The organism is Blautia sp. MCC283 (assembly GCF_018785565.1).
Lineage (GTDB): Bacteria > Bacillota > Clostridia > Lachnospirales > Lachnospiraceae > Blautia_A.
In genome coordinates this window covers 115,343-173,013 of sequence record NZ_WQQB01000045.1, presented here as the reverse complement: position 1 = coordinate 173,013, position 57,671 = coordinate 115,343, and the positions used below count along the sequence as shown (strand labels likewise).

54 protein-coding genes and 1 riboswitch (2 of these 55 running past the window's edge) are annotated in these 57,671 nt (G+C 46.2%); of the genes, 43 read left to right on the top strand and 11 right to left on the bottom strand.

The genetic code is table 11. From position 1 onward, the window contains the following. The 4 genes from GPK81_RS13435 to GPK81_RS13420 all read left to right on the top strand — a co-directional run. Positions 1 to 250, top strand: the end of a protein-coding gene (locus GPK81_RS13435) for an Ldh family oxidoreductase (protein ID WP_330627641.1). The gene continues 926 nt to the left of window position 1, outside the view; only the last 250 of its 1,176 coding nucleotides appear in the window; its start codon lies off the left edge, out of view; the stop codon is at positions 248 to 250. Positions 251 to 306: 56 nt separating this feature from the next. Further along, entirely contained in the window at positions 307 to 1,482 is a 1,176-nt protein-coding gene (locus GPK81_RS13430; protein ID WP_015526165.1) for an NAD(P)-dependent malic enzyme, read from the top strand. A 195-nt stretch (positions 1,483 to 1,677) separates the two neighbouring features. Beyond that, positions 1,678 to 2,736, top strand: a complete 1,059-nt coding sequence (gene hisC / locus GPK81_RS13425; RefSeq protein ID WP_215707200.1) for a histidinol-phosphate transaminase — start codon at positions 1,678 to 1,680, stop codon at positions 2,734 to 2,736. A gap of 16 nt (positions 2,737 to 2,752) precedes the next feature. Then, positions 2,753 to 3,253, top strand: coding sequence for a COG2426 family protein (locus tag GPK81_RS13420; protein WP_215707199.1), 501 nt, complete (start codon positions 2,753 to 2,755; stop codon positions 3,251 to 3,253). 76 nt (positions 3,254 to 3,329) lie between these two features. Here GPK81_RS13420 and GPK81_RS13415 read toward each other — a convergent pair whose 3' ends face one another. Genes GPK81_RS13415 through GPK81_RS13385 form a run of 7 tightly spaced genes read right to left on the bottom strand, consistent with a single transcriptional unit; the run spans position 3,330 to position 8,214 of the window. Next, positions 3,330 to 4,391 (bottom strand): type IV pilus twitching motility protein PilT, encoded by a 1,062-nt coding sequence (locus GPK81_RS13415; RefSeq protein ID WP_215707198.1) that lies wholly within the window; start codon positions 4,389 to 4,391, stop codon positions 3,330 to 3,332. A gap of 4 nt (positions 4,392 to 4,395) precedes the next feature. Further along, positions 4,396 to 4,881 carry a hypothetical protein gene (locus tag GPK81_RS13410; protein WP_021976358.1) on the bottom strand — a complete coding sequence of 162 codons (486 nt, stop codon included), beginning with the start codon at positions 4,879 to 4,881 and terminating at the stop codon, positions 4,396 to 4,398. Then, the gene (locus GPK81_RS13405) at positions 4,878 to 5,330 is read right to left on the bottom strand and encodes a hypothetical protein (protein WP_021976359.1); all 453 of its coding nucleotides are present in this window, start codon (positions 5,328 to 5,330) and stop codon (positions 4,878 to 4,880) included. The genes GPK81_RS13410 and GPK81_RS13405 overlap by 4 nt, the downstream gene beginning before the upstream one ends. Beyond that, the gene (locus tag GPK81_RS13400; protein WP_215707197.1) at positions 5,327 to 5,851 is read right to left on the bottom strand and encodes a DUF4860 domain-containing protein; all 525 of its coding nucleotides are present in this window, start codon (positions 5,849 to 5,851) and stop codon (positions 5,327 to 5,329) included. The genes GPK81_RS13405 and GPK81_RS13400 overlap by 4 nt, the downstream gene beginning before the upstream one ends. After that, positions 5,848 to 6,204, bottom strand: coding sequence for a hypothetical protein (locus GPK81_RS13395; RefSeq protein ID WP_118061877.1), 357 nt, complete (start codon positions 6,202 to 6,204; stop codon positions 5,848 to 5,850). Before GPK81_RS13395 ends, GPK81_RS13400 begins: the two co-directional genes overlap by 4 nt. A 12-nt stretch (positions 6,205 to 6,216) precedes the next feature. Beyond that, positions 6,217 to 7,260 carry a type II secretion system F family protein gene (locus GPK81_RS13390; protein WP_021976362.1) on the bottom strand — a complete coding sequence of 348 codons (1,044 nt, stop codon included), beginning with the start codon at positions 7,258 to 7,260 and terminating at the stop codon, positions 6,217 to 6,219. A 30-nt stretch (positions 7,261 to 7,290) separates the two neighbouring features. Continuing rightward, entirely contained in the window at positions 7,291 to 8,214 is a 924-nt protein-coding gene (locus tag GPK81_RS13385) for a transglutaminase-like domain-containing protein (protein ID WP_174088057.1), read from the bottom strand. A 140-nt stretch (positions 8,215 to 8,354) separates the two neighbouring features. Next, positions 8,355 to 8,444: riboswitch (cyclic di-GMP riboswitch) on the top strand. Between the two features lie 167 nt (positions 8,445 to 8,611). Between GPK81_RS13385 and GPK81_RS18050 the strand changes: the two genes are divergently transcribed. The 21 genes from GPK81_RS18050 (at position 8,612) to GPK81_RS13280 (ending at position 32,120) form a co-directional block, all read left to right on the top strand. Beyond that, positions 8,612 to 9,598, top strand: a complete 987-nt coding sequence (locus tag GPK81_RS18050) for an anthrax toxin lethal factor-related metalloendopeptidase (RefSeq protein ID WP_244096068.1) — start codon at positions 8,612 to 8,614, stop codon at positions 9,596 to 9,598. 277 nt (positions 9,599 to 9,875) lie between these two features. Further along, complete coding sequence (gene rho, locus GPK81_RS13375; RefSeq protein ID WP_215707196.1) at positions 9,876 to 11,474, top strand: transcription termination factor Rho; 1,599 nt, start codon at positions 9,876 to 9,878, stop codon at positions 11,472 to 11,474. Between the two features lie 106 nt (positions 11,475 to 11,580). Beyond that, positions 11,581 to 11,784 carry a 50S ribosomal protein L31 gene (rpmE, locus tag GPK81_RS13370; RefSeq protein ID WP_015526151.1) on the top strand — a complete coding sequence of 68 codons (204 nt, stop codon included), beginning with the start codon at positions 11,581 to 11,583 and terminating at the stop codon, positions 11,782 to 11,784. A gap of 94 nt (positions 11,785 to 11,878) precedes the next feature. Then, complete coding sequence (locus GPK81_RS13365) at positions 11,879 to 12,877, top strand: DUF1385 domain-containing protein (RefSeq protein WP_021976366.1); 999 nt, start codon at positions 11,879 to 11,881, stop codon at positions 12,875 to 12,877. Then, positions 12,864 to 13,739, top strand: coding sequence for a peptide chain release factor N(5)-glutamine methyltransferase (gene prmC, locus GPK81_RS13360; RefSeq protein WP_021976367.1), 876 nt, complete (start codon positions 12,864 to 12,866; stop codon positions 13,737 to 13,739). The genes GPK81_RS13365 and prmC overlap by 14 nt, the downstream gene beginning before the upstream one ends. 39 nt (positions 13,740 to 13,778) lie before the next feature. Further along, a complete protein-coding gene (prfA, locus tag GPK81_RS13355) occupies positions 13,779 to 14,855 on the top strand; it encodes a peptide chain release factor 1 (protein ID WP_021976368.1) in 1,077 nt (358 codons plus the stop codon). Between the two features lie 57 nt (positions 14,856 to 14,912). After that, entirely contained in the window at positions 14,913 to 15,830 is a 918-nt protein-coding gene (locus GPK81_RS13350; RefSeq protein ID WP_118061878.1) for a nucleotidyltransferase family protein, read from the top strand. A gap of 14 nt (positions 15,831 to 15,844) precedes the next feature. Then, positions 15,845 to 17,191 (top strand): phosphoglucosamine mutase, encoded by a 1,347-nt coding sequence (gene glmM / locus GPK81_RS13345; RefSeq protein ID WP_118061879.1) that lies wholly within the window; start codon positions 15,845 to 15,847, stop codon positions 17,189 to 17,191. An 8-nt stretch (positions 17,192 to 17,199) separates the two neighbouring features. Next, positions 17,200 to 18,258: a tetratricopeptide repeat protein gene (locus GPK81_RS13340; protein ID WP_021976371.1), complete on the top strand. Its 1,059-nt coding sequence runs from the start codon at positions 17,200 to 17,202 to the stop codon at positions 18,256 to 18,258. 1 nt (position 18,259) lies between these two features. Then, positions 18,260 to 19,495 carry a GTPase HflX gene (gene hflX, locus GPK81_RS13335; protein WP_021976372.1) on the top strand — a complete coding sequence of 412 codons (1,236 nt, stop codon included), beginning with the start codon at positions 18,260 to 18,262 and terminating at the stop codon, positions 19,493 to 19,495. A gap of 216 nt (positions 19,496 to 19,711) precedes the next feature. Next, positions 19,712 to 22,084 (top strand): ribonucleoside triphosphate reductase, encoded by a 2,373-nt coding sequence (locus tag GPK81_RS13330; RefSeq protein WP_118061881.1) that lies wholly within the window; start codon positions 19,712 to 19,714, stop codon positions 22,082 to 22,084. Positions 22,085 to 23,005: 921 nt separating this feature from the next. Next, the gene (locus tag GPK81_RS13325) at positions 23,006 to 23,446 is read left to right on the top strand and encodes an ACT domain-containing protein (protein WP_021976916.1); all 441 of its coding nucleotides are present in this window, start codon (positions 23,006 to 23,008) and stop codon (positions 23,444 to 23,446) included. A gap of 21 nt (positions 23,447 to 23,467) precedes the next feature. Continuing rightward, entirely contained in the window at positions 23,468 to 24,139 is a 672-nt protein-coding gene (locus GPK81_RS13320) for a response regulator transcription factor (RefSeq protein ID WP_118061884.1), read from the top strand. A gap of 7 nt (positions 24,140 to 24,146) precedes the next feature. Continuing rightward, entirely contained in the window at positions 24,147 to 25,163 is a 1,017-nt protein-coding gene (locus GPK81_RS13315) for a sensor histidine kinase (protein ID WP_215707195.1), read from the top strand. Between the two features lie 294 nt (positions 25,164 to 25,457). Then, positions 25,458 to 26,225 carry an ABC transporter ATP-binding protein gene (locus GPK81_RS13310; RefSeq protein ID WP_021976913.1) on the top strand — a complete coding sequence of 256 codons (768 nt, stop codon included), beginning with the start codon at positions 25,458 to 25,460 and terminating at the stop codon, positions 26,223 to 26,225. Then, on the top strand, positions 26,218 to 28,239 hold the full coding sequence (locus GPK81_RS13305; protein ID WP_215707194.1) for an ABC transporter permease: 2,022 nt from the start codon (positions 26,218 to 26,220) through the stop codon (positions 28,237 to 28,239). Before GPK81_RS13310 ends, GPK81_RS13305 begins: the two co-directional genes overlap by 8 nt. A 209-nt stretch (positions 28,240 to 28,448) precedes the next feature. Continuing rightward, positions 28,449 to 29,168 (top strand): AzlC family ABC transporter permease, encoded by a 720-nt coding sequence (locus tag GPK81_RS13300; protein WP_021976911.1) that lies wholly within the window; start codon positions 28,449 to 28,451, stop codon positions 29,166 to 29,168. Next, positions 29,158 to 29,472, top strand: a complete 315-nt coding sequence (locus tag GPK81_RS13295) for an AzlD domain-containing protein (RefSeq protein WP_021976910.1) — start codon at positions 29,158 to 29,160, stop codon at positions 29,470 to 29,472. Before GPK81_RS13300 ends, GPK81_RS13295 begins: the two co-directional genes overlap by 11 nt. A 429-nt stretch (positions 29,473 to 29,901) precedes the next feature. After that, complete coding sequence (locus GPK81_RS13290) at positions 29,902 to 30,456, top strand: RNA-guided endonuclease TnpB family protein (protein WP_252196656.1); 555 nt, start codon at positions 29,902 to 29,904, stop codon at positions 30,454 to 30,456. Then, positions 30,440 to 30,973 carry a hypothetical protein gene (locus GPK81_RS13285; RefSeq protein ID WP_215707193.1) on the top strand — a complete coding sequence of 178 codons (534 nt, stop codon included), beginning with the start codon at positions 30,440 to 30,442 and terminating at the stop codon, positions 30,971 to 30,973. Before GPK81_RS13290 ends, GPK81_RS13285 begins: the two co-directional genes overlap by 17 nt. Positions 30,974 to 31,022: 49 nt before the next feature. After that, positions 31,023 to 32,120, top strand: a complete 1,098-nt coding sequence (locus GPK81_RS13280) for a hypothetical protein (RefSeq protein ID WP_215707192.1) — start codon at positions 31,023 to 31,025, stop codon at positions 32,118 to 32,120. A 52-nt stretch (positions 32,121 to 32,172) separates the two neighbouring features. Here the strand turns inward: GPK81_RS13280 and dapF are convergent, their stop codons facing one another. Further along, positions 32,173 to 33,027, bottom strand: coding sequence for a diaminopimelate epimerase (gene dapF / locus GPK81_RS13275; protein ID WP_021977913.1), 855 nt, complete (start codon positions 33,025 to 33,027; stop codon positions 32,173 to 32,175). 353 nt (positions 33,028 to 33,380) lie between these two features. Between dapF and GPK81_RS13270 the strand changes: the two genes are divergently transcribed. From GPK81_RS13270 to nagA, 4 genes are all read left to right on the top strand, one after another. Beyond that, positions 33,381 to 34,157, top strand: a complete 777-nt coding sequence (locus GPK81_RS13270; protein ID WP_021977912.1) for a transporter substrate-binding domain-containing protein — start codon at positions 33,381 to 33,383, stop codon at positions 34,155 to 34,157. A gap of 166 nt (positions 34,158 to 34,323) precedes the next feature. Next, positions 34,324 to 35,013: an amino acid ABC transporter permease gene (locus tag GPK81_RS13265; protein ID WP_021977911.1), complete on the top strand. Its 690-nt coding sequence runs from the start codon at positions 34,324 to 34,326 to the stop codon at positions 35,011 to 35,013. Then, on the top strand, positions 35,000 to 35,743 hold the full coding sequence (locus GPK81_RS13260; RefSeq protein ID WP_021977910.1) for an amino acid ABC transporter ATP-binding protein: 744 nt from the start codon (positions 35,000 to 35,002) through the stop codon (positions 35,741 to 35,743). Before GPK81_RS13265 ends, GPK81_RS13260 begins: the two co-directional genes overlap by 14 nt. A 200-nt stretch (positions 35,744 to 35,943) precedes the next feature. After that, entirely contained in the window at positions 35,944 to 37,047 is a 1,104-nt protein-coding gene (nagA, locus tag GPK81_RS13255) for an N-acetylglucosamine-6-phosphate deacetylase (protein WP_118070593.1), read from the top strand. Positions 37,048 to 37,223: 176 nt separating this feature from the next. On the opposite strand, the gene GPK81_RS13250 is transcribed toward nagA, so the two are convergent. Further along, positions 37,224 to 37,649, bottom strand: a complete 426-nt coding sequence (locus tag GPK81_RS13250) for a CBS domain-containing protein (protein WP_021977908.1) — start codon at positions 37,647 to 37,649, stop codon at positions 37,224 to 37,226. A gap of 48 nt (positions 37,650 to 37,697) precedes the next feature. Beyond that, positions 37,698 to 38,708, bottom strand: a complete 1,011-nt coding sequence (gene asnA, locus GPK81_RS13245; protein WP_021977907.1) for an aspartate--ammonia ligase — start codon at positions 38,706 to 38,708, stop codon at positions 37,698 to 37,700. Between the two features lie 262 nt (positions 38,709 to 38,970). Between asnA and GPK81_RS13240 the strand changes: the two genes are divergently transcribed. Continuing rightward, on the top strand, positions 38,971 to 39,528 hold the full coding sequence (locus tag GPK81_RS13240; RefSeq protein ID WP_174088366.1) for a hypothetical protein: 558 nt from the start codon (positions 38,971 to 38,973) through the stop codon (positions 39,526 to 39,528). Between the two features lie 175 nt (positions 39,529 to 39,703). Continuing rightward, positions 39,704 to 41,839, top strand: coding sequence for an anaerobic ribonucleoside-triphosphate reductase (gene nrdD / locus GPK81_RS13235; RefSeq protein ID WP_215707191.1), 2,136 nt, complete (start codon positions 39,704 to 39,706; stop codon positions 41,837 to 41,839). 278 nt (positions 41,840 to 42,117) lie between these two features. Here the strand turns inward: nrdD and arcC are convergent, their stop codons facing one another. Continuing rightward, the gene (gene arcC / locus GPK81_RS13230) at positions 42,118 to 43,050 is read right to left on the bottom strand and encodes a carbamate kinase (RefSeq protein WP_021977904.1); all 933 of its coding nucleotides are present in this window, start codon (positions 43,048 to 43,050) and stop codon (positions 42,118 to 42,120) included. A 573-nt stretch (positions 43,051 to 43,623) separates the two neighbouring features. On the opposite strand from arcC, the gene GPK81_RS13225 reads away from it, so the two are divergent. The 12 genes from GPK81_RS13225 to rpe form a co-directional block, all read left to right on the top strand. After that, positions 43,624 to 45,003 (top strand): COG1470 family protein, encoded by a 1,380-nt coding sequence (locus GPK81_RS13225; protein WP_215707190.1) that lies wholly within the window; start codon positions 43,624 to 43,626, stop codon positions 45,001 to 45,003. A gap of 189 nt (positions 45,004 to 45,192) precedes the next feature. Then, positions 45,193 to 46,659 carry a UDP-N-acetylmuramoyl-L-alanyl-D-glutamate--2,6-diaminopimelate ligase gene (locus GPK81_RS13220; protein ID WP_021977902.1) on the top strand — a complete coding sequence of 489 codons (1,467 nt, stop codon included), beginning with the start codon at positions 45,193 to 45,195 and terminating at the stop codon, positions 46,657 to 46,659. 4 nt (positions 46,660 to 46,663) lie between these two features. Then, on the top strand, positions 46,664 to 48,883 hold the full coding sequence (priA, locus tag GPK81_RS13215) for a replication restart helicase PriA (protein WP_215707189.1): 2,220 nt from the start codon (positions 46,664 to 46,666) through the stop codon (positions 48,881 to 48,883). A gap of 52 nt (positions 48,884 to 48,935) precedes the next feature. Further along, complete coding sequence (gene def / locus GPK81_RS13210) at positions 48,936 to 49,409, top strand: peptide deformylase (RefSeq protein WP_021977900.1); 474 nt, start codon at positions 48,936 to 48,938, stop codon at positions 49,407 to 49,409. A 12-nt stretch (positions 49,410 to 49,421) separates the two neighbouring features. Then, positions 49,422 to 50,366 carry a methionyl-tRNA formyltransferase gene (gene fmt / locus GPK81_RS13205; RefSeq protein WP_021977899.1) on the top strand — a complete coding sequence of 315 codons (945 nt, stop codon included), beginning with the start codon at positions 49,422 to 49,424 and terminating at the stop codon, positions 50,364 to 50,366. Positions 50,367 to 50,372: 6 nt separating this feature from the next. After that, on the top strand, positions 50,373 to 51,080 hold the full coding sequence (locus GPK81_RS13200; protein ID WP_118063775.1) for a zinc metallopeptidase: 708 nt from the start codon (positions 50,373 to 50,375) through the stop codon (positions 51,078 to 51,080). Further along, entirely contained in the window at positions 51,076 to 52,428 is a 1,353-nt protein-coding gene (gene rsmB, locus GPK81_RS13195) for a 16S rRNA (cytosine(967)-C(5))-methyltransferase RsmB (protein WP_118063805.1), read from the top strand. Before GPK81_RS13200 ends, rsmB begins: the two co-directional genes overlap by 5 nt. A 5-nt stretch (positions 52,429 to 52,433) precedes the next feature. Next, complete coding sequence (gene rlmN, locus GPK81_RS13190) at positions 52,434 to 53,474, top strand: 23S rRNA (adenine(2503)-C(2))-methyltransferase RlmN (RefSeq protein ID WP_021977896.1); 1,041 nt, start codon at positions 52,434 to 52,436, stop codon at positions 53,472 to 53,474. A gap of 1 nt (position 53,475) precedes the next feature. After that, on the top strand, positions 53,476 to 54,222 hold the full coding sequence (locus tag GPK81_RS13185; RefSeq protein WP_021977895.1) for a Stp1/IreP family PP2C-type Ser/Thr phosphatase: 747 nt from the start codon (positions 53,476 to 53,478) through the stop codon (positions 54,220 to 54,222). Continuing rightward, positions 54,216 to 56,465, top strand: a complete 2,250-nt coding sequence (gene pknB, locus GPK81_RS13180) for a Stk1 family PASTA domain-containing Ser/Thr kinase (RefSeq protein WP_178744663.1) — start codon at positions 54,216 to 54,218, stop codon at positions 56,463 to 56,465. Before GPK81_RS13185 ends, pknB begins: the two co-directional genes overlap by 7 nt. 2 nt (positions 56,466 to 56,467) lie before the next feature. Beyond that, positions 56,468 to 57,346, top strand: coding sequence for a ribosome small subunit-dependent GTPase A (gene rsgA, locus GPK81_RS13175; RefSeq protein ID WP_118063771.1), 879 nt, complete (start codon positions 56,468 to 56,470; stop codon positions 57,344 to 57,346). Between the two features lie 3 nt (positions 57,347 to 57,349). Next, positions 57,350 to 57,671 carry the beginning of a ribulose-phosphate 3-epimerase gene (rpe, locus tag GPK81_RS13170; RefSeq protein ID WP_021977892.1) on the top strand. 353 nt of this gene lie beyond the right edge of the window, so only the first 322 of its 675 coding nucleotides appear in the window; its start codon is at positions 57,350 to 57,352; its stop codon lies beyond the right edge, outside the window.

Genomic DNA, 57,671 nt, shown 5'->3' with positions numbered 1-57,671 from the left:
CAAGCATTTTTCAGAATATCTTGAGGCACTTCGGGAGAGTCCGAAGGCAGATGGTCAGGACAGGATCTATACACACGGCGAGAAAGAGGTAGCTGCTGAAAAAGACAGAAAAGAGAATGGCATTCCGGTCAACGACAATACCATGGTAGAGCTTGCTGATCTCTGCAGTTATCTGAAGCTTGATTTTGGCGCTTATTTTGAAGGCTATGAGCTTCCGAAGGACAGTAAATTCTTCAATGGTAATTATTAATTCAGGTAATCCTTTTGAAATGAAATATATCATAATTATCCAAGGAGGAAAAGAAAATGGATTATGCAAAAGAGTCATTAAGACTGCACGGAGATTGGAAAGGTAAGATCGAGGTTGTTACAAGAGTGCCGGTTGAGAATAAAGACGACCTTTCTCTTGCATATACACCAGGTGTAGCTCAGCCTTGCCTTGAGATCCAGAAAGATATCAATAAATCCTACGAGCTTACAAGAAGATGGAATATGTGTCTTGTTGTAACAGACGGTTCCGCAGTTCTTGGTCTTGGTGACATCGGACCGGAAGCAGGTATGCCTGTAATGGAAGGTAAATGTGTACTGTTCAAGGCATTCGGCGATGTAGACGCATTCCCGCTTTGCATTAAGAGCCATGATGTAGACGAGATCGTAAATACTATTTACATGATCTCCGGATCCTTCGGTGGTGTTAACCTTGAGGATATCTCCGCTCCGAGATGCTTTGAGATCGAGAAAAAACTGAAAGAGAAATGTGATATTCCGATCTTCCACGATGATCAGCACGGAACTGCAGTTATCACACTTGCAGGTCTGACAAACGCTCTGAAGGTTGTCGGAAAGAAGAAAGAGGATGTTCGTATCGTTATGAACGGTGCAGGTGCAGCTGCTATCTCTATCTGCAGACTTCTTCTGAAAGCAGGCTTCAAGGATGTTACACTCTGCGATAGAAAGGGTGCCATCTATGAGGGACGTACAGAAGGAATGAACCCGGTTAAAGAAGAGATGAGCAAGCTCACAAACCTTCAGAAGAAACAGGGATCTCTTGCAGAGATGCTGGTTGGCGCGGATGTATTTATCGGTGTTTCCGCTCCTGGAGCAGTTACAACAGAGATGGTTAAGACCATGAACAAAGATGCCATCATCTTCGCATGCGCAAACCCGACACCGGAGATCTTCCCGGATGACGCAAAAGCAGGCGGAGCTAAGGTTATCTCCACAGGAAGAAGTGACTTCCCGAACCAGATCAACAACGTTCTTGCATTCCCTGGAATCTTCCGTGGTGCATTTGACGTAAGAGCAAGCGATATCAACGATGAGATGAAGATCGCAGCTTCCAAGGCTCTTGCAGATCTGATCACAGACGAGGAGCTTTCTCCGGAGTATATCATTCCGAAGGCATTCGACAAGAGAGTCGGACCGGCTGTAGCCAAAGCAGTAGCAGAGGCAGCAAAAGCAACAGGCGTAGCACGTATCTGATTACAGATACAGCACGGATATCCGTCCGATACAGACCAGAACAGCCCTTCATAAGTTAAGAAAATAAATCAGACACCCGTACCCTGTAACCCGGTACGGGTGTCTTTTTGCATCTGACAGGTGGTATTACCCTTTGACAAATGTCCTTCCAGTGAGTACAATAGCAAAAGAATATGATAGGAGGTCAAGCACAGCATGAAACCATGGGAAGCTAATATACGAAAAGTAGTGCCGTATACTCCTGGCGAGCAGCCAAACGAGAGCGGTATGATCAAACTGAATACAAACGAGAATCCATATTCACCGGCCCCGGGTGTGGAGAAGGCACTGAAAGCCCTTGATACCGACACTCTGAGACTTTATCCGGACCCGACAGCCGGAGACCTGGTACACAGCATTGCTGCGTTTTACGGGCTGAAGGACGAGCAGGTATTTACAGGCGTTGGATCTGATGATGTACTGGCAATGTGTTTCCTGACATTTTTTAATTCAGAGAAACCCATCCTGTTCCCGGATATCACCTATTCTTTCTATGATGTATGGGCCGATCTTTTCCGGATCCCTTATGAGCGTCCGGCACTGGATGAAGAGTTCCATATCCGGAAAGAAGATTATTTCCGCGAAAACGGCGGAATCGTATTCCCGAACCCCAATGCACCTACCGGTGTGGAAATGCCTCTTTCCGAGATCGAGGAGATCGTAGCAAAAAATCCGGAGAGCATTGTGATCGTAGATGAGGCTTATGTGGATTTCGGAGCCACTTCCGCACTGCCGCTGATCGAGAAATATGACAATCTTCTTGTTGTGCAGACCTTTTCCAAATCCAGATCTCTGGCGGGCATGCGTATCGGTTATGCCTTCGGAAATCCGGAACTGATCAAATATCTCAATGATGTGAAATATTCCTTCAACTCCTACACCATGGACCGTACCACCATTGCGGCCGGTGTGGCATCTATGAAAGATCAGGCATATTTTGAAGAGTGTTGTAATAAGATCATTACAACAAGAGAGTGGACAAAGACAGAGCTTAAGAAACTGGGATTTTCTTTCCAGGATTCCAAGGCGAACTTCATCTTTGCCACACATGAGAGCTGTCCGGCAAAAAAGCTCTTCGGAGCACTCAGGGAGAAACATATCTATGTGAGATATTTCCCGAAGGACAGAATCGACGATCATCTCCGCATCACCATCGGTACCGATAAGGAGATGAAAAAACTGGTGGAATTCCTGAAGGAATATCTGCAGAAATAAATATTAAGGAGGTACTATGGAAGTACTGGTACAGTGGTTTTCAAACCATCTCTCACAGTTTATCTCTCCGGAGGGAGCTGTGTTCATCATTTCCATGATCCCGATCCTGGAGCTTCGAGGCGGTCTTCTGGCAGCCTCTCTGCTGAAGATCTCAGCGGCAAAAGCACTGCCGATCTGTATCGTGGGAAACATTATCCCGATTCCGTTTATCCTGCTTTTTATCCGGCAGATCTTTAAATGGATGAAAAAAACAAAACTGTTCAGAGGTCTGATCATAAAAATGGAAAACAGAGCCATGGGAAAAAGTGATCAGATCAAACGCTATGAATTTCTGGGACTTCTGCTGTTTGTGGGAATCCCCCTTCCTGGCACCGGTGCTTGGACCGGTGCACTGATCGCATCTCTTCTTGAGGTGGATATCAAAAAATCCTCCATTGCGATCCTGTGCGGACTTTTTATGGCAAGTGCGATTATGTATATTGTTTCCTATGGAATTGTAGGAAGTGTAGTGCACTGATTAAGAAAAATAAAAATTCCTCATCACTGTCACGAAGTCTGGTAGGTGATGAGGAATTTTGTATTTTCAGGCATTGTTACATAAGCCGGCGTTTCAGCATATCCGGATTCATTGCATAGCTCACGGCTGTATCCTTAGTGATACGGCCTTTTTTGTATAATTCCAGAAGACTCTGGTCCATGGAACGCATCTGATCCTGGCTGGAAGTGGAGATTACGCCTTCGATCTGGTGGACTTTGTTGTCACGGATCATATTTCGGATGGCAGGTGTCAGGCGCATGATCTCAAAAACAGGAATGTTGCGGCCTTCCACATCCGGGATCAGCTGCTGGGAAATAACCGCCTGAAGGACCATGGAAAGCTGGATAGCGATCTGACGCTGCTGGGAAGGTTCAAAGACATCCATGATACGCTCGATGGTGTTGGCAGCGCCCAGAGTATGCAGACTGGAAAGAACCAGATGGCCGGTTTCTGCGGCAGTCATGGCGGTCTGTATGGTTTCATAATCACGCATCTCACCCAGAAGGATTACATCGGGGCTCTGGCGGAGGGTGGCACGAAGAGAAGTCAAGTAACTCTCGGTGTCGGTGCAGATCTCTCGCTGGCTGACAATGCAGCGGTCATGGCGGTGAAGATATTCCAGAGGATCTTCCAGGGTAATAATGTGGCCTTCCCGGGTGTGGTTAATCCGGTCAATGAGGCAGGCCATAGTGGTAGATTTACCGCTTCCGGCAGAACCGGTGACAAGGACCATGCCGCGTGTATAATCAGAAACACTCATCACATCTTCCGGAATGGAAAGCTCTGCAGGATCCGGCAGCCGGAAGGCGATCACACGGATCACGGCAGCCAGGGAACCACGCTGTTTATAAGCGTTGACACGGAAACGGGAGACGCCGGGAATGGAAAACGAAAAGTCATCGTCACCGGTTTCCAGAAGCCGGGATATATCACGGTTTTCCGCAAGTGTATAGATGGTGCGCAGAAGTGCTTCCGTTTCGGCTGGCATCAATCGGTCACCACTGCTGAAAAGGTGGCCATCAATTTTTTCGGCCAGAGGACGGCCTGCGATGATAAAAATATCGGAGACCCGTTTATTGGCAGCTTCTGCAAGAAATTCAGGAATTGGAGTATCCATTTGTTCACTCTCCTTTAAATAGATTTTGATGATTGTCAGGATTCCAGGTGCCATTAGATTCTGTGCTCCACTGAAGGATCTTCAATACGGAGGTTTCGGTCTTTCCTGGATAAAAAATCTCAAGTATCACCGAAAGCTGCTGACTGTCGGCAAATTTCGTGGAAAAAGACAGGGTGTGATCAGAGGAATTCCAGACAAGATCCTGTTGCGTATCTGCAAAAGTCTTCACCTGGGAAAAATATTCCGCTTTATCTTCTGCGGATGCCAAATATCCGGCCAGTGTACTGCGGATATCGGCTACACGCTCGGTAGCCTCACTGCAGGCTGAATAATATTTCTCTGTCTGTTCCATGGAATGTCTGGCTGTTGTTAAACTGGTCCGTGAACTGGAAAGAGTAAGCAAAGCCAGTACACAGAGGCAAAGTACGGAAAAGATCAGAAACAGCGAAGGAATTCCTACTGTTACGAAAAAAGTATGTTTTTGTTTCAATGGATTTCCTCCTTTCCGTTGCCACAGTCAGGAAAATTTAAGGTGATCTGATAAAGCAAAGTATTTTCCGGGATATTGCGGAAGGAAAGCTCTCCGGATTTTTCAGAGGAGGTTGTGGACAAAACGAAAACCATTTCGTAATCTGCCTCATCTCTGGAACAGTTCTGCCAGGAATGGTCGTAATACCAGATCAGGCTGTTGTCGGTCTGTGTGCCATCCGGAAGAAGAGCAAGAAGCTGTTTGGGAGATCCATTGCTGCCTTCCAGTGCTTCTCCCACAGAAGTGGTGAGTGCCTGAATCTGATTCCACTGTTCTGCCTGTATACGGTTTTTACGGGCTGCCGCAAAAATCTGAATGCAGGCAGCCGAGCAGAGAGAAAGAAATAAAAGCGCCAGGATCATTTCCATAAGAAAAAGACTGGTACTGGAATTATGCTGTGATTTCTTCATGATGCCTCCTTTTTGCCTGCATCTGTACCGGTAACGGAAGATTCGGCTGTGCTGTGCAGCAGAAAGTGTGCAGAGATTCCGGTTGCACTTTTCAGGGAAATGCGGTAAAAACCATTATCCAGGTTTTTTGCCTGAAAATCCGAAAGCTGAGAAATGGAAGTACCGGCCGATGCGCTTGCCTGAGAATCCGCAACGGTGAAAAGTTCTGTAAGATTTCCATCTTTCAGATAAATATAGGTAATATAATCTTTTCCCTTCAGTGTGTCCCGAAAACAAAGTGCAGGGATATCATCCAGGGAACCTGAGAAAATCCCGTCGGCCTGGTCATGCTGCCGGAATTTGGTCGTCAGATAGGTGATGGCAGTCCCAAGCCCGGAATCGGAATCCGTCTGTTTTACAGTCTGCTGGTAAACTCTTGCGGAGGACAACAGCATCAGCATAAGAAACAGCGCAAAAACACCGAACAGAAGGAGTGAAAAAAGAGAGGATATGGAATGGCCGGTATTTTTTTTCAGTTTCATGAAGAAGCGCCTCCTTTCGAACTGCCAGGACGCGCAATAACGCTGATAGAAGGCAGGAGATTGGAACCGTTGGGGATATATTCTACGATAAATCGGTTTTTGTCATAGGTGATATGGTAATCATTAAGGAGCTGTGCAAGATCTTCAGGATATTCACCGGTCATGGCGTAGCTGCGGACAGCACTGTTCTTTAATGCCTGCTCCAGAGCATCCTGTTCTTTCACGAGAGCCTGGCCGGATGTATGACTGACGCCCGCTACAAACAGAATACAGGCAAATATCAGAAGAAATACAGGAAAAAGAAGCAGAAGCCCCCGGAAAATTTTTTTTCGTCGACTTTCAAAAAGTTCCATGTTGTCACCACCTTATATCGCAAAATCTGAAAGGATTCCCAGAAGCGGCATCATTACGGAAAGCAGGACAAGTCCTACAAGCAGGGAAAGCAGGATCACAATAGTTGGTTCCACAACAGATACTGCCTGAGAGATCAGATCTATGGATTTTTCTGTGTACTGCTGAGACAGCCTGCGAAAAGTTTCGTCACTGGTTCCGGAGTAGAAGGAAATACTGATCAGACGTCCCTCCATGCCACTGAACAGTTCGGACTCTGTCAGAGCCTTTGAAAAAGCTTCCCCGTTGTTCAGAAGTTCGGAAGTTTTTCGGAGCTTCTCAAGAATTTCCGGTTGTGTGAGCATTGCTTCTGTAAGCTCAAGACTGGTTTCCGGAGAAAGACCACTTCGAAGCCCCAGAGACAGTCCCTGCGCCAGACGGCTGTAATCCATGGCAACAGGAATCTCACAAAAAACAGGAAGATGTGTGACCAGTTTTCGAAGTTTGGCATGACCTTTTTCTGTGAGACTGAAAAAAAGAATGCAGCCAATGAGAAGTACTGCAAGAATCAGAAAAACAGCAGAATAGCGACTGATCATATTGCCGGCATTTAAAAGTCCCTGTGAGATTCCGTTCATTTCCAGACCCATCTGATGAAAGACCTGCTGGAACACGGGGAGAACTTTTACAAGAAGAACCAGGATTACTACTGCCATCATTCCAAGCATGATCAGCGGATAGGTGACTGCACTTCGTATCTGCTGGGAAATTTCCTGCTCCTGATCATAATGCCGGGAGAGGCTTGTCATGATCTCATCCAGACAACCGGTTTCTTCGCCTGTTTTTATATAGGCGGTCATAGCTTTTGGAAAACAGCCGGAATCCTCAAGAGCCTGGGAAAGAGAACCGTTTTTTTCCATGGAATTGATAAGTGGCTTCAGAATCTCACGATCTGTGTCGGTTTTGCTTTCTTCACAGAGGATATGGAGTCCTTCTGTTGTTGATATGCCGGAATGCAGCAGTATTCCCATCTGCCCGCAGAAATTGGATAATTCCCGGGCTGTCAGTTTAGATTTCATAATAAAGTCTCCTTTTTTGCGGGTGGTTGGTCAGTGTGTATACTGTACCGTGTAGTTGCTTTCGTCTCCGATATATTCCTGAATCGCTTCATTGCCGTTGCTGTTGGCATCAAAGGTTGGGTCCATAAGTTTCCATGTATCTCCGTTAAAGGAGATTGCTTTTGTTACCCAGCCTTTGTTCTGGATGTAGACATCGATCCAGGCATGCTTGATGTCGCCGGAATAGCCAATCTCAAGTTTGCAGGGAATATCCTGACTTCGAAGCATTGCCGCAGTCAGTGCTGCATAATCAAAGCAGATGCCGGTGCCTGACTGAAGGGTTTCGTCTACATCAGGAAGATATCCGGCCTCTACAGAATCTGCCTTATCGTAATCGTAGGTGATATGTTCTGTGACATATGTATAAAAAGCTTTCAGGATTTCCACATCGTTCATACCATCTTTGACCAGTGACTGTGCCAGAGTACAGGCTTCACTTTTGACGGAAAAATCCACATACTGGTTGGGATACAGAAATGGAAGAAACTCATTTTGAAGTTTTACAGTAAGAGTTTCTGCATAAAGTGCGGCATACTGGCTTCCGTCTACCTGCTGGTAACAGGTAATGGAATAATCTCCGGAGCCTTCCGAAAAGGGAATAACAGCCTGTTCCTCCGGCTCCAGAAAATAGGAGTAAAGGACACCGGACGGGGAAGTAAGCTGTATATTCATACGGGAATCTCCTGAGTCGGAGCTGGCAGTCATATAACCCTGGTCCTGATTGGAAATATCCAGGATCAGAGGGGAACTTCCCAGTGTCTGTTTACCGGGTGCCTCCGGAGTGAGAACACGGGCTGGTGAGTAAGACGGAGGCTTGTCACCGGAACTTCCGGAATTCCCGCAGCCAGTCAGAAAAAACACAGTTCCGAAAAGCAGCAGTACAAAAAAGAGACGGGCAGATAAAGTTTTTGACATATTTGCCGTTCTCCTGTCATATAATGTTTTTTTCTTTTTTTACAGATAACAGTATAGCAGATTATGAAAAAAAAAGACAGAACAAGCAGAGAGAACAGGGAGTAAAATGTTGACATTTCGAAAGAAAAAACATATACTATACATATAAAAGGCAAACCTGTTGAAAAGCAGGGACGCAAAGCCAAGGGTCTAAGGTCACAATTGAAAGACTATGACAGCCGGTTGCCGCATTAAATTCCGATTTAGTGACGTAATCAGACAGCATCCAGGTGAAAAGGATTTATGTGTTGACGCGGCCGTTTATTTAAAATAAGCGGTTTTTTTGATGCAGTAAATTCTGCGGCCACCGAATATGGATGACGGTCGGAACGTCCGTTTTCAGAAAGGTGTGAAAAGTATGAAAAAAATGAACCTTAAAAATTTCTTTATGAAAAAGAAGATCGCAGCTGGATGTATTGCAGCTGCTGCACTGATCACAGCAGGAAGCTTTGCAATGGTATGGCAGGACTCACAGGTGCCGGAACTGCCGAATTACACAGATCCGGTAGTCGAGCAGACGATTGAAGATGATGATACACCGCTTGCTTCACAGCCGAAGGTTACAACCAAGACAACCAAGAGCAGCAAGACAACCAAGAAGAACATCAAGTTAAAAGCAGCAGCTACGAAGACTTATACCAAGAAACTTCCGACAACCAAGAAAACTACAAACAAGACAACCAAGAAAAATCAGACTACAACCATAAAGACAACAACAACCGTACAGACAGATACAAGCCGGAAATACACCAAAAAATCTAAAAATGTAGTACAGACACAGAAGGTTACCACTACAGTGCAGACAACTACAACAGTTGTTGCAGCGGCATCTACAACTGTGAATGCTACTACTGCAGGAAGTACAACTGCTAAAAAAGAGAAATACACAGTCAGCAATGTAGCATCTATTGCACCTCAGATGGACAGCAGAGTATTAAATGCATTTACAAAGATGGGATTTACCGTCATTGTTGATCCAAGCGTTTCCTACGCCGGATATTTTGATGGAAGATCAAGAACGATCACTCTTAAAGTGGAGGATGATACGATCTACCATGAGCTTGGCCATTATCTTGCATTTATCGCTGGTAATGTAGATAAGAATGCAGCTTTCGCATCTGTTTATAACAGTGAGAAATCTAAATTCACAGGTGTCAGAAAGGCTTATGCAACACAGAATGCGTCTGAGTACTTCGCAGAATCCGTTCTGGAGTATACAGAGAATCCTTCTGTACTGAAGGCACAGCGTCCTCAGACATACGAAGCAATCACCAATGCACTGTCAAAGGTTACAGACGCACAGGTAAACAAGATCATGAATGTTTATAAGGTAATCTGGAAATAATAAGTTATACAGCCGAATCCCCGGGAGTTTATCCCGGGGATTTTTTGAATAACTGCGCATCGCATTCTCGTTACTTGAGATATCCAGCCCCTCCTTCCGGTAACGGAAGATTCATTGTCGACAAAAATTTCTTGCATTGCTTCAAAAATAGTGTATATTATTATCATAATCATATTTCATAACGGTTCAGATACCAGTGCGGTCATGTCAGACTGCATCAGATTTCCATTATAAAATTACAATTTATCATAATTAAGCAAGAATAGAGGATTTATTTATGAGAGAAAAATATGAATCATTGTCTCTGGCAGTGCTGAAAGATCTGGCAAAGGCAAGAGGGATGAAGGGAATCTCTACTTTGAGAAAACCGGCACTGATCGAGAGAATGCTGGAAGAAGACGCAAAGGAAGCGGTGAAGGAGAAGACGGAAGAAACACCGGGAAATACAGCGGGTGAGAATTCTCTGAAAGAGAAAGTACAGGAAAATGAAAAAAATGAATATCGAACCCGTCCAGCATCTGAAAATCAGCAGGAACGGAAAGAGTATCGTACGGAGCGGAATGATCAGGAACACAGAAATATAAACGGACGCAGAGAGAACAACAGAGAAAGCTACAACCGCAGTGCATATAACAGGGAGAATTACAGAAGGCCGGCACAGGAAGAACGTGCTTATACACGTGATGGCAGCCACGAGGCAGAAGCGCGTCCGGAGAATGGCAATGTTCCTTCAGAATCCACACAGCTGGACAGTGGTGAAAAAGCCAATGGGATCCTGGAGGTACTTCCGGATGGATATGGATTTATCCGCTGTGCCAACTATCTTCCTGGTGAAAACGATATTTATGTTTCGCCTTCCCAGATCCGCCGCTTTAATTTAAAGACCGGTGATATCATCCAGGGAAATATCCGGATCAAGACCCAGGGAGAGAAATTCAGTGCACTTCTTTACGTGTCCTCCATCAATGGATTCCATCCGAGTGAAGGCCAGAGAAGATATAATTTTGAAGATATGACACCGATCTTTCCTAATGAGAGACTGGTTATGGAGCGTGCAGGCGGTACAACTGCCATGCGCATTGTAGACCTGATCAGCCCTATCGGAAAGGGACAGAGAGGAATGATCGTATCTCCGCCGAAAGCCGGTAAGACAACCCTTCTGAAGGACGTTGCAAAGTCCATCCTTAAGAATAATAAAGATATGCATCTCATTATCCTTCTGATCGATGAGCGTCCGGAGGAGGTTACCGATATCAAGGAAGCAATCCAGGGACCTAATGTGGAAGTGATCTATTCCACGTTTGATGAACTTCCGGAGCATCATAAGAGAGTTTCCGAGATGGTTGTGGAGCGTGCCCGTCGTCTGGTAGAACATAAACAGGATGTGATCATCCTTCTGGATTCCATTACACGACTTGCCAGAGCCTATAACCTGATTATCCCGCCAAGTGGAAGGACTTTATCCGGTGGTCTTGATCCGGCGGCCCTTCATATGCCTAAGAGATTTTTTGGCGCAGCCCGTAATATGCGTGAGGGCGGAAGCCTGACGATTCTGGCAACGGCACTTGTGGATACCGGAAGCAAGATGGACGATGTCATCTACGAGGAGTTCAAGGGAACCGGTAATATGGAGCTTGTCCTTGACCGTAAATTACAGGAAAAACGTGTATTCCCGGCCATCGATATCCAGAAATCCGGAACCAGAAGAGAGGATCTTCTTCTCAGCAAGGATGAGCAGGAAGCTGTTTATATTATGCGAAAAGCACTCAACGGAATGAAGTCCGATGAGGCGTTAGAACAGATTCTGAATACCTTTGCCAGAACCAGGACCAATGCGGAGCTGGTACAGACTGTAAAGAAACAGAAATTTTTATAAAGTCCTTGCATTTTCAGGAAAGCTGTGTTATACTTAGCAAGCTGTTTAAAATGGAATTCGTCAATTGTATACGAATAATATTAAATTATATAGAGAGGTGAAAATCATGAGAGAAGGAATCCATCCGAACTACTATCAGGCAACTGTAACCTGCAACTGCGGAAACACTTTCGTAACAGGTTCTACTAAAGAGGACATCCACGTTGAGATCTGCTCCAAATGCCATCCGTTCTACACAGGACAGCAGAAGGCTACACAGGCTCGTGGACGTATCGATAAGTTCAACAAGAAATACGGCCTGAATAAGTAATTATTGCGAATACAGGAAATGAGAAGGTTGAGGTTGGGAAATCTCAACCTTTCTTTAACTGAAAAATTTTTTCAGTTTGCACAGGAGAGAATGAATGAAATCATCGAATATTGGCGGACAGGCCGTGATGGAAGGCATCATGATGCGCCACAAGGACAAATATTCTATCGCAGTGCGCCGTCCGGACCAGGAGATCGAGCTGAAAGTAGAAGACTATAAATGTACCTTCGGAAACCATGCGTTTCTGAAGAAGCCCATCATCCGTGGTGTGGTAAGTTTTGTGGATTCTCTTGTGGTAGGCACGAAATGCCTGATGTACTCTGCGGAGATCGCAGGTGACGAGGAAGATGAAGAAACTGCGAAGAAGAATGAGCAGCTTACAGAAGAGGAGCTTTCCGCAAAGAAAGCCAAAGAAGATAAGCAGTTCAAGTGGCTTCTTTACATTACGGTAGCTGTTTCTATGGTAGTATCTGTGGCTGCTTTTATGTTTCTTCCGTATATACTGGCCAGTCTGATCCGCAAGGTAGGCGCTTCGGAATTCCTGGTTACTGTAGTAGAAGCTTTTGTAAAGCTGGCACTGTTTATGGGATATATGTTCCTGATCTCCAGAATGAAGGATATCCAGAGAACTTTTATGTACCACGGTGCGGAACATAAATGTATCAACTGTGTGGAACATGGACTGCCACTGACTGTGGAGAACGTACTGAAGAGTTCCAGGCTCCATAAGCGCTGTGGAACCAGTTTTCTGTTCCTGGTCATGCTGGTAAGTATTGTGCTGCACTTTGTGTTTGTGCTGGTCCCGGTTTACTGGGTAAGACTGTTTGGAAGACTTCTTATGGTACCGGTAGTTGCGGGAATCTCTTTTGAGATCATCCAGTGGGCAGGAAGAACGGACAGTAAATTTGCGGACATTATGAGTAAACCAGGTCTTGCCATGCAGAAATTCACCACCAAGGAACCAACTGCAGATATGGCAGAAGTAGCCATCAAGGCAGTTGAGGCGGTTTTTGACTGGAGAGCTTATCTGAAAGAGGAATTTGACCTGGATATCCCTTATGAGACAGAGGAGACAAGCCATGCAGACTCTTGAGTCACTTCTCAAAAAAGGAACAACGATACTGAAAGATAACGGATTGGAAGAAGCCGGGCTGGATGCCTGGCTCCTTCTGGAATATAAGACCGGAAAGAACCGGGCATACTATTTTGCACATGGTGATGAACCGGTGTCTGATGAGACCGCAGCAGAGTATCTTGAGCTGATCGGCAGGCGGGCAGGACATATTCCTGTACAGCAGCTGACTCATCAGGCTTTTTTTATGGGCTATGAGTTTTATGTAAACGAAAATGTGCTCATCCCGAGACAGGACACCGAGACACTGGTGGAGGAAGGTCTGAAATGCCTTGAGGATGTGGAGAAACCGGAGATCCTGGATATGTGTACGGGCTCCGGCTGCATTCTCATAAGCCTTCTTCTGGAACGGCAGGATGCCCGTGGTGCGGGTGTGGACGTTTCTCCGGAAGCACTGGAGGTGGCGAAAGAGAACGCCAGCCTTCTGAAAGTGGAGAACCGGGCGGATTTTTTGGAAAGTGATCTGTTCTCGGCACCGTATTTTTGCGAAAAAGGTGGAAAAGAGGGTGGGAAATATGATATTCTTATTTCAAACCCGCCTTATATCGCGACAGAAGAAATTGAAACATTAATGGAAGAAGTCCGTCTTCATGACCCCAGAAAGGCTCTTGACGGAATGGAGGATGGGCTTTATTTTTACAGAAAGATCACCAAAGAGGCAGGGAAATACCTGAAGCCGGGTGGATGGCTTCTGTATGAGATTGGCTGCACTCAGGGGGAGGCAGTCAGTGAAATGCTGAGAAATGCCGGTTTTGAAAAGGTTCAGGTGGTAAAAGATCTTCCGGGCCTTGACCGTGTAGTGATGGGGCAGAAGCCTTTGTAAAAATTGTGATTCACAGGTATCAGAAACAGGAGGAAATACATGTTTGATAAACTGGATGATCTGCTGGTACGTTTTGAAGAGCTTCTCAATGAGCTGGGAGAACCGGGAGTAACCGATGATCCGGCGCATTTTCAGAAGCTGATGAAAGAGCAGAGCGACCTGCAGCCGATCGTTGACGCATATAAAGAATACAAGAAAAACAAAGAGACCATCGAGGACAGTCTTTCCATGCTGGAGAGCGAGAAGGACGAAGAGATGCGTGAGATGCTGAAAGAGGAGCTTTCCGACGCAAGAAAGAGAGTGGAGGAGCTGGAGCATGAGCTGAAGATCCTTCTTCTTCCGAAAGACCCTAATGACAGCAAGAACGTTATCGTTGAGATCCGTGGAGGTGCAGGCGGTGATGAGGCGGCTCTCTTTGCGGCAGAGATCTATCGTATGTATGTGAAATATGCAGAGTCCCGTCGCTGGAAAACCGAGATGCTCAGCCTTAATGAGAACGGTATCGGCGGCTTCAAGGAAGTTACTTTCATGATCAAAGGTGAGGGTGCGTATTCCAGACTGAAATACGAAAGCGGTGTACACCGCGTACAGCGAGTACCGGAGACAGAATCCGGCGGAAGAATTCATACTTCCACCTGTACTGTGGCCATCATGCCTGAAGCAGAAGAGATTGATTTCCATCTGGATCTCAATGAATGTAAATTCGATGTGTTCCGTGCTTCCGGAAACGGTGGTCAGTGTGTCAATACTACAGACTCCGCGGTACGTCTTACCCATATCCCTACAGGAATCGTAATTTCCTGCCAGGATGAAAAATCTCAGCTCAAAAACAAGGACAAGGCACTTCGCGTGCTCCGTTCCCGTCTGTATGAGATGGAACTTGCCAAGCAGCATGACGCTGAGGCAGAGGCAAGAAGAAGCCAGATCGGTACCGGTGACCGTTCCGAGAAGATCCGTACCTACAACTTCCCGCAGGGACGTGTGACGGACCACAGGATCAAACTGACCCTTCATCGCCTTGAGAATATCCTTAACGGAGATCTGGATGAGATCATCGACAGCCTGATCGCGGCAGACCAGGCAGTGAAGCTGACCAAGCTCAATGAACAGGAGTAATCGTTAATTACAGAGATAGAGTTCAAAAAACTATAATAAATCAGGAGGAAACGAAACATGAAAAAGACAGCACTGGTAATCATGGCAGCCGGAATTGGCAGCCGTTTTGGAAAAGGAATCAAGCAGCTTGCACCGGTAGGACCGAAGGGTGAGATCATTATGGACTATTCTATCCATGATGCACTGGAGGCAGGATTCAACAAGGTTGTATTTATTATCCGTAAAGACCTTGAGGATGAGTTCAAAAGAGTGATCGGAGACCGTATCTCCAAGATTACAGAGGTTGCTTATGCATTCCAGGAGATCGATGATCTTCCGGGAGATTTCCGGAAACCGGCAGACCGTACCAAGCCATGGGGAACCGGACATGCCGTACTGGCAGCAAAGAAAGTCCTTTCCGAGCCATTCGCTGTTATCAATGCAGATGACTACTATGGAAAAGAGGCCTACGTAAAAGTTCACGACTATCTGGTACAGGATCATCCGCAGGATGGCCCGATGCACATCTGCATGGCAGGTTTCCGCCTTGGAAATACATTAAGCGACAACGGAAGCGTTACAAGAGGTGTGTGCCATATTGAGGACGGCAAGCTTGTCGGCGTTACAGAGACACATAACATCTTCAAGACAGCAGACGGCGCAGAGACAAGAAATGACGATGGTACAGCAGAAGCGCTGGATACCAAGAGCCTTGTTTCCATGAATATGTGGGGACTGACACCGGAATTTATGGAAATCCTTGAGAAAGGTTTCATTGAGTTCCTTGGTGGGATCAAAGAGGGAGACATCAAGAAAGAGTATCTTCTTCCAGAGCTTATCGACCAGCTGATCCATTCCGGGAAAGCAGCAGTTGACGTTCTTGAGACAAAGGACGAGTGGTTTGGTGTTACTTATCAGGAAGATAAGGCATCTGTACAGGCTGCATTCAAAAAACTTACAGATGACGGCGTTTATCCGGAAGGACTGTATCAGTAATAAAGGAGAGCATTATGGGTAAATATTTCGGAACAGATGGTTTTCGTGGTGAAGCAAATGTAAAACTTACAGCAGATCATGCATTTCGTGTGGGACGTTATCTTGGCTGGTATTACGGCAGAGATCACAAGGCGAAGATCGTGATCGGCAAGGATACAAGAAGAAGCAGTTACATGTTTGAGTATGCCCTTGCGGCAGGACTTACCGCATCCGGAGCAGACGCCTATCTGCTTCATGTAACCACAACTCCAAGTGTATCCTATGTGGTACGTACAGAAGATTTTGACTGCGGTATCATGATTTCCGCAAGCCATAATCCGTTTAACGATAATGGAATCAAAGTCCTCAATGAGAACGGACAGAAGATTTCCGCAGATATTGAAGCACGTATCGAGGCTTATCTGGATGGAGAGATCGAAGAACTTCCGCTGGCAACCGGAGAAGATATCGGCTGTACGGTTGATTTTGCATCTGGAAGAAACCGTTATATCGGACATCTGATCTCTATTCCATGCCACGATTTCAAGAATATCAAGGTGGGACTGGACTGCTCCAACGGAAGTTCATCTGCCATTGCCAAGAGTGTTTTTGACGCACTCCGTGCAAAAACTTATGTGATCAATAATGAGCCGAACGGAACGAATATTAACCGTGGATGTGGCTCCACACATATTGAAGTTCTGAGACAGTTTGTGATCGACAAAGGTCTGGATATCGGTTTTGCTTATGATGGCGATGCAGACCGCTGTATTGCTGTAGACCACCGCGGAAATATCATTGACGGTGACAAGATCATGTATGTCTGCGGCAAATATTTAAGAGAAAAAGGACAGCTGAACGGAAATACGGTTGTAACAACTGTTATGTCAAACCTTGGTCTTTACAAATCTCTGGAGCGGGAAGGCATCGACTACGAGCAGACTGCAGTTGGTGACAAATACGTTGCCGAGAACATGATGGAAAACAATTACAGTATCGGCGGTGAGCAGTCCGGACATATTATCTTCAGCCGTTATTCTGCTACCGGTGACGGAATCCTTACTTCTCTTATGATCATGGAGGCATGCGTGGATCAGAAAGCCACACTTTGCGACCTTGCCAAGGAGATGAAGGTTTATCCGCAGCTTCTCCGCAATGTGCGTGTTTCCGATAAGAAAACCGCCCTGGAGAACGAGAAGGTAAAAGCAGCCATTGAGGCCGCAGCGGAGGCACTTGGCGATGATGGCCGTATCCTGGTACGTGAAAGCGGTACAGAGCCGTTGATCCGTGTTATGGTAGAGGCGGGAACGGATGAACTCTGCCACCAGTATGTAGACAGTGTTGTTGATGTAATGGAAGCCGAAGGGCTTGTTGTAGAATAAGGAATTCCATGAAAAATACAAAGACCGTATTGATTCTTGCAGCCGTTACAGGAGCTTTGCTTCTGGGCGGCTGCGGCAGTGAAAAAACAAAAACATATGAGCAGGCGGGTAAAGATCTTTCTCAGGGAAGCTACAAGTATGCCCTGGAGGAGTATCAGAGTTCTATCCAGAACGGGGTAAAACTGGCACAGTCCTACCGTGGGGCGGGGATTGCAAGCCTGCGTCTTGGCAAATATGAGGATGCGGTGAATAATTTTACAGAGGCATTGGGCTGTGACCGGGTAAGTAAAAGCCTGCGCAGGGATATTTTGTCTTACCGTGCCACCGCAGAGCTGAAAGCTGGAAATTATGAGGACGCCATGGCAGACTGCCAGACATTAGGAGAAGATTTTTCCATGGATGCCAGCAGTTATTTCCTTACCGGAAAAGTTGCCCTTGCTATGGATTCCTACGAGGAAGCGGCATCGAACTTTAAGCAGGCCTATGGAGAGGACTCCACCTATGATATGGCGATCCAGATCTATGAAGCGTATCTGGATAAAGATATGGAAGCAGACGGAACCAGATATCTGGAGGCTGCCCTTTCTTCTGAGGCCAAGGACGCGCAGGATCACTGTGACAGAGGCCGCGTTTACTATTATATGGAAGATTACAGCAATGCAAAAAAAGAGCTCCTGGAAGCAACCAAGAAGGATAATACGGAAGCTCTTCTTCTCCTGGGAATGGTATATCTGGCTCAGGATGATGTGGAAAATGCCCAGGCAATGTATAAACAGTATATTTCCGCAGTGGGAGATTCCGCCAAGGGATATAACGGCCTGGCACTGTGTGATATCCGGAATGGGGATTATGATTCTGCTCTTGATAACATTACAAAAGGTCTCCCGACTGCTACCACAGACGAGATGCAGAGCCTTCTGTTCAACGAGATCGTAGCCTATGAGAAAAAACTGGATTTTGCCACCGCACTGACCAAGGCACAGGAATATGTTGATATGTTCCCGGAAGATTCCGCTGCCAAAAAAGAGCTGGCTTTCCTGAAAACCAGAACGTCTTCGGAGGGCTGATATGGAATATTTTGAGGAAATACAGGACCGGGTCATCCTGATCGGGGTTCAGGCAAATCTGGGGGATGACATGGAAGAATCCCTGGATGAGCTTGGAGAGCTTGCGGCTACAGCAGGTGCATACGTTGCTGGCAGGATCATCCAGAACCGCGAGGCAATACATCCTGGCACCTATATCGGAAAAGGCAAGATCGAGGAGGTAAAAGGCCTTCTCTATGCCCTGAATGCCAACGGTGTGATCTGTGACGATGAGCTTTCTCCTGCTCAGATGAACAATCTGGAGCGGGAACTGGAATGCAAGGTTATGGACCGTACCTTGCTGATTCTTGACATTTTTGCGAAGCGTGCCGTGACAAGCGAAGGTAAGATCCAGGTAGAGCTTGCACAGCTCCGTTACCGTTCTGCACGTCTTGTGGGACTTCGTTCTTCTCTCTCAAGGCTTGGAGGAGGAATCGGTACCAGAGGTCCCGGTGAGAAGAAACTGGAGACAGACCGCCGTCTGATCCGAAACCGGATCTCCGCACTGAAGCAGGAACTTTCCCAGGTGGAAAAGCACAGGGAACTGCTCCGTTCCAGAAGAGCGGCAGGAAATCTGAAGACTGCGGCTATTGTCGGCTACACCAATGCGGGAAAATCCACGCTTCTGAATACACTGACCGGTGCGTCGGTGCTTTCGGAGGATAAGCTTTTTGCCACGCTGGACCCGACCACACGTCTTCTGACACTGGATGACGGACAGCAGCTTCTTCTTACGGATACTGTAGGATTTATCCGGAAGCTTCCCCACAATCTGGTAGAAGCCTTCAAGAGTACCCTGGAAGAAGCCAAATATGCGGACTACATCATTCATGTGGTAGATGAGTCCAATCCCCAGGCGGAGATGCAGATGCATATCGTATATGAGACCCTGAAAGAGCTGGGCGCCCTTGGGAAAAAGACGATCACACTTTTTAACAAGCAGGACCGTGTTTCCGGGGAAAGTCTCCGGGATCTCCGTGCAGATCATACGCTGAAGATTTCCGCACGGACAGGAGAAGGACTTGAAGAATTTAAGGAACTGCTCTCTGAGATCCTTGCAGAAGGCCAGATTTATATGGAGCGGCTTTTTCCGTATTCGGAGGCCGGTCAGATCCAGCTGATCCGTGAGTATGGACAGCTTCTTTCGGAAGAGTATACAGAAGGCGGAATTGCTGTAAAAGCAAGGGTTCCGCGGGAAATCTATCCGAAAGTTACATAATGTTAAAAAAACTACTCAGTACCATATATAGTACCGTGAACAAAATGGACACTATATATGGTGCTTTTTGTGTTGACGCAAAGGAGTGTGTCTGATACAATAAGCCTACAGCGCTTTGAACATAGATCGTGAAACGGGGTATGTTCATGGGCAGGTAAGTGAGGCGGAATAAGAGAGTCCGCTTTATAAATACATGCATGAGGGAGGCATTTTCTTATGTTTCAGGTAGTAAAAAGAGACGGTGAATTAGACGAATTTAAAATGGGGAAGATCACCGCAGCCATTGATAAGGCGTTTGATGCCAAGGGCAAGAATTACAGTCCGGATATGATCGACCTTCTGGGACTTCGTGTTACTGCGGATTTTCAGAATAAGATCGAGAACAACCGGATCTCTGTGGAGGATATCCAGGACAGTGTGGAGAACGTACTGATCCAGGCAGGATATTCCGATGTTGCCAAGGCGTATATCCTTTATCGCAAGCAGCGTGAGAAGATCCGCAATATGAAATCTACCATCCTTGACTATAAAGAAATCGTAAACAGCTATGTAAAGGTTGAGGACTGGCGTGTAAAAGAGAACTCAACAGTAACCTATTCTGTAGGAGGACTGATCTTAAGCAACTCCGGAGCTGTTACTGCCAATTACTGGCTGTCTGAGATCTATGACAATGAGATCGCGGAGGCACACAGAAATGCGGATATCCATATCCACGATCTGTCCATGCTGACCGGATACTGTGCAGGATGGTCCCTGAAACAGCTGATCCGTGAGGGCCTTGGCGGAATCGAGGGTAAGATCACTTCCGCACCGGCCAAGCATTTAAGCGTGCTCTGTAACCAGATGGTAAATTTCCTGGGTATCATGCAGAATGAGTGGGCAGGCGCACAGGCATTTTCATCCTTTGATACCTATCTGGCTCCTTTTGTAAAGGTGGACAACCTTTCTTATCCGGAAGTGAAGAAATGCATTGAGTCTTTTGTATATGGGGTGAACACACCGAGCCGCTGGGGAACCCAGGCACCGTTTTCCAATATTACACTGGACTGGACTGTTCCGGATGACCTTGCAGAACTTCCTGCCATCGTAGGCGGCAAGGATATGGACTTCAAGTATAAAGACTGCAAGAAAGAGATGGATATGGTCAATAAGGCATTTATCGAGACCATGATCGAGGGAGATGCCAACGGACGTGGATTCCAGTATCCGATCCCGACTTATTCCATCACAAAGGAATTTGACTGGTCTGATACCGAGAATAACAGACTTCTCTTTGAGATGACTTCCAAGTACGGTACTCCGTATTTTTCCAACTACATCAACAGTGATATGAAACCGAGCGACATCCGCAGCATGTGCTGCCGTCTCCGCCTGGATCTCCGTGAGCTCCGCAAAAAGAGCGGCGGTTTCTTCGGTTCCGGTGAGAGTACAGGTTCTGTAGGTGTTGTAACTATCAATATGCCACGTATCGCATATCTTTCCAGAACACCGAAGGAATTTTATCAGCGCCTGGATCACATGATGGATATCTCCGCGAGATCTCTTCACATCAAGAGAGATGTGATCAGCAGACTTCTGGATGAGGGACTGTATCCGTATACCAAGAGATATCTTGGAAGTTTTGAGAATCATTTTTCCACCATCGGTCTTGTGGGAATGAACGAAGCGGGCTTAAATGCATGCTGGCTGAAAAAAGACATGACAGATCCGGAGACCCAGAAGTTTACGAAAGAGGTTCTGGAGCATATGAGAAACCGTCTTTCTGACTATCAGGAGCAGTATCCGGGAGAGCTTTTCAATCTGGAGGCAACACCGGCGGAATCCACCGCATACCGCCTTGCCAAACACGACAGAAGCCGTTATCCGGATATCAAGACAGCAGGAAAAGAGGGCGATACTCCGTATTACACAAACAGCTCCCATCTGCCGGTTGATTATACCGCTGATATTTTTGACGCACTGGATATTCAGGATGATCTGCAGACTTTGTATACATCCGGAACTGTATTCCACGCATTCCTGGGAGAGAAACTTCCGGACTGGAAGGCAGCAGCGTCTCTGGTACGTAAGATCGCAGAGAATTATCGCCTGCCGTATTACACCATTTCTCCGACCTATTCCGTATGTCAGGAGCATGGCTACATCAGCGGAGAGCATTTCACCTGTCCGAAATGTGGAAAGAAGGCTGAAGTTTACAGCCGTATCACCGGCTACTACCGTCCGGTACAGAACTGGAATGATGGTAAGACACAGGAGTACAAGAACCGTACCCTCTATGATATTACCCACTCCCAGTTGAAAAAGGTACACACCAGCATGATGACCATGAAAGGCGACGAGGTTGAGATCCAGCCGGTGGCATCGCACAAATATCTCTTCACGACCAGCACCTGTCCAAACTGCCGTATGGCAAAGAAAATGCTGGAAGGTGAGGAACTGGAGATCATCGATGCCGAGCAGAATCCCGAACTTGTTAAGCAGTACGGGATCCGTCAGGCGCCTACACTTGTGATCACTGACGGAGCGCAGGTTAAGAAGTATGTGAATGCTTCTAATATACAGAAGTATGTGGATGAAGAACTGGATTGAGCTCTTTCAAAATAACTGCAAGTAAAAAATGTATAGCTGGACGCATGTCTGTTGGATGTGCGTTCGGCTTTTTTATATGTTATTTTTGTTTTTGGGAAAGGTGGTTGACATTTCTTGTCGGGATGGTATACTTATATCTGAAATTTAGCGATTAAAAGCGTTGCGCTTTAACGCATGAATGTGTATATATCGCTGTGATACAGCGTGGGGAGATACGGGAATTGTTTCCCGGCGGAAATTTGCGAGGGGGAAAGCACTCAGAGTTGCGAAGCCCGTTTTTCCCCCTCGCGCTCCCCCTTTCTGGGCACGCATTTTGAGGCGTACGTTGTGGAATGTGCTACGTTATTGGTAGGGCGATGTACTCCAGGGTGTCGAAGCCGTCAGGCTGAGCCGATGGATGAGGGCGGACGGGAAAGCGGCCCGCGTAGCGGGCCTGTTCCCTGTTTTTTGCTCAAATCGATAAAAATAAACCGCGGGTTATAGCGTAGTGCATTCATCTATATCGGCATAGCCTACAATATCCAACACCGTAAAATCCATCGCCCCGCCAGCAAAGCAACACATTCCACAACGCAGAACAGCGGCGTGGCCGGGAGGGGTGGAGCGCGAGGAGGGGAGTATGGCCTTCGCAACTATGAATGCTTCCCCTCCTCGCACCTGCCGCATGCAAAATGCTCCCGCCGGAAGGAGATACACCTGCCGCATGCGAAATGCTCCCGCTGGAAGGCGATATACCTGCCGCATGCGAAATGCTCCCGCCGGAAGGCGATATATCTGTCGCATGCAAAATGCTCCCCTGGAAAGGAAACCCGCCACATGCGAAATGCCCCACCCCGGGAGGGGATTCACTTCCCACAAATTTCATGCTAAAATAAACAAGAAAATAACAAAAGAATAATAAGAAAAGAGGAAAATATTATTATGGTAAAACAGAACATCGTCTTCGTAGAAAACACCCCAGGGAGTCTTCAGAAAGTTACAAAGATTCTTGCAGAGAATCAGATCGACATCTACGGCTTCGGCTGCTTCGACGCACCGGAATTCGCAAACTTCCGTATGGTATGCGATGATCCGGAAAAAGCAGATCAGATCATGGCTGAAAACGGATACATGACCCGTATCACTCAGGCCATCCTGGTGGATCTTCAGGATGAGATCGGCGGCCTGGACAAACTTTTAAGTGTCATGGGCGACAGCAACGTAAACCTTCACTACATCTACACCTTCTTCCACAGAGGCCTGAAAGTCCCGGTAGCGATCATGCACTGTGAGGATCTTCTTGTTGCAGAGAGTGTTCTCCGTAACAATGGCTTCAAGGTTCTGAACCGCCTGGTAGATCCGGATGGAGCGGAAGAAGCGTAAACATAAAAAGGACGAACAGGAATGAAGTATCGTATTTTTATTGTAGAAGATGACGAAACAATCGCGAATCTTCTGAAAAAACATCTCAGTTCCTGGGGATATGAAGTTTTTCTGGCTGAGGATTTTTCCAATGTACTGCAGGAATTTGCGGGGAAAGATCCTCAGCTTGTTCTTCTGGATCTGAAACTTCCCTTTTATAACGGCTTCCACTGGTGTGAGGAAATCCGAAAAGTTTCCCAGGTGCCGGTGATCTTTATCTCCTCCGCAGCCGACAATATGAACATGGTCATGGCCATGAGCCGTGGAGCAGATGATTTTATCGCCAAGCCTTTTGACATGGATGTACTGGTAGCCAAGATCCAGGCAATCCTCCGCAGGACCTATTCCTTTGGAAATCCGGGCAATGTACTGGAACATAAGGGAGCAGTGCTCAACCTTTCCGGGGCTACGCTGACCTGGAACGGGGTGGAGCTGGAACTGACCAGAAATGAACTGCGTATCCTGGAGTTGCTTTTTTCCCAGGCAGGCAGACCGGTATCCAGAGATGCCATTATGACGAAACTGTGGGAAAGTGACAGTTTTGTGGACGACAACACCCTGACCGTAAACATTACACGCCTTCGTAAAAAACTGGAGGCAGCAGGCCTTGTGGATTTTATTATCACGCGAAAAGGTTTGGGCTACATGGTGTGAGGTTTTTATGGAATTATTACGCGCATATTTGAAACAGACAAAAATTTTTCTCATTGCCTTTGTTTTTGCGGTGGCTGCATCGGCAGCAGTGGTCTGCCTGTACCAGCTTCCCGCTGAGGCAGTGATCTATATGGCAGTTCTGTGGCTTGGAGCAGGAGCTGCCGCTTTTTTATATGGGTATGTCCGCTACCGGCAGAAGGCTCAGACGCTCTGCCTGGTGGAAAAAGCTCCGGAGATCAATCTGGATCGTCTGGACGAGACCACCGATGAGGTGGAACTTCTTTACCGGGAGATCATCCGCAAGCTGGACGGCATGCGGATGGAGGTGGAGACAGACCGGCATCGTTCCCTGGAAGAGATGACGGATTACTATACCATGTGGGCACATCAGATTAAGACGCCGATCTTTGCCCTGCGTCTGCTGCTTCAGGAGGAACCGGAGCGGAACCGGGAATCCCTGGCACAGCTTTTTCGCATTGAACAGTATGTAGAGATGGTGCTGGGCTACCTTCGAACAGAAGACATGTCCGCAGACCTGAAGCTTGCCCGGTCTTCTCTGGATCGGATCATCCGGGAACAGATCCATAAATATGCAGGGATCTTTGTGGCAAAAAAACTCTCGTTGTCCTATGAGGGGACAGATGCGACCGTTCTCACCGATGAAAAATGGCTTGGTTTTGTCATCGGGCAGATTCTTTCCAATGCGCTGAAATATACAAGAACGGGCGGCATTGAAATCTGGCTGGAGGATGAGCGTGGAAACCGGACATCGAATACAGCACCGGCAATCCTTGTCATCGCAGACACCGGCATCGGAATCCAGGCAGAAGACCTTCCACGGATCTTCGAAAAAGGCTACACAGGAGTTAACGGCCGGGAGGACAACCGGGCCACCGGGATCGGCCTGTATTTAAGCCGGAAGATCCTGAAAAAGCTGGGCCATGAGATCACTGTGGATTCCCAGGTGGATAAAGGCACGGAAGTCCGGTTGAGCCTGTGGAAAAAAGAGCTGGATATGTATTGAAATTTTTTTGCAGAAGCCAATCTTACATAAATGTAAGCTTCCCCCGCAAAATGTAAGCCACTTCGATGGCAGCCGCCGGAGAATTTTCTTATACTGAAAACATAATATAGCGACACAGGTAATTCCTGCATCGGATTCAGTCACTTATAGTATTTCCATAAATTCCTGCATCAAGTTCAGCACGTCATGCTCTGAACAACTTTCTTTTGATGCATTGATTCCTGGGACTGCTATAGAATGTGATGCACGAATTCCCTGGAACGCTGCAAACACAGATAAGAAAGGAATTGGCATATGGCATTACTGGAAGTAACAAATGTAAAAAAGATATACAGCACCCGCTTCGGCGGAAACAAAGTACAGGCACTTTCCAATGTGACTTTTTCAGTGGAAGAGGGAGAATATGTGGCGATCATGGGAGAGTCCGGTTCCGGAAAAACAACGCTTCTGAACATTCTGGCAGCCCTGGATCGCCCAACATCCGGTGAAGTACTTCTGGAAGGAAAAAGCATCACCCACCTGACAGAAAAAGAGATTTCCGCATTTCGTCGGAAAAACTTAGGCTTCGTATTCCAGGATTTTAACCTTCTGGACACCTTCAGTCTCCGGGATAACATCTATCTTCCCCTTGTGCTGGCAGGCGAAGATTATCAGGAGATGGAACAGAAGATCCGCCCCATTGCAAAAGCCCTTCACATTGACCAGCTTCTGGAAAAATTTCCCTACGAGGTTTCCGGCGGACAGAAACAGAGGGCGGCAGTTGCAAGAGCGCTGATCACAGATCCCAGGCTGATCCTTGCGGACGAACCAACCGGAGCGCTGGACTCCCGTGCGGCGTCCGATCTTCTTTCCATGTTCAATGAAGTGAATCAGGAAGGCCAGACCATTCTCATGGTAACCCACAGTGCACAGGCAGCCAGCCATGCATCCAGAGTTCTTTTTATCAAGGACGGACAGGTGTTCCACCAGATCTACCGTGGCACAAAAACGAGACAGGAAATGTACCAGATGATCGCAGATACCCTGACGATCCTTACGACAGGCGGTGAGAGCCATGCGTAGAGGACTGTTTGGAAAACTGGCAGTACAGAACATCCGCAACAACCGGAGCACCTATATTCCCTATATGCTTACCTGCATTTTCTGTATTGCCATGATGTATATGATGGAATTTCTGCGGGACTGTCCCACATTGGAGAAAGCAGTGCCCCAGGCATCAGAAGTGCGGCTGATCGTGGGAACCGGTGAAGTGGTTGTTGGAATTTTCTGTGTCATCTTTCTGATCTACAGCAACAGTTTTCTTATGAAACGGCGCCAGAAAGAGATTGGACTTTATAACATTCTGGGCCTGGAAAAAGGCCATATCGGAAAAGTGATGTTTCTGGAAACGATCATGACGTCTCTGCTTTCTCTGGCAGCAGGTATCGGGTTTGGAATCCTTGGAAGCAAGCTTTCCCTGCTTTTGCTTTTCCGTTTTCTTCATGTTCCGGCGGTGTTGGGATTTTATGTTTCCATTACTGGAATCCTGTTTTGTATCGCAGGATTTGGAGGGATTTTTCTTGTGATTCTGGCACTGAATCTTACCAGAGTAAGAATGAATAATCCGGTAGAACTTCTGAAAGGTGGAAACACAGGAGAGAGGGAGCCCCGGGCAAAATGGCTCATGGCATTTCTGAGTGTGATCTGTCTTGGCGTGGGATATTATCTGGCAGTAACCACGGAATCTCCGATCCAGGCGATTTTTATTTTTCTTCTGGCGGTAATCCTGGTCATGGCAGGAACGTATCTTCTTTTTACAGCAGGAAGTATTGTGATTCTGAAACTGCTTCGAAAGAACAAAAAGTTCTACTATAAAACCAGCAACTTTATCAGTGTTTCCGGCATGATCTACCGTATGAAACAGAATGCGGCAGGCCTGGCAAGTATCTGTATCTTAAGTACTGGCGTACTCTTGCTCCTTTCCATGACTGTGTCCCTGTATTTTGGAATGGGGGACATTATGGTGAACCGGTATCCTTTTGATACGGATGCCCAAATCTCCGGTATCAGCCAGGAACAGAGTGAACAGTTTCAGAAGGTTTTTGCACAGGCAATCGAAGATTATCAGGTGCCGGCAGAAAAAACAGTGACTGAAACGTATCTCGAGATCGGCTGCAAGCAGGGAAAAAACGGCATTATGATCGGACAGGCCTACAGTTACTCGGAAGATGGGAATTCCGTAGATCTGTATACGATCCGCCAGTCTGAGTATGAGAAACTTACGGGGGAAAAAACAGATCTCCACGACAGCGAGATCTTTGCCTGGTATCCATCTGAAAGGGAAACAGACACATTAAAAATTGATGACTGGGATTTTGCAGTAAAGAAATGGCTGGAAAAAGCACCTTTAAGTGCGATGACCAATCTGGTTTCCAATATGGCGGCAATTGTTGTAACGGATTCGGACTTTGAGTATATTGACGGGCTCCGGACAAAGATGTACGAAGGACTTGATGCCTACGAGGCGGGAAAAGATCTCACAGTTCATCTTGGTGTAGATATCCGTGGCAGCAGTGAGGAAAAGATCCGGTATGGCCAGGCTGTTTATCAGGCACTGAAAGATTACTGCCACAGTGATGGTTTTTCTGAGAATACCATCGTGATCGGTGGTGTCCGCCAGAGTGAGTATGAAACTTATTATGTGGATAATGGAAGTATCCTGTTTATTGGAATCTTTCTGGGAGCACTGTTCCTTATGGGAACGGCGATGATCATTTATTATAAACAGATCTCCGAAGGCTACGAAGATCAGGGAAGGTTCCAGATTATGCAGAAAGTGGGCATGAGCCGCAGAGAGGTAAAAGGTGCCATCCGCAGACAGATCCTTCTGGTATTTTTTATCCCGCTTGTGATGGCGATGGTGCATATTTCCATGGCATTTCCGCTGATCCGCCGGCTCCTGCTGCTGTTTGGAATGGCCAATACAAAACTGTACGTGGGTTGTACAGCAGGAACGGTTCTGGCTTTTGCGCTGGTCTATGGACTGATTTACTCCATGACAGCCAGATCTTACTATAAAATCGTAGAAAAAGCATAAAATTGGGGAAAAAGCACAGCTGTGTTTGCTGCGAAGTATTGAAGTTTTGATATGGCAATGCTACAATAAAAGAGCGTGTCAGGAGACGTGTAAAGGGTTTCCGGGCACGCTATTTACGTGTGCAACCGGGTTCGTGACAGTACAGGATCAGGCCGTAAACGCGGATGATCTTATGTGCCTGGCTAACGTACATACAATGGAGGAAATCGATGAAAAGAGAAAGTTTCAGAAAAGGTATGAAGGATGGCGTGCCCATTGGACTGGGATATTTCGCGGTGTCGTTCACCTTTGGCATGATGGCCGTTGCCGGAGGCTTAAGTATCTGGCAGGCAGTCCTGATCTCACTGACTAACCTGACATCGGCCGGTCAGTTTGCGGGACTGGACATTATTTTTGCGGGAGGTTCCATGTGGGAGATGGCAATGACTCAGCTGATCATCAACTTAAGATACTGCCTGATGTCTTTTTCCCTGTCCCAGAAATTCCGGCGTGAGGAATCCGGCATCCTGAAGTATATCGCCGCCTTTGGTATCACCGATGAGATCTTCGGGATCAGTGCGGCCCAGGAGGGAAAAGTCAGCGTATTTTACAATTATGGAGCCATGTGTGTGGCAATCCCCGGATGGACTCTGGGAACTCTGGTAGGCGGTATTTCCGGAAGCCTTCTTCCGGATTTTATGCTCAGTGCCTTAAGTGTTGCCATTTACGGAATGTTCCTGGCCATCATCATCCCGCCGTCCAAAAAGAGCAGACCGGTTCTTGGAGTGGTTGTGGCATCCATGGCAGTCAGCACCATTTTTGCGGTGACACCGGTATTAAAACAGGTATCATCCGGATTTATGATCATTATCACAACACTTCTGGTAGCAGGCCTGGCAGCTTATTTCTGTCCGGTGGAAGAGAAGGAGGAAGCATCTCATGAGTCATAATGTATATCTCTATATCCTGGTGATGGCAGCAGTCACCTATCTCATCCGTATGCTGCCCCTCGCTCTTGCAAAAAACGAGATCAAAAGCCCGTTTATCAAGTCCTTTCTGTACTATGTGCCATACGCCTGTCTTGCAGCCATGACCTTCCCGGCCATCCTGAAAGCCACAGACAGCATCATCTCCGGCGCCGCGGGATTCTTCGTAGCCCTTATTGCGGCATATAAAGAGAAAAGTTTGATCACAGTAGCGCTGCTGGCGTGTGCGGCGGTGTTTATTGTGGAGCGGGTTCTGGTATTTATCTGAAAAATAAAACAAATAAACATTGTATTCAGAAATAATTATGTGTATAATAAAAAATATAGATACAATATCCTGCTTCAGGAAAACAATTACACAGATATGGGATAAGTATCCGGGACACAACAATTAAGACAGATGAACTATAACCGGGAAAATCTTTTCTGAGGAAATGGCAGTATTTCTTACAGAGGGGGTTTTCCCTTTTTTATCCTCTTCTAGCAAGAAGACTCCAATATCTAAGGTGGGAGATGAATTGCGTCTGTTACCTACTTGATAGAATATCCTAATCATAGTATAGTATATTTAGTCAAATAATAAAAATTAAAATACAATAAATTTAAATAATAACACACATTTAGCATTCTTACTATACTATCATCTTGTGCTTGTGGTCGAGTATCGTAGATGATTTTTCTAGGAAAAGGAAGTGGCATGGTGGCAAACAGAGCATATAAATTCAGAATATATCCCAATGATGAGCAGAAGATTTTGTTTGCTAAGACTTTTGGATGTGTGAGAATGGTATATAATCATTGGCTTGATAGAAAAATCAGGCAGTATGAGGAGAATAAGACCAATGTAACATATACTATTTGTGCAAAAGAAATGGCTGCAATGAAGAAAACGGAAGAATACGGATTTTTAAAGAAAGTAGATAGTATCGCATTACAACAATCGCTCAGGCACCTTGATACGGCATTTCAGAACTTTTTCAAACAGCCGAAAACAGGTTTTCCACGGTTCAAATCAAAGAAGCGGAATAAAAACAGCTATTCTACGGTCTGCATCAATGGGAACATAACGATATCCAATGGATGTTTGAAATTGCCTAAGATTGGACAAGTCCACTTAAAACAGCACAGGATTATTCCAGAGGAATACAGCCTGAAATCTGTAACAGTAAGTCAGACACCAAGCGGAAAATACTATGTTTGTATACTTTATTATGATTATCATAGGATGGGTATCGGTGGATATTTATTATAGCGTAATCTATACAAAATATGCAAGGTACGCAAGAATCTATAAAAGAAGCTACCGAGATATATACAAACCAGAAAAAGTAAGACAATCCATATTATCTGACTTTGAAAGAAATGCTGCACCAACATCCAAAAAGATATACTGGGATAAAGAAGACCGGAAGTTCTGGGATTTTTATGAAAAGCCAGAAGGAAAAAATCTGAACATCCTTGCTTTTGCAGAAACTTCGATGATAACGAATAAAGATATCTATCAAATAAGAAAAAAACTTCGAAAGTTCAGGCGAAGCAAGCAGGAACAAGATCCTGGAATGAAAGAAATATACGGTGTCTTCTGGTTTGATGTGAAAGATATAAGCTGGGGCATGGAAGAGCAGAAGGTAAAGCTCATGCCGCCATTTCTCCATTCCAAACAGAAATCTAAATATGTTCGGATGCGTAGGGAGTTGTTGGATATAGTTGAGGTGGTGGAGGAAAAGGAAGAAGAAATTGAAAACGAAACGGGTGATGGCAAGCAGTGAATGTAGATTACTACCGTTTGCCTGATCAGAAATATCGTGGGGGATTACTATGTTTTCTATTGAGTACATAAATATTCCAACATTAATAGCAATACTCGTTATTGCATATCTTATGGATGATGTATTTCTTTTTATGAAATTGGGCAATGATACTACAAAACAGCTTATGGCAACTGTAGTAGGGTATATAATTGCTGTTCGAAAGTTTGGATATCTCAGATTTGAACCATTTGCAAACCGTTTTGGGGAAGAGAATCCTTTGTATGCAATGGGATTTATGCGGGAAAAATCTCAGAAATCCAAATGGGCCGCATATCAGAGAGGAATTTTTTTCTGGCAGGCGGTTACGCTGGTACTTGCAATTATGTCCAAAATTGCATTTATATTGTCACAGCGGTTTGTGTTTAGCGATTTTGAAATTGTAGCTGTGTATATGTGCAGCTTTTTACGTATTTCCTGTGTCTCTTTTTTGGTGATTTTGATTGGCTATGTAGTTACATGGAGTTATTATATGATGATCTATCACCGAAGTTTCCGATATTACGCAGGCAGGGATAAAGTCTGGAAGCCATTCAGTTTTGTGGGCCAGGATCATTATTATGTCTGGCCAAATGAGCAGAAGATTTTACCACGGACCTGTGCAAGTATATATCCATATGAAGAAGATGACCATGTAAAAGAAAATATAAAGAAATCCTGTGTAGCGGATGGCTATGAAAAAGAGCGGGAATTCGATTTTTCAGATCAGGGAAATGCTGTTTTTTATAAAAAAGCGGAGGCCTCAGAAGTCCATATATTGTCCGTGATCGAAACAGAAACCTTGAAAGACGAGCATACAAAACAGCTGAATGATTTTTTCGGGGAATTCTGGAGGGATAATATTGGAAAAGAAGAGGAAAAACAGCCAATATACTTTACATTTGTAATTTTCTGCAGAAGAACAGATTCACTGCTTGCAAAACAGATTCTGGAAGAGGCGAATGGCTTGCTCATGTACAGGAACCGATACCGCCTGGGTGCAATATTCAATGAGAAAAGCGGCGAATTAAATATTAAACAGGTATCCCCCAAGTCACACTACAAAGATATCTACCGCAAAATGTCCGGAGAACTGAGACGCTTTGCAGGGGGAGATACAGAAATATAACAGAGGTATAATATGTCAGGAGGGAGCTACAAAAAGCTCCCTCCATTTCCATTTATTCACCTAAAAACCCAAGATCAATCTCTCCATCAAACACCGTAGTTGCCGGACCGGTCATGTAGATGAGATTTTCGTCTCTTTCCCAGGAGATATTTAAGTCTCCGCCAAGGAGCTGTACGGTTACCGGTTTGCTGCCGTCAACTTTATCGTTGAGGATGGAAGCGACTGTGACTGCACAGGCGCCGGTGCCGCAGGCGAGAGTCTCTCCGGAGCCGCGCTCCCAGACACGCATCTTAACGGTGTGGCGGTCGATCACCTGAACAAACTCGGTGTTGACCCTGTCAGGGAAGCAAACGTGATTCTCAAAGGACGGGCCGATTTTTTCCAGGTCAAGGCTGTCCACATCATCTACGTAGATGATGGCGTGAGGATTGCCCATGGAAACTGCAGTCATATGATACTCTTTTCCGTCAACGGTGATGGGAGCGTTGATCACCTGCTCGGTTTCGGCAACCACCGGGATCTCTTTTGCAGTGAGGATCGGGGAGCCCATGTTGACTTTTACCATGGAAGCCTTGCCATCGCGGATCGTAAGATCTACATATTTAATACCGCTTCTTGTGGCAATGCTTAAAGATGTTTTGTCCACAATGCCGTGGTCGTAGACATATTTGGCAACGCAGCGGATACCATTTCCGCACATGGCGCCCTGGGATCCGTCCAGGTTGTACATATCCATCTCACAGTCTGCGATCTCAGACGGGCGGATCAGGATCAGACCGTCGGAACCGATGCCAAAGTGGCGGTCGCTGACAAATTTCGCCACTGCGGCAGGATCTTTGACAGTCTCCTCAAAACAGTTTACATATACATAATCGTTTCCAATGCCGTGCATTTTCGTGAATTTCATAATGATAACCTCCTCTTGTTTCTGAATATTATACTTGGTTTTTCTGTTGGAGCACAAGACCCGCATGGAAAAAACACGCCAGTTTTTTCCAGTTGCTGTCTCTGATAGTATAGTATACTGGATAATTGTTATCGAAAAGTGAATTTTCCCCATGGAATTCCCATAAAATAGAAGGGGAATTTCGGATTTATGGATTTTATGTGCTTGCATTTTGTCAGAAACATGGTATCATAAAACAAAGCAATATGCACGGAGATGCATAATTATGCTGTACATCGCGAAATGCGCTGCTGCATTAAGAGAAAGAAGCAGCCCCTTTCGCGATGTACAAGAGAATTCAGGAGGAAGAAAAAATGAAGAGAAAATTTATGGCACTTGCACTTGCGGCAGCTATGACAGTATCCATGACATCCGCTGTTTTTGCAGCAGATGAGATCAAGAGCGCAGATGATCTTACCGGAAAGAAGATCGGTGTTCAGCTTGGAACTACCGGTGACACCATCGCTACAGATATCAAAGATGCAACAGTAGAGAGATATAATAAAGGTAACGATGCAGTAATGGCTCTGAAACAGGGCAAGATCGACTGCGTGGTTATCGACAGCGAGCCGGCCAAGAAGTTCGTTGATAAGAATGATGACCTTAAGCTTATCGATAACGTATTTGATAAAGAGGAGTATGCGATCTGTATTTCCAAGGACAACACAGATCTTACCAAAGAATTCAACGACGCACTGAAAGAGCTTAAGGATGACGGAACACTGGATTCCATCAGAGACAACTACATCGGTGATGATGCAGGCAAGACTCCATATGAGACTCCGAAGGATGCAGATCATTCCAAGGGAACTCTGACCATGGCAACGAACGCAACATTCCAGCCATATGAATATTATGACGGAGATAATATCGTAGGTATCGACGTTGATATCGCACAGGCAATCTGTGATAAGCTTGGATACGATCTGAAGGTTGAGGATATGGAATTTGATGCCATCGTAAATGCAGTAAAATCCGGAAAAGCTGACTTTGGCGCAGCAGGAATGACTGTAACAGAGGATCGTAAGAAGAGCATTGATTTCACAGATCCATATACAACCGCAGAGCAGGTTATCATCGTACAGAAATAAATTAACTCAATAAATTGCTTGGCAGTTTACTGAGTTATGAGCAAGTAGCGAATGCGGATCGCGAATATCCGCTTGACGAAAAATTACAAAAATTACACGCAGGTTCCGGATATCCGGGGGACTTTTCCGGATTTCGGAACCTGTAGTTTTGGAAAGGGTGGAAATTTTGAGTCTTATTGAACAGTTTCAGTTTAATTTTCTGGACGACAGCCGGTGGCAGTTTATTGTATCTGGTCTGAAAAACACCATCATTATTACATTCTTTGCGGTGCTGCTTGGCGTTTTTCTGGGATTTCTGATTGCCATTGTCCGTTCCACACATGATAAGACGGGGAAACTTAAGATCCTTAATGTGATCTGCAGAGTTTACCTGACTGTGATCCGTGGAACACCAACCATGGTACAGCTGCTGATCGTTTACTATGTTATTTTTGCTACCGTAGATCCGGGTAAAGTGATCGTTGCCATCATTGCGTTTGGAATGAACTCCGCAGCATATGTGGCAGAGATCGTCCGTTCCGGTATCATGTCCATTGATCAGGGACAGTTTGAGGCAGGACGAAGCCTTGGACTTAACTATACACAGACTATGACCAAGATCATTCTTCCACAGGCCGTAAAGAATATCCTTCCGGCACTTGGAAATGAGATGATCGTACTTCTGAAGGAGACCTCCATCAGTGGTTATATCGGTCTTACAGATCTGACCCGTGGCGGAGATATCATCCGAAGCCAGACCTACAGTGCCCTGTTCCCGCTGCTTGCAGTAGCGGCAATTTATCTTGTGATCGTTTGTTTCCTTACATACCTTGTAGGAAGACTTGAGAGGAGGCTGAGAAACAATGAGCGTAAGTAATGAGGTACTTCTTGACGTGCAGGGACTTCAGAAGGCCTACGGCAGCAATCAGGTCCTTAACGGGATCACCACACAGATCCGTCGCGGTGAAGTAGTAGCCATCATCGGACCGTCCGGCTGTGGTAAATCCACATTTCTCCGTTCGCTGAATCTTCTTGAGGAGCCAACCGGGGGAAAAATCCTTTTTGAGGGAACTGATATCACAGATCCGAAGGTAGATATCAACCGTCACCGACAGAAGATCGGAATGGTATTCCAGCAGTTTAATCTCTTTCCGCATAAAACCGTAAAAGAGAATATCATGCTGGCACCGGTAACTTTGAAGCTGATGAGCAAAGAAGAAGCAGAGAAAAAAGCTCTGGAGCTTCTCAAGCGTGTCGGACTTCCGGACAAGGCAGATTCTTATCCGGACATGCTTTCCGGTGGACAGAAGCAGCGTATCGCCATTGCAAGATCCCTTGCCATGAACCCGGATGTGATGCTGTTTGATGAGCCTACATCCGCACTTGATCCGGAGATGGTCGGAGAGGTTCTGGAACTGATGAAGGAGCTTGCAAAATCCGGTATGACCATGGTTGTGGTAACTCATGAGATGGGATTTGCCCGCGAGGTTGCAACCAGAGTTCTTTTCATTGATGAGGGAAAGATCCAGGAGGAGAATTCCCCGAAGGAATTTTTTGCCAATCCAAAGAACAAGAGACTTCGTGAGTTCCTTTCAAAAACCTTATAAATTTCAATTACTGAAAACTGATATTTTCCATATCTGGTACAAAATTGCCGGAGGAAAATATCAGTTTTTTTCTGTATGACAGATTTTAAGATAAAAATGTGCTATAATGAACAATCAGAAAGAAAAGTGATAAAAGGGGAAATATGGAGTCTGATCAGTGAAAAGGACTTTTATAAAAAACAATGGAGAGGGAAAAAACTATGATTATTCGAAATGGAAATGTTTTTCAGGAAGACGGCAGTTACCGGAAGATGGATCTTTATGTGGAAAATGGCAGAATTGTTTCCAGTGAGGAGGAAGTATCTGATAAAGAAGAAATTGACGCTTCGGGCCTGAAGGTTTTGCCGGGACTTGTGGATATTCACAGCCATGGTGCTGTGGGACATGATTTTTCAGATGCAGATGCCACCGGCCTTAAAAAAATCCTCAAGTATGAGAAAGCACATGGAATTACTTCCTATTGTCCTACATCAATGACACTTCCGATGGAACAGCTGATCCGGATTTTTGCTTCCGCGACAGAAGTGGAGCAGGATGACAGCTGTGCCAGGATCGTGGGCCTGAACATGGAGGGACCGTTTTTGGATCCTGCGAAAAAGGGGGCACATGTAGAGGAATATATCCGCAAACCGGACATCAGATTTTTCCGGGAATGTCAGGAAGCTTCCGGCGGAATGATAAAGGTTGTGACTGTGGCTCCGAATATGGAAGGTGCAGAGGCGTTTATTGAAGCACTTAAAGATGATGTGGTGATTTCCATCGGCCATACAGGCGCGGATTACGACTGTGCGGCAAAAGCCATGGAAAAGGGTGCCCATCATGTAACTCATCTGTACAATGCCATGAATCCGCTTGGACACCGTGCGCCTGGTGTGATCGCGGCAGCGGCAGATGATCCGCTGTGTATGGCAGAAATGATCGGAGACGGGATTCATATTCATCCGGCTGTAGTAAGAAATACATTTCGGATGTTCGGGGAAGAACGGATCGTACTGATCAGCGATTCCATGATGGCAGCAGGAATGGAAAACGGTGTTTATGAGCTGGGCGGCCAGAAGGTTATCATGAACAACCGTAAAGCAGTTCTTGAGGATGGCACCATTGCCGGTTCCGCAACCAACCTCTATGAATGTATGCAGTGCGTGATCGCAATGGGCGTGCCGGAACATACAGCGATTTTTGCAGCTACCAGAAATCCTGCAAAGAGCATTGGCATCTATGGAGAGGTGGGTTCTCTTGTGCCTGGAAAACGTGCGGATATGGTACTTGCAGATGAGAAGCTGAATATCGTGAGAGTGATCTGATGAAGGTCTGAGTGAATCAGATAAAGAATGGCACAGAAACTGCAAAACTGTTGCCTGAAGTGAAAATGTCTGTCTGAATAAAATATGGCTCCGGTTCCCGGAAAGCGGAATGAGAATGTTCGCTTTATGCCGGGAACCGGAGCCTTGTTTTGGTTGTTTGGCGCTGGTGGCTGAGTTTATTCTTCAGCAGCGCCCTGTGCGGCTTTCATTTCGTTGTAACAGTATTTGATGATGGATTTTCTGGTTATGATTCCGATAAAGGCGCCCTGGTCATCCACAACCGGCACGAAGTTCTGATTGATGGCGCGATCCAGGAGATCTTCCATATTGGAATCTGCATGGACCGGTTTATAGGTGGCACGGCGTGGAATTGCCATGATGGGAACGCCTTCTGTTTCCTTGATATCGTGAATGTCGGCCCGACGCATGCCCCAGAGAAGGTCGCCTTCTGAGATGGTGCCGAGATATTTGCCATCCATGGTGAGGATGGGAATGCAGGAGTACTTGCGGTGCTCCATTTTTTCAAGGGTCTGGCGAAGGGTCTCATCTTCGAAGATGTAGGCGACTTCGCTTTTGGGAATCAGAAAAAACAGAATGTTCACGTTATTACCTCATTTCCGCAAAAATTATAAATAAATCTGCAAGATGTTTTAGAGAAGCTGAAGTCCGTGTGCCTCTGCAGCATCTGTGATTTCTTTTGGCCAGAGAGATACATGTACTTCTCCGATGTGCGCTTTACGCAGGAAGAACATACAGATTCTGGACTGTCCGATACCACCACCGATGGTGTACGGAAGCTCTTTGTTCAGGATGGCTTTCTGGAAAGGAAGCTCTCTTCTGTCATCGCAGCCTGCTTCTGTAAGCTGGCGGTCAAGCGCAACCTCGTCAACACGGATTCCCATGGAGGAAAGCTCAAGTGCAATGTCAAGTACCGGATAGTATACAAGGATATCACCGTTCAGTTCCCAGTCATCGTAGTCCGGGGCACGTCCGTCGTGGCGCTCTCCGTTTGTGAGGGTTTTTCCGACTTTCATAAGGAATACGGCACCTTTTTCACGGACGATCTTGTATTCACGTTCCTTTGGTGTGCAGTCCGGATACATGTCAAGAAGCTCCTGCGTTGTGATGAAGAAGATGTCTTTCGGAAGGATTTCTTCGATGTAGTCGTACTGTACAGCCATGTATTTCTCAGTTTTACGAAGGACACTGTAGATGGTGCGTACGGTCTCCTTGAGAGTTTCCATAGTGCGCTCTTCCTTGGAGATGATCTTTTCCCAGTCCCACTGGTCTACGTAAACAGAGTGGATATTGTCCAGATCTTCATCGCGGCGGATCGCTACCATATCTGTGTAGAGGCCTTCACCGTGAGAAAAACCATATTTTTTCAGAGCGTAGCGTTTCCATTTCGCAAGGGAGTGTACGATCTCGGCGTTGCTGCCTTCGATAGCCTTGATATCAAAGCTTACCGGGCGTTCTACACCGTTAAGGTTGTCATTAAGGCCGGATTCCGGTGCTACAAATGTTGGAGCGGATACTCGGAGAAGATTAAGCTTCTGGGAGAGTGTCTGCTGGAAGAAATCTTTTACTGTTTTGATCGCAATCTGTGTGTCATGGAGGTTGAGGTCTGCATGATAGGTTGCGGGGATTGTGATTGTGTTCATTATCGGCTCCTCCTGATGATTTTTGGGCTTATTGCTCTGTGGGGTATTATAGCAGAAAATGGCCAGGGTGGCAATATAAGGTGATGTGAAGTCCGGTCCCGGACCAGGGAAAAATACTGGGTATTGAGAGCGTGATATGATATACTGAATGTAAATTGTGAAGCGATCGCATTCAGGGACATACAGCAGGAAAGAATGCGAATGTCCGATTGATAAAAAGAAATGTGAATGTCCGTTTTAACGGACAGAATGGAGGGAGTTTATGGCAGGTGAGAAGTGTCAGGTTTGTGGCGGCAGGGTTGTAAATGGCAGGTGTTCGCTGTGCGGGATGCCTTACAGAAATGATGAAATACTCTACCATCTTAATGAACCCCGGGATGTACATTACAGGCATGCTTCCGCAAAAGTGCGGGATATGATGCGACAGTATGGACAAACTGTGGACAAAACAGCACAGCGCGGCGGCAGAGTGAACCGGAGTACAAATATGGGCCGGAATACGAATGCAGGCCAGAATATGAATACGGGCCGGAATATGAATACAGGCCGGAATGCAGGTGCGAACCGGAATCCAAACGGAAATCGAAATACAGGAAATGCAGCTGCAACTGTAAGGAAGACCGTACCGGCAGGTAACACCATGAATAAAACAACGGCAGACAGGAACCGTACAGAAGTTCCAAACCAGGGGAAAAAGCAGCAGAACGAAGGACGGAAAAGAAACAGTATAAGCTGGATCATATGGCTTATAGTGGCACTGGTTGCTTTGTTTCCCCAGTTATGGGATTTTATCGTAGAATGGATCAGAATGAATTTGTAAGAATATTTCCGCAGTGAGATCATGCGGTGCTAAGAGTCTGTATTTTCTTGTATACAGAAATACCCCTTTTCTTTTCCTCCCAGCTGTGGTATACTCATGCCTAGCACAATATATAGAAAAAAACCAAGATATAGAGAATAACAATACTATATATAGTATTCGGGAGAGATGAGTCATGTTATATGTGATTAAGAAAGACGGAACAAGAGAGGAGTTTAATCCTCAGAAAATCGTGGCTGCCGTAAATAAATCAGCAGAGCGTATCCTTTATACTTTTTCCGATGAGGAGAAGGATTTTATCTGCCGTTTTGCTCAGGAGCATGCGGATTCCCTTGGGAAAAATGAGATCGAGATCCAGGAGATGCACAACATCGTGGAGGGTGCACTGGAGCGGGTGAATCCTGCAGTTGCCAAGAGCTACCGCGATTACCGGAATTACAAGCTGGATTTCATCCACATGATGGATGACGTTTACACCAAGAGCCAGGCCATCCGCTACATCGGTGATAAGAGCAATGCCAATACAGACAGTGCGCTTGTTGCAACCAAGAGAAGCCTGATCTTTAATGAGCTGAACAAGGAGCTTTACCGGAAGTTCTTTATGAACCGTAATGAGCTTCAGGCATGTAAGGACGGTTATATTTATATTCATGATCAGTCTGCACGTCTGGATACTATGAACTGCTGTCTGTTTGATGTGGCAGCTGTTTTAAGCGGCGGTTTTGAGATGGGTAATGTCTGGTATAATGAGCCGAAGACTCTGGACACAGCCTTTGATGTTATGGGCGATATCATCCTCAGCACAGCGGCGCAGCAGTACGGTGGTTTTACCGTTCCGGAAGTTGATAAGATCCTGGCACCGTATGCGAAGAAGAGCTATGATAAATATATTTCCGAATTTCTGAAATACTCCGATGAGAGCTGGAGCGGCCGCGAGGAACGTGCGATCGAGTATGCCCTTGACAAAGTCCGCAGGGATTATGACCAGGGATGGCAGGGAATTGAGTATAAGCTGAATACGGTTGGTTCTTCCAGAGGCGATTATCCGTTTGTTACAGTAACACTTGGTCTTGGAACTGAGCAGTTTGAGAAGATGTGTACGGTTTCTCTCCTTGAAGTTCATCAGGGAGGCCAGGGAAAAGCCGGACATAAGAAACCGGTACTGTTTCCGAAGATCGTATTCCTCTATGACAAAGAGATCCACGGTCCTGGAAAGTGCTGTGAGGATATTTTTGAGGATGGTGTGGAGTGCTCCTCCAAGACCATGTATCCGGACTGGCTGTCCATGTCCGGAGCAGGCTATATTTCCAGCATGTACAAGAAATACAAAAAAGTCATCAGCCCGATGGGATGCCGTGCTTTTTTAAGTCCGTGGTATGAGCGTGGCGGCATGGAACCGGCAGATGAGAATGATACGCCTGTTTTTGTGGGCCGTTTTAACATCGGTGCGGTAAGCCTTCATCTTCCGATGATCCTTGCCAAGGCCAGGGCGGAGAGCAGAGATTTCTATGAAGTTCTGGATTTCTATCTGGAAATGATCCGTAATCTGCATATCCGTACGTATGAGTATCTGGGACAGATGCGTGCGTCTACCAATCCTCTTGCCTACTGTGAGGGTGGTTTCTACGGTGGACATCTGAAACCGAATGAAAAAATCGGCAAGATCCTGAAGCCGATGACAGCTTCCTTTGGTATTACAGCACTTAATGAGCTGCAGGAGCTTTACAATGGCAAATCCATTGCAGAGGATGGTGCCTTTGCTCTGGAAGTCCTGAAATATATCAATGACAAGGTAAATCAGTACAAGAAGGAAGATGGCTATCTTTACGCAATCTACGGAACACCGGCAGAGAGTCTCTGCGGCCTTCAGGTAGAACAGTTCCGTAAGATGTACGGAATCATTGAGGGTGTTTCTGACAGACCATATGTGAGCAACAGTTTCCACTGCCATGTAACCGAGGATGTAACCCCGATCGAGAAACAGGATCTGGAGGGTCGTTTCTGGGAGCTTTGCAATGGCGGTAAGATCCAGTATGTACGTTATCCGATCGGCTACAATAAAGAAGCCATCCGTACATTGATCCGTAGAGCCATGGATCTGGGGTATTATGAGGGCGTGAACCTTTCTCTCGCATACTGTGATGATTGTGGTCACGAGGAGCTGGAGATGGATGTGTGTCCGGTCTGCGGTTCCAGAAACCTGACGAAGATCGACCGTATGAACGGATATCTTTCCTACAGCCGTGTTCATGGAGATACCCGTCTGAATGAGGCGAAGATGGCGGAGATCGCTGAGCGAAAATCCATGTAAAATGGCCGGACAGATTGGCAGAGGAACCGTTCTCTGATGCGGAGCCAGGCAGTAAAGTATGGATTTTTGATGCCTGTCTGAACGGATACAGATTAAGACATAGATTATAAAAATACACAGATATGGCATTATGCGCTGTATCTGTGTTTTTTTGCGCCAGTTTTCCGGTATAAAAAATATCCCGCAGAGCTGCTGGCAGGATCAGCAGTTCTCTGCGGGATATTGTCATGGCAAAGTGGATATTTATATTTCACTTTATATTCTGTGTTTATAGATAATTATTTAATGATGGTTCCTGTTTTCTCACAGTATCCGTCTTTGGCGTGAGCCATATCGGTGATGATGGTACGGCGTCCGGTGCCTTTTTCAACGAAGGAAACACCTGCTTCTATCTTCGGAAGCATGGAGCCTGCAGCGAACTGATCGTCTGCAATGTATTTCTTCGCATCTTCTGTGGAGATGGTATCCAGATAAGATTCCTGATCGGTGTTGTGGTTAAGGCTTACCTTCTCAACACTTGTAAGGATCATCAGAGTATCTGCGTTCAGTTCCTCTGCAAGAAGTCCTGCTGCACGGTCCTTCTCGATGATAGCACTGGCACCGTTCAGCTGGGTACCCTGCTCAAGAACCGGGATTCCGCCACCGCCTGCTGCGATAACGATCTGCTCTGCCTGGGAAAGAACTTTCACGGTCTCGATCTCCACGATCTTCTGTGGCTTCGGTGCTGCAAGGATTCTTCTGTACTGTCCTTCCCCTACTTTTGTGACGAAGTTTCCTTTTTCTTCCTCGGCTTCTGCTTCTTCTGCATTCAGGACACGACCGATGATCTTCTCCGGTTCGGAAAATGCTTCATCATATGGATCAATGACAACCTGTGTGAGAATGGTGCTGACAGGTTTATAGATTCCTCTGGAAATAAGTTCCGCACGAATGGCGTTCTGAAGGTCATAGCCGATATAACCCTGGCTCATGGCAGAACATACGGACATTGGTGCAAATGTATAATCAGGATGTGCCTTGCCGAATTCATTCATTGCGGTGTGGATCATCCCTACCTGCGGACCGTTGCTGTGGGAGATTACCACGCGGGTTCCCTCTTCAACCAGGTCTGCGATTGCCTTGGCTGCAAGTCGGGCGGCTGTTTTCTGCTCAGGAAGTGTGGTACCAAGTGCTCGGTGGCCTAATGCAACTACTACAGTTTTTTCGCTCATAGGAAATACCTCATTTCTCTTTAAAATTGGTTACTGTTCAATAGTAACGAGTATTATATTTTATTATAAAAGACCTATGTTGGAAATGCAATAGAATTTTAGATGAATACGGTTTACAGATAGTTGTCAGGCCGTGAATTTTCAGACAAGGAAAAACCGCCTGATTCGGTCAGGCGGTTCATTTCCTACTATTTTTTGAGGGGGGAGATAGAGAGTGGTTTTTCATCTATCCAAGACCTATTATATAGAGGAAATATGTTTAAATTATGTCGGTAATCTAAAAGAAATCGAAAATTTATAAAGAAAGTTTAAACAAACTTTATAATTTTTATATCTGGTTGCACCTGATTGAGGAATGTGCTACATTGGAAGAGTCTTAAGTCCGTGTTCTGCGGAATATATTCACGCATCAGTTCGATGCAGAAATCCTATTTTTACTGATAAATATTGTTTTGCCGACGGTTATGCACCGTTTTTCCGGGGAGGGATGCCTTTGTCTGTGGAAAAGTAAGCTTCTGTTAAAAGTGAATGTGTAAAAGATAATGCCATAACAGGCAGAAATGGAGAATTGAAATGAAAAACAGAATATGGAAACAGATAAAGCAGATCACAGTTGCGGCTGCAGTGGCCGGAACTGTGCTGTTTGGAAGTGTTCAACCGGGAATGGCTGCGGATTCTGAACTTCAGTCGGGACAGGAATTGTCAGATGACCGGGAAAAGGAGGATGGATATGAGCACATGGAGGAGCTGGCATCCGGGGAAACAGTATGCAAAGAGAATGAAGCGCCGGAGGAAGAGAGTGAGAGCACACAGGAGAGAACGGAGACCGGAGGAGAAAATGTAGAAAGTGCTGCACTGCCTTTGGAAGGTGTTGAAGAGGAAGATATGGATATGGAGGAAGATATGTCCGAAGATACGGAAGACGCGGAAGAACCTGAGGAAATGCCGGAAGAAGAACCGGAGGAAATTTCGCCTTCTGCGGATGCAGACACAGAAAAAGCAGATATGACACTTTCTCTGACTTCAGAGACGGAAGAAATGAAAGCAGGGAAGACCATCCGCTACCGTGTGGACCTTGCTAATACCGGCGATGTGGATCTGATCGATATACAAATGACCAGCAGCTTTTCCTGCCCGAAGATCACACAGCAGTGGGAGGAGGCTGAGGGACTTGACGGAGAAGGTGCAGATGCAGAGGTGGCAGAGCTGAAAGCCGGCGAGAAGCGGAGTTTTTATATTCTGGCACCGCTTTTAAATGAACAGGAAAAAGATCTGGAACATAAAGTAGAAGCAGGTGCGAAAGTAAAGGGACGGCCGGAGGAGATGATTTTTCGGAAAGCGCAGATGGTCAGTCCGCTGCAGCCGCTGAAAGCAGATTTTTCTGTAAAGAAAACAGCGGACAGAGAGACTGCAATGCCAGGAGAAACAGTCACTTATCAGATCTGCATCATCAATACCGGGGAAAAAACACTTCATTCTGTTGTGGGGACAGAACGTTTTCAGGCAGAGGGGATTGAGGCTCGTTTTGTGGAACAGGAAGGGATTACATTAAACAGTACGAAAACCAAAGCTCTGATCGAAAAAATAGCGCCAGGGGAAGCAGTATCCCTTCAGGCAGAGGTGAAGATCCCGGAAAAAACGGTAAATCAGAAGCTTTTTAACAAGGTAACCGTCACAAGCCAGGAAACCGGTGAGAAACAGATGGAGGCATCCGCCGAGATCACAGTAGAAGGAAACGAGACACCAACACCAGAAGAAAGCCCTGAGGAAAAGACAGGAGGAGATCCTTCTTCCGGACAGGAAGAAATGGCAAGGGCAGCATCTTCTCATCCACAGACGGGCGACAATACGGAGCCGTCGCTGTTTGTACTGCTGGCAGTGAGTGCTGGGGTGACGGGGATGGGAGTTCTCTGGCTGCGAAGAAAATATGCCCGGATCTATGGCAGAAAATGACATTGCGTGTTCTGGTGAAAACAATAATAAACGGGCTTTTTACAGGGAGTGTCCTGGCGTAAAGAAACGTTGAAAACAGGGGGCAGGTGTGCTATTCTATATGGTATGTACACAAAATAAGAACAGTATGCCTTCCCGTATCCTGACTGTCATCTGGCAGCCGGAAAAAGGGAAAATGGAGGAGAAAAAATGAAACTTTTATCCTTATTAGAACATCTTGAATACAAATGCCTTCAGGGAAATACAGACCAGGAAGTTTCTTCTGTTGTGTATGATTCCCGTAAAGTAGAAGAGGGAAGTCTTTTTATCTGCATCAGAGGCGCAGTTGTGGACGGCCATAAATTCGTGCCGGATGTTGTGGCAAAAGGTGCAAAAACTCTCATCGTAGAAGAACCGGTGGAAGCTCCGGCAGATGTAACTGTGATCCAGGTGGAAGATACCCGTTATGCCATGGCGTTTATTTCCGCAGCATGGTTCGGACATCCGGCGAAGAAACTGAAAACGATCGGAATCACGGGAACCAAGGGTAAGACAACCACCACTTACATGGTGAAGTCTATCCTTGAAAATGCAGGATATAAGGTTGGCCTGATCGGAACGATCGAAGCCATTATTGGAGAGAAACATATCCCGGCAGCCAATACAACACCGGAATCGTATATGGTTCAGAAATATTTCCATGATATGGTTGAAGCGGGCTGCGACGCGGTAGTTATGGAGGTTTCTTCACAGGGACTGATGCTCCACAGAACCCAGGGATTTGTCTTTGATTTTGGAATTTTCACAAATATTGAGCCAGATCATATCGGACCGAATGAACATAAAGATTTCGATGATTATCTTCACTGTAAATCCATGCTTCTGAAACAATGTAAGGTTGGTATCGTAAACCGTGATGATGAACATTTTGAACGTATTATCGATGGCCATACCTGTGAGCTTGAGACATACGGATTTTCTGAAAAAGCGGATCTCCGTGCAGAAGATGCGAAACTGGTGGGAAGAAAAGGATATCTTGGAATTTCCTACCATGTAAAGGGACTTCTTGATTTTCCGGTGGAGATCGATATTCCTGGCAAATTCAGTATTTACAATTCCCTGACAGCCATCGCCATCTGCCGTCATTTCAAAGTATCTGAAGAGAATATCATCAAAGCGCTGAAAGTAGCCAAGGTGAAAGGTCGTATTGAGATGATCAAGGTATCCGACGAATTTACGCTGATGATCGATTATGCGCACAATGCCATGGCGCTTGAGAGCCTTCTTGGAACATTGAAGGAATATAACCCGCACAGACTGGTATGCCTGTTTGGATGTGGGGGAAACCGCTCCAAGCTCCGCCGCTATGAGATGGGTGAGGTTTCCGGCAAGATGGCAGATCTCACGATCATCACTTCTGATAATCCACGTGATGAAGATCCTCAGGCCATCATCGATGATATCAAGATCGGAATGGCGAAAACCGATGGTAAATATGTAGAGATCCCTGACCGTAAGGAGGCTATTGCCTATGCGATCCATCATGGAGAACCGGGAGATATCATTGTCCTCGCAGGAAAAGGACATGAGGATTACCAGGAGATCAAGGGTAAGAAATATCCGATGGATGAGAGAGTTCTGATCCGGGAAATCCTGGAAGAAGATCGGAAAGCGTAATCGGATGGTCTATGCAGATGTGATCATTGACATTTCTCATGAGAAAGTTGACCGGGATTTTCAGTACCGCATTCCGGAAGAACTGGAACCGGCCATAAAACCAGGCGTTGTGGTTACTGTACCGTTCGGGAAGGGAAATACACTCCGAAAGGGTTATGTGATCGGAACTTCTACAGAAGCCAAATATGATGCCTCGAAGACGAAGGAAATCCAGGGAGTGTCCACGGACAGTGAAACAACGGAATCCAGACTGATCGCACTTGCGGCATGGATGAAAGAAACGTATGGTTCTACCATGATCCAGGCACTGAAAACAGTACTTCCTGTAAAAGATAAAGTAAGAGCCAAAGAAAAAAAGCTGATCTTTTTTACCGGGGAGAAAGCGCGTGCACAGAAGCTTCTGGAAGAACTGGAAGGCAGTCGCTTTAAAGCTCGTGAAAGATTTCTGAGGGCAATTCTGGAGGCAGGAAGTTTGGATTATACCTATGCGTCAAAAGAGCTTGGAGCCAGTATTTCTGTCCTGGATTTTTTTGAAAAAAAGGGCCTTATAAAGATTGAAAGCCAGGAAATGTACCGCATTCCGAAAAACAGTGGACTGGTAAAAGAGGACGGGGAACTTTCTCTGAATCAGGAACAGCAGGAAGCCGTTGCAGAGATTTTTCAGGAATGGCAGAAACCGGAACCGAGACCTGCACTTCTTTTTGGAGTGACCGGAAGCGGAAAGACGCAGGTTTACATGAGGCTGATCCAGGAAGTACTGGAAGAGGGAAAACAGGCCATTGTGCTGATTCCGGAAATTGCACTTACCTATCAGACAGTCCGGCGTTTTTATGCCATGTTTGGAGATAAAGTTTCTGTCCTGAATTCCAGACTTTCCCAGGGAGAACGTTATGACCAGTTCAAAAGAGCGAAACGTGGCGAGGTGCAGGTGATGGTGGGACCCAGATCTGCGCTGTTCACCCCGTTTTCCAATCTGGGACTGATCGTTATCGATGAAGAACATGAACCCACCTATAAAAGTGGAAATACACCAAGGTATCATGCCAGGGAAACAGCCATTCAGAGAGCAGGCATGGAACATGCCCGTATTGTTCTGGGATCTGCAACACCGTCACTGGAGGCTTACAGTCATGCCTGTGACGGAGAATATCTTCTGGTACGATTAAACGCCCGTTATGAAGAACGGCCGCTTCCCCAGGTATCAATTGTTGATTTGCGGGAAGAATTAAAAAAAGGTAACCGTTCCGTGCTGAGTATGGAACTGAAACAGCAGATGGATCATGCACTTAAGAATAGGGAACAGGTTATGCTGTTTCTGAACCGGCGGGGTTATGCAGGTTTTGTTTCCTGCAGGGCATGTGGGCACGTGATGAAATGTCCGCACTGTGATGTGTCTTTAAGTGAACATAATGGCAACCGTCTGGTCTGCCATTACTGCGGATATGAAATTGCGAAACCAGAATCCTGTCCTTCCTGTGGTTCTCCGCATATCGGTGGATTTAAAGCCGGAACCCAGCAGATCGAGAAAGTCCTGGAAAAAGAATTTCCCGAAGCCCGTGTCCTTCGAATGGATTTTGATACCACAAGGACAAAAGACAGTTATGAGAAGATCCTGGCAGCTTTTGCCAGACATGAGGCGGACATTCTGGTGGGAACGCAGATGATCGTTAAAGGACATGATTTCCCGGATGTGACGCTGGTAGGTGTGATCGCTGCAGATCTTTCACTGAACATGGATGATTATCACTGCGGGGAACGGACATTTCAGCTCCTTACCCAGGCGGTTGGGCGTTCCGGCAGAGGAAATAAGGCGGGGCATGCGGTGATACAGACGTATCAGCCGGAGCACTACAGTATTCAGGCAGCAGCCATTCAGGACTATGAGAAATTTTATAAAGAAGAGATGATGTACCGGATGCTTCTGGATTATCCGCCGGCAGCTCATATGATGACAGTTTTTGGCGCCTGCCAGGATGAGGAACTTCTCAAAAAAGCCATGTATTATATAGAAGTTTTTATCCGCAGGGTAAGTCCGAAAGAGGAGCTTCACATGATCGGCCCTGCGTCTGCATCGGTAGGAAAAGTAAAAGATGTTTACCGCCAGGTGCTCCATCTGAAGCACACAGATATACGTTTTCTCACGGCAGTCAGAGAAAAGCTGGAGAAATATATAGAGATAAATTCCGGATTCCGGAAGATATATATACAATATGATATGATGTAACGATTTCATAAAGAAAGGAAATCGCTGCAGATGAGTTAAAGGAGAAGAAAAAATGGCACTTAGAACAATTCGTGTACAGGGTGATTCTGTACTGACAAAAAAATCCCGCACAGTGGACAAAATGACACCAAGGATCGGAGAACTGATCACAGATATGCTGGATACCATGTATGATGCAATGGGCGTAGGCCTTGCGGCACCACAGGTGGGAATCCTGAAACGTATTGTTGTAATTGATGTAGGGGAAGGCCCGATTGTCCTGATCAATCCGGAGATCCTTGAGACCAGCGGTGAGCAGACCGGTGATGAGGGATGCTTAAGTGTTCCTGGAATGGCAGGACAGGTAACACGTCCGAACTATGTGAAAGTAAAAGCTCTTGATGTAAATATGGAAGAGCAGATCTATGAGGGAGAGGGACTTCTCGCAAGAGCGTTCTGCCACGAGATCGATCATCTTGATGGAAAAATGTATACAGAGCTTGTGGAGGGAGAACTTCACAAGGTAACTTATGATGAAGAAGACTAAAGGCGGGATAATATGAAAATTGTTTATATGGGAACTCCGGACTTTGCGGTGGCACCACTTGCGGCGCTGGTAGAGAACGGATATGAGGTCGAGGCAGTGATCACACAGCCGGACAAACCTAAGGGCAGAGGTAAGACCATGATGCCTACCCCTGTAAAAGAAGAAGCACTGAAACATGAGATTCCGGTACTGCAGCCGGTAAAAGTAAGAGATCCGGAGTTTGTGGAGAAGCTTAAAAGTCTTGCACCGGATATTATCGTTGTAGCGGCATTTGGACAGATCATTCCAAAGAGTATCCTTGATATGCCGAAATTCGGATGTATCAATATCCATGCATCCCTTCTTCCGAAGTACCGTGGAGCAGCGCCGATCCAACAGGCTGTGATCGACGGAGAAAAAGAATCCGGCGTTACTATCATGCAGATGGGAACCGGCCTGGATACCGGGGATATGATTTCCAGGATCGTAGTGCCACTTTCAGAGGATGAGACAGGAGGAAGCCTGTTTGATAAGCTTGCTGTGGCAGGAGCAGAGCTTCTGGTACAGACACTGCCGTCTATCTTTGACGGAACTGCCACCCGCGAAAAACAGCCGGAAGAAAGCCCGACACCATATGCAGCCATGATCTCCAAAAAAATGGGACTTCTGGATTTTGGAAAAAGTGCAGAAGAACTGGAGCGGCTGGTAAGAGGCCTCAACCCGTGGCCGAGTGCTTTTACCTTTATCAATGGAAAAACGCTGAAGGTCTGGAAGGCTTCTGTACTGAAAACGCAGGCCGGGAAAGTACCGGGAACTGTACTTGCCGCAGATAAAGAAGGAATTCAGGTAGCCTGCGGACAGAATGTGCTGGTACTTCATGAAGTACAGCTGGAAGGCAAGAAACGGATGGAAGTAGATGCTTTTCTGCGGGGCTATCAGTTGAAACCAGGAGACATGTTTAAAGATTCCAGGGAGTGATAAGTGATGTACGGATATGGTTATTATGGCTGGGGGATGGACCCCACGGTTCTGCTGCTTGTGATCGGAATGCTGCTTTCTCTGGTTGCATCCGCGAAACTGCACAGTACGTTTGCTGTTTATAAAAAGATTCGGAATCATTCCGGGATCACTGGCGCGGAAGCTGCACAGAGGATCTTAAGGGCAGCAGGTATCACGGATGTGCAGGTGGTTCCGATCAGGGGAAGCCTGACCGATCACTATGATCCAAGAACAAAAACAGTTTCCCTTTCTGAGGATATTTATGGAAGAAATTCACTGGCAGCAGTAGGCGTGGCAGCCCATGAATGCGGACATGCGATCCAGGATGCCATCAATTATGCGCCTCTGAACATCCGATCTGCCATTGTACCGGCAGCCAATATCGGCTCACAGCTTTCCTGGCCGCTGTTTATTGCGGGACTGATCTTTTCCATCCGTCCTCTGGTGACTTTGGGAATTGTTCTGTTTTCACTGGCAGTACTTTTTCAGCTGGTAACTTTGCCGGTTGAGGTCAATGCGTCTTCCAGAGCGCTGAAAATGCTGGAAAGTACCGGGATTTTGGGTACAGATGAAAAAAAAGGAGCAAGAAAAGTACTGACAGCGGCAGCGCTTACTTATGTGGCAGCTCTGGCAGCATCGATTTTACAGCTTCTGAGACTGATTATCCTTGCAGGAGGTAGAGATCGTGATTAACAGCGGAGTAAATACAAGAGAACTGATTCTTGAGATCCTGCTGGAGATTGAGGAGGAAGGCGAGCACAGCCACATTGCGATCCGCAATGCCCTTTCCAAATATCAGTTCCTTCCAAAACAGGAACGTAGTTTTATAACGAGAGTATGTGAGGGAACCCTGGAATACAGAATCTACATTGATTATGTGATCGATTCTTTTTCCAAGGTTCCTGTAAATAAGATGAAACCACAGATCCGTGAGATTTTAAGAAGTGCGGTATATCAGCTGAAATTTATGGACAGTGTTCCGGACAGTGCTGTGTGCAATGAGGCTGTAAAGCTGGCACAGAGAAAAGGCTTTTATAATCTGAAACCTTTTGTTAACGGTGTACTTCGCACGATTGCCAGGGAAATAGGAAAACTGGAACTTCCATCCAGAGAGGAAGACGAGGTACGTTATCTCTCTGTGAAATATTCCATGCCGGAATATCTTGTAGAAAAATGGAAAGCTGCCTACGGTGTGAAGACAACCGAGAAGATCCTGGAAGATTTTCTGACAGAAAGACCGATCACTGTGCGGTGCCGGACGCATAAGGCTTCTCTTAAGGAGATTGTTACAAGCCTGAAAGCACAGGGAGTGACAGTACAGCAGGCACCATACCTTCCGTATGCCCTGAAGATTTCGGATTACAATCATATCCTGACACTGGATGCATTCCTCCAGGGAAAGATTCTTGTGCAGGATATCAGCTCCATGCTGGTGGCAGAGGCAGCCAGTCCGAAAAAGGGCGATTACATTATCGATATGTGTGCGGCGCCGGGTGGAAAAAGTATTCATGCTGCCGATAAAATGGGTGATTATGGAAATGTGGATGCAAGGGATGTAAGCCAGTATAAGGCAGACCTTATCAAGGAGAATATCCACAGAACCGGTGTGATCAATGTAGATGCGAAGGTTCAGGATGCGACCGTATATGATCCGGATTCCGAGCAGGCAGCGGATATCGTTATCGCAGATGTACCCTGCTCCGGATATGGAGTTATCGGTAAGAAGCCGGAGATCAAATATCGGGCAACACCACAGAAACAGGAAGAAATTGTAATGCTCCAGAGAATGATTCTGGATAAGGCGGCGAAATATGTGAAGCCGGATGGAACACTGATCTTCAGCACCTGTACCATTGCCCGTGAGGAAAACGAAGAAAATGTATTATGGTTTTTAAAGAACTATCCGTTTCGACTGGAAAGTCTGGACCCGTATATTCCGGAAGAACTTCACTGCAAATCCACAAAACTCGGGTATCTGCAGCTTCTGCCGGGGATACATAAGACAGACGGATTCTTTATTGCCAGATTCAGAAGGAAATAATAAAAATGACAGATATAAAATCCATGACAATGGAGGAACTGAAAAATCTGATGACAGAGATTGGCGAAAAGCCTTTCCGCGCAAAGCAGATCTATGCATGGCTTCATCAGCAGCTGGTTACCTCCTGGGATGAAATGACAAATCTTTCCAAAAGCCTCCGCGAGAAACTGTCGGTTTATCCGATCACAGCACTCAGCCAGGCAGATGTGAGGATTTCAAAAATCGACGGAACCAGGAAATACCTGTTTCAGTTGGAAGACGGAAATGTGATCGAGAGTGTTCTTATGAGATATCATCACGGAAACTCTGTATGTATTTCCTCACAGGTAGGGTGCCGTATGGGCTGCCGGTTCTGTGCTTCTACCATCGGAGGCCTGACCAGATGCCTGAAACCTTCCGAGATGCTGGACCAGATCTACCGGATACAGGCAGATACCGGAGAACGGGTGGCAAACGTGGTAGTGATGGGAACCGGTGAGCCGATGGACAATTATGATAATCTTGTCCGTTTTATCCGGATACTTACCGACGAAAACGGACTTGGCATCAGTCAGAGGAATGTAACGGTTTCTACCTGTGGCATTGTTCCGAAAATGTATGATCTGGCAGAAGAGAAACTGCAGATCACGCTGGCGCTTTCTCTTCATGCGCCTAATGATGAGAAACGTCAGGAACTGATGCCAATCGCCAATAAATATTCCATGGATGAGGTTCTGGATGCCTGCAGAAACTACTTCGACAAAACAGGCAGAAGGATCACTTTTGAGTACAGCCTTGTGGCTGGTGTGAATGACAGTGAGGAAGATGCAAAACAGCTGGCCGGCCGTATTAAGGGGATTAACTGTCATGTGAATCTGATTCCGGTTAATCCGATCAAGGAGCGTTCCTATGTGAGGTCTACTCGACAGGCTGTGGAGAATTTCAAAATAAAACTTGAAAAATACGGAATTAATGTTACTATTAGAAGGGAAATGGGCAGTGACATTGACGGTGCCTGTGGACAGCTAAGAAAAAGTTACATGGAAAAAACAGAAAGCGAGAAGTGACATGAGGATATACTCAGCTACTGATGTAGGGCAGAAGCGGAAGATGAATCAGGATTACGTGTTTGTGTCTGAAGGTCCGGTAGGAAATCTGCCTAATCTATTCACAGTCGCGGACGGGATGGGTGGCCATAACGCCGGTGACTATGCATCCTCACATGCAGTACGGATCCTTGTGGATGAAATCCGTGAAGATGCGGATTACAATCCGGTGAAGGTTATTCGTCATGCGATAGAAACTGCAAATACGGAGATCAGAAACCGTGCGCAGGAAGACGAGAACCTCCGGGGCATGGGAACCACTATGGTAGTGGCGACTATTGTAGATCAGTATGCCTATGTGGCCAATGTAGGTGACAGCCGTTTGTACGTGATCCAGGACGGAATCCACCAGATCACCAGAGACCATTCACTGGTTCAGGAAATGGTGAAAATGGGTGAGATCAGTGAAGAGGAAGCACGGAACCATCCGGATAAGAACATTATTACACGGGCACTTGGCGCAGAGAAAACGGTGGATGTGGACTTTTTTGACCTGAAACTTGAGGAGGGATGTACGATCCTTATGTGTTCAGATGGTCTCAGCAATATGGTTGCAGATGAGAAGATTGAAGAGATCATATCCGATCCGGAAGCAGATATTGATCAGAAGGGCAGTGCGCTCCTTCGGGAAGCAAATCAGAATGGTGGTAAGGATAATATTGCAATCGTACTGGTAGAACCATTCACGAATGAGGTGGAAACATGTTGAAGACGGGAATGATCATAGCCGAGCGCTATGAGATCGTAGGAAAAATCGGAACTGGCGGAATGGCAGATGTCTATAAGGCTATGGATCATAAGCTGAACCGCTTTGTGGCAGTGAAGGTCCTGAAACCGGAATTTCGGGAGGACACCACGTTCATCAAGAAATTCAGAAGTGAGGCTCAGGCTGCAGCCGGTCTTACCCATCCGAATATTGTCAATGTATTTGACGTAGGAGATGACGGTGGTGTTTATTACATTGTCATGGAACTGATCGAGGGAATCACCCTGAAGGAATATATTTCCAAAAAAGGCAAGCTCTCTATCAAAGAAGCTACAAGTATTGCTATCCAGGTCTCAATGGGACTGGAGGCTGCACACAGCCATGGAATCGTGCACAGAGATGTGAAACCGCAGAATATCATTATTTCCACAGATGGTAAAGTGAAGGTGACGGATTTTGGAATTGCCAGAGCTGCGTCATCCAACACCATCAGTTCCAATGTGATGGGATCTGTACATTACAGCTCTCCTGAGCAGGTGAGAGGCGGATACAGCGATGAGAAGAGTGATATTTATTCTCTGGGAATCACACTGTATGAGATGGTAACAGGAAGAGTACCTTTTGACGGAGATACGACCGTTGCCATTGCGATCAAGCATCTTCAGGAAGAAATGGTTCCGCCAAGTGTGTATACACCGGATCTTCCGTACAGTCTGGAACAGATCATACTGAAATGTACACAGAAGAGCGTGGATCGCCGTTATACCCGAATGGAAGATGTGATCGCAGATCTGAAACATTCACTGATCGATCCGCAGGGGGATTTTGTGAAGTTGACAACTGTGGATACAGATGCGAAGACAGTTGTGATCTCAGAGGAAGAGCTTGGAGAGATCAAACACACTCCGAAGCAGATCACCAAGGCGGAAACAGCTGCTCTTGAGAAAGAAGAGTATGATGATAATGACTATGATGACGCGGAAGACGACTACGAATCCGGGAAAAGATCCGGAAAGAAAAAGAAACATGGAGCTGGAAGAGGATTGACGATCGCTGCATTACTTGGCGGTACAGTTCTGCTGGTTGTTCTGGTGGTCGTTCTCGGACGTGCAGCCGGGCTTTTTGGAACAGGAAGTTCGAAGAGTAACAAGGCAGAACAGAAAGCAGAAAGCGCATCAGACAGCATGGCAACAGTTCCGGATCTTGTAGGAAAGACAGAGGATGAGGCCAAGGCTCTTGCAAATGATGCACATCTCGGTGTACAGATGGCAGGAGAAGAGGCATCTGATCAGGAGAAAGGCAAGATTTCCCGTCAGGAAACAGCAGCAGGAACTCAGGTTGCGGAATATACAACAGTGAAATACTGGGTAAGTACCGGAACACAGCAGATCACGATTCCGGATCTGGATGGACGTACAGGAATTGATGCCCAGCAGACACTGGAAGATCTGGGCCTTAAGGTAACTGTTCAGAAGGAGTACAGTGATACCGATGATAACGGATATGCGCTTGTAGATCCTGGATATGTATACAGTGTAGAGCCGGCAGCAGGCACTTCTGTTCAGGCTGGTTCTTCAGTAACGCTGACAGTCAGCCGTGGCGTTGATTATGGCGATAATGCCGAAGTTCCAAGCGTTGTTGGAATGAGCAAGGATGATGCACTTACAACTTTAGGTAAGTTTATCGATATTCAGATTACAGAGCAGCAGAGCTCAGAAGCAGCCGGAACTGTGATTGCACAGGAGCCGGAAGCTTACGCGGCAGCAGATCCGGATCAGCCAGTCTATCTGACGATCAGTTCCGGAGATCAGGTACCGTCTGCAGACAGTACAGCATCTGCAGACAGCACGGCGACGACAGACAGTACAACAACTACAGATAGTACCGCAGCTACAGACAGTACGGCAGCTACAGATAATACAGCTTCCACAGACAGTACAGCATCTGCAGACAATACTGCCTCCACAGGAAGTGCAGCCTCCGGTTCCGGCTGGAAATGTACACAGGTTCTGGATACACCGTCCGGTTATAATGGAGGAGCGATCCGTCTGGAACTGATCCAGGATGTCAATGGAGAGCCGACAGCAACCAAGATCATTGACGGACAGAAAGTAAGCTTCCCGTATCAGCTGGATGTGACCGGAGCAGACGGAGTCTCAACCGGTACGATCTATCTCTACGAGGAGACAGATGGAAATTATCAGCAGCTTGGAACCTACACCGTTACTTTCAAGAAAGCTGACTGATCATGCAGGGAAAAATAATCAAAGGTATTGCCGGATTCTACTATGTATATGCAGAAGACGGCAATACATACGAATGCAGGGCGAAAGGCATTTTTCGAAAAGATAAGCGAAAGCCCCTGGTAGGTGACAATGTGGACATTACAGTCCTGGATGAAAAAGAACTGGAGGGAAGCGTGACCGGGATCCATAAACGCAGAAATTCCCTGATCCGTCCGGCGGTAGCCAATGTGGATCAGGCACTTGTGATCTTTGCCATGGATAACCCGAAACCCAATTTCATGCTTCTGGATCGTTTTCTTATCATGATGGAGCGGGAAGATGTTCCGGCAGTCATCTGCTTTAATAAAAAAGATCTGGCAACAGCGGAAGAACTGGAGTTTCTGTATGAGACCTATCAGAGCTGTGGCTATCAGGTAATATTATCAAGCGCACTGAAGGGAGAGGGGCTTGGCGAGATAGAAGCCGTGCTGAAAGGCAAGACGACAGTTGTAGCAGGCCCTTCGGGAGTTGGAAAGTCTTCTCTTACCAATTCTCTTCAGGAAGAAGTGGAGATGGAGACCGGCGAGATCAGCCGCAAACTGAAACGCGGAAAACATACCACACGCCACGCACAGATCATACCGGTTTCACAGGATACTTTTCTTGTGGATACACCGGGATTTTCCTCCTTATATATTGAAAATATGGAGGAACAGGAACTGAAGGATTATTTTCCTGAGTTCCGAAAATATGAAGGACAGTGCCGTTTCCAGGGCTGTCGTCATATACACGAACCGGGCTGTGCCGTTAAGGAAGCCCTTGAGAACAATGAGATCAGCAGACTCCGGTATGAGGATTATCTGGAGCTGCATCAGGAATTAAAAGAGAAAAGGAGATACTGAGTCATGGAATACCGATTGTGCCCGTCGATTTTATCCGCAGATTTTAACCGACTGGGAGAACAGATTAAAATTCTGGAAAAAGAAGGCGTAGAATATCTGCATATTGATGTTATGGATGGAGATTTTGTCCCGAGCATTTCTTTTGGAATGCCGGTGATCAAGTCGATCCGGAAAGAATCCAACATGTTTTTCGACGTACATTTGATGGTAACAGAACCGGAAAGATATATTCGCGATTTTGTGGAGTGTGGAGCAGATTCCATTACCGTACATGCAGAGGCATGTGAGGATCTGGAGCGCACACTGGAGCAGATCAAAGCTGCCG

Bases quoted from the DNA above. Each gene is read 5' to 3' on its own strand.
- GPK81_RS13430 (WP_015526165.1), top strand. From the start codon at position 307: ATGGATTATGCAAAAGAGTCATTAAGACTGCACGGAGATTGGAAAGGT.
- hisC (WP_215707200.1), top strand. From the start codon at position 1,678: ATGAAACCATGGGAAGCTAATATACGAAAAGTAGTGCCGTATACTCCT.
- GPK81_RS13420 (WP_215707199.1), top strand. From the start codon at position 2,753: ATGGAAGTACTGGTACAGTGGTTTTCAAACCATCTCTCACAGTTTATC.
- GPK81_RS13415 (WP_215707198.1), bottom strand. From the start codon at position 4,391: ATGGATACTCCAATTCCTGAATTTCTTGCAGAAGCTGCCAATAAACGG.
- GPK81_RS13405 (WP_021976359.1), bottom strand. From the start codon at position 5,330: ATGAAGAAATCACAGCATAATTCCAGTACCAGTCTTTTTCTTATGGAA.
- GPK81_RS13400 (WP_215707197.1), bottom strand. From the start codon at position 5,851: ATGAAACTGAAAAAAAATACCGGCCATTCCATATCCTCTCTTTTTTCA.
- GPK81_RS13395 (WP_118061877.1), bottom strand. From the start codon at position 6,204: ATGGAACTTTTTGAAAGTCGACGAAAAAAAATTTTCCGGGGGCTTCTG.
- GPK81_RS13390 (WP_021976362.1), bottom strand. From the start codon at position 7,260: ATGAAATCTAAACTGACAGCCCGGGAATTATCCAATTTCTGCGGGCAG.
- GPK81_RS13385 (WP_174088057.1), bottom strand. From the start codon at position 8,214: ATGTCAAAAACTTTATCTGCCCGTCTCTTTTTTGTACTGCTGCTTTTC.
- GPK81_RS18050 (WP_244096068.1), top strand. From the start codon at position 8,612: ATGAAAAAAATGAACCTTAAAAATTTCTTTATGAAAAAGAAGATCGCA.
- rho (WP_215707196.1), top strand. From the start codon at position 9,876: ATGAGAGAAAAATATGAATCATTGTCTCTGGCAGTGCTGAAAGATCTG.
- rpmE (WP_015526151.1), top strand. From the start codon at position 11,581: ATGAGAGAAGGAATCCATCCGAACTACTATCAGGCAACTGTAACCTGC.
- GPK81_RS13365 (WP_021976366.1), top strand. From the start codon at position 11,879: ATGAAATCATCGAATATTGGCGGACAGGCCGTGATGGAAGGCATCATG.
- prmC (WP_021976367.1), top strand. From the start codon at position 12,864: ATGCAGACTCTTGAGTCACTTCTCAAAAAAGGAACAACGATACTGAAA.
- prfA (WP_021976368.1), top strand. From the start codon at position 13,779: ATGTTTGATAAACTGGATGATCTGCTGGTACGTTTTGAAGAGCTTCTC.
- GPK81_RS13350 (WP_118061878.1), top strand. From the start codon at position 14,913: ATGAAAAAGACAGCACTGGTAATCATGGCAGCCGGAATTGGCAGCCGT.
- glmM (WP_118061879.1), top strand. From the start codon at position 15,845: ATGGGTAAATATTTCGGAACAGATGGTTTTCGTGGTGAAGCAAATGTA.
- GPK81_RS13340 (WP_021976371.1), top strand. From the start codon at position 17,200: ATGAAAAATACAAAGACCGTATTGATTCTTGCAGCCGTTACAGGAGCT.
- hflX (WP_021976372.1), top strand. From the start codon at position 18,260: ATGGAATATTTTGAGGAAATACAGGACCGGGTCATCCTGATCGGGGTT.
- GPK81_RS13330 (WP_118061881.1), top strand. From the start codon at position 19,712: ATGTTTCAGGTAGTAAAAAGAGACGGTGAATTAGACGAATTTAAAATG.
- GPK81_RS13325 (WP_021976916.1), top strand. From the start codon at position 23,006: ATGGTAAAACAGAACATCGTCTTCGTAGAAAACACCCCAGGGAGTCTT.
- GPK81_RS13320 (WP_118061884.1), top strand. From the start codon at position 23,468: ATGAAGTATCGTATTTTTATTGTAGAAGATGACGAAACAATCGCGAAT.
- GPK81_RS13315 (WP_215707195.1), top strand. From the start codon at position 24,147: ATGGAATTATTACGCGCATATTTGAAACAGACAAAAATTTTTCTCATT.
- GPK81_RS13310 (WP_021976913.1), top strand. From the start codon at position 25,458: ATGGCATTACTGGAAGTAACAAATGTAAAAAAGATATACAGCACCCGC.
- GPK81_RS13305 (WP_215707194.1), top strand. From the start codon at position 26,218: ATGCGTAGAGGACTGTTTGGAAAACTGGCAGTACAGAACATCCGCAAC.
- GPK81_RS13300 (WP_021976911.1), top strand. From the start codon at position 28,449: ATGAAAAGAGAAAGTTTCAGAAAAGGTATGAAGGATGGCGTGCCCATT.
- GPK81_RS13295 (WP_021976910.1), top strand. From the start codon at position 29,158: ATGAGTCATAATGTATATCTCTATATCCTGGTGATGGCAGCAGTCACC.
- GPK81_RS13290 (WP_252196656.1), top strand. From the start codon at position 29,902: ATGGTGGCAAACAGAGCATATAAATTCAGAATATATCCCAATGATGAG.
- GPK81_RS13280 (WP_215707192.1), top strand. From the start codon at position 31,023: ATGTTTTCTATTGAGTACATAAATATTCCAACATTAATAGCAATACTC.
- dapF (WP_021977913.1), bottom strand. From the start codon at position 33,027: ATGAAATTCACGAAAATGCACGGCATTGGAAACGATTATGTATATGTA.
- GPK81_RS13270 (WP_021977912.1), top strand. From the start codon at position 33,381: ATGAAGAGAAAATTTATGGCACTTGCACTTGCGGCAGCTATGACAGTA.
- GPK81_RS13260 (WP_021977910.1), top strand. From the start codon at position 35,000: ATGAGCGTAAGTAATGAGGTACTTCTTGACGTGCAGGGACTTCAGAAG.
- nagA (WP_118070593.1), top strand. From the start codon at position 35,944: ATGATTATTCGAAATGGAAATGTTTTTCAGGAAGACGGCAGTTACCGG.
- asnA (WP_021977907.1), bottom strand. From the start codon at position 38,708: ATGAACACAATCACAATCCCCGCAACCTATCATGCAGACCTCAACCTC.
- GPK81_RS13240 (WP_174088366.1), top strand. From the start codon at position 38,971: ATGGCAGGTGAGAAGTGTCAGGTTTGTGGCGGCAGGGTTGTAAATGGC.
- nrdD (WP_215707191.1), top strand. From the start codon at position 39,704: ATGTTATATGTGATTAAGAAAGACGGAACAAGAGAGGAGTTTAATCCT.
- arcC (WP_021977904.1), bottom strand. From the start codon at position 43,050: ATGAGCGAAAAAACTGTAGTAGTTGCATTAGGCCACCGAGCACTTGGT.
- GPK81_RS13225 (WP_215707190.1), top strand. From the start codon at position 43,624: ATGAAAAACAGAATATGGAAACAGATAAAGCAGATCACAGTTGCGGCT.
- GPK81_RS13220 (WP_021977902.1), top strand. From the start codon at position 45,193: ATGAAACTTTTATCCTTATTAGAACATCTTGAATACAAATGCCTTCAG.
- priA (WP_215707189.1), top strand. From the start codon at position 46,664: ATGGTCTATGCAGATGTGATCATTGACATTTCTCATGAGAAAGTTGAC.
- def (WP_021977900.1), top strand. From the start codon at position 48,936: ATGGCACTTAGAACAATTCGTGTACAGGGTGATTCTGTACTGACAAAA.
- fmt (WP_021977899.1), top strand. From the start codon at position 49,422: ATGAAAATTGTTTATATGGGAACTCCGGACTTTGCGGTGGCACCACTT.
- GPK81_RS13200 (WP_118063775.1), top strand. From the start codon at position 50,373: ATGTACGGATATGGTTATTATGGCTGGGGGATGGACCCCACGGTTCTG.
- rlmN (WP_021977896.1), top strand. From the start codon at position 52,434: ATGACAGATATAAAATCCATGACAATGGAGGAACTGAAAAATCTGATG.
- GPK81_RS13185 (WP_021977895.1), top strand. From the start codon at position 53,476: ATGAGGATATACTCAGCTACTGATGTAGGGCAGAAGCGGAAGATGAAT.
- pknB (WP_178744663.1), top strand. From the start codon at position 54,216: ATGTTGAAGACGGGAATGATCATAGCCGAGCGCTATGAGATCGTAGGA.
- rsgA (WP_118063771.1), top strand. From the start codon at position 56,468: ATGCAGGGAAAAATAATCAAAGGTATTGCCGGATTCTACTATGTATAT.